This window comes from Photobacterium obscurum (genome assembly GCF_026191635.1).
In the GTDB taxonomy this organism is placed as follows: Bacteria; Pseudomonadota; Gammaproteobacteria; order Enterobacterales; family Vibrionaceae; genus Photobacterium; species Photobacterium obscurum.
In genome coordinates, this window is the sequence record NZ_JAKRRW010000019.1 from 57672 (window position 1) to 114983 (window position 57312).

Genomic DNA, 57312 nt, shown 5'->3' on the forward strand with positions numbered 1-57312 from the left:
GGCATCGCCTGCGAACCTTTCCGCCAATGGGTGATTGAAGACAACTTCGTCAATGGCCGCCCAGAATGGGATATCGCCGGCGCCGAATTCGTTAGCGATGTTGTACCCTTCGAAGAAATGAAACTACGGATGCTAAACGGTAGCCACTCATTCCTTGCCTACCTCGGCTACCTTGGCGGCTACACCCATATCTCTGACACCATGACCAACGAAAGCTACCGCAAGGCTGCTTTTGACATGATGATGAAGGCACAGGCTCCCACCCTCACAATGCCGGAAGGTACCAACTTAGAGAGCTATGCCAAGCTGCTGATTGAACGTTTCACCAACCCGAGCCTGAAGCACCAGACATGGCAAATCGCAATGGATGGCAGCCAGAAAATCCCTCAGCGAATGGGCGGCTCGCTGCGCCACCACCTTGAACATGGCACTAACTACAAATGGCTGGCCATGGGTATTGCCGGCTGGATGACCTATATCAGCGGAGTTGACGAAAAAGCACAACCTATCGATGTCCGCGATCCGATGGCCGAGCAGTTCAAAGTGATTTATCAGCAGCATGGCATTAACACCTCGGCCGTCAAAGCGATCCTCGGTCTCGAGGCTGTCTTCGGCACAGATCTGATCAACAACGAAGGCCTGGTCAACGAAATAACCAAAGCCTACCAGCTAATCATTACTAAAGGCGCACGCGCCGCGGTTGCCGCACTGTAATCATTTATCCATCCCTTCGAAGCGTCCAAGACACAGAGACTGGGCGCTTTACAGGGAAGCTTACTGGAGCCCATTATGAAAGCTTTCTTATGTGAAGATTTCCTTCTCTCAAATGAAGTCGCACGCCGCCTATACCATGATTTCGCCAAAGACATGCCCATCTATGACTATCACTGTCATTTAAACCCTCAGGAGGTAGCTGGAAACCGTCGCTTCGACAACCTTGGTCAAATGTGGCTGGAGGGCGACCATTACAAATGGCGCGGTATGCGTGCCGCCGGTATTGACGAGTCTCTGATCACCGGCAAGGACAGCACTGACTTTGACAAGTATATGGCATGGGCCAGAACCGTTCCCAAGACTCTGGGTAATCCACTCTATCACTGGACCCACCTGGAACTGCGCCGCCCGTTCGGTATTACCGGAAAACTGTTCGGTCCGGACACCGCAGAAACTATCTGGCACGAGTGCAATGAAATGCTTGCCAGCCCTGAGTTCTCGGCCCGGGGCATCATGCAGCAGATGAACGTAGTGATGGCAGGAACAACTGACGATCCTATCCACTCTCTGGAACACCATAAGACCATTGCAGAAGACACAGACTTCGATATTGAAGTGGCACCAAGCTGGCGACCTGACCGTGCATTCAAGATCGAATTAGATGGCTTTGGCAAATATATGCAGCTCCTGGGTCAAGCCGCGGATGTGGAAATCACCCGCTTTGCCGATCTGCTCACCGCGCTGGAGCGCCGCCTTGAGCACTTTGCCATACATGGTTGCCGAGCCGCCGACCACGGTATTGAAGTGGTTCGCTATGGCAAAGTACCGCCTGAGGCGACCCTCGATTCCCTGCTCGCCCGCCGCCTTAACCATGAGACTCTGACTGAGCAGGAAGTGGATCAGTTCAGCACCGCCGTCCAAGTATGGCTAGGCAAACAATATGCCAAGCGCGGCTGGGTGATGCAGCTGCACATTGGTGCCCAGCGCAATAACAGCACCCGGATGTTCAGACTACTCGGAGCTGACAGTGGCTTTGATTCTATTGGTGATCGCCCATTCGCCTTCCAGCTTGCCTCGCTGCTGGATGATATGGATATCACCAACGAGCTGCCGAAAACTATTCTTTACTGCCTGAACCCTCGTGATAACGAAATGATGGCAACCATGATCGGAAACTTCCAGGGGGGCGGGATCGCTGGCAAGGTGCAGTTTGGTTCTGGCTGGTGGTTCAACGATCAGAAAGACGGCATGCAGCGTCAGATCGAACAGCTCTCCCAGCTGGGACTGCTGAGCCAGTTTGTCGGTATGCTGACCGACTCCCGCAGCTTCTTATCCTATACCCGCCACGAGTACTTCCGTCGCATTCTGTGCAACACCATCGGCCAGTGGGTACAAAACGGCGAAGCTCCAAATGACATCGCCATGTTAGGAAAACTGGTACAGGATATCTGCTGCCGCAACGCCAGGACCTACTTTAAGCTACCGGGAGAGAAGGCATGAAGCGCATCGCAATTATCGGCGAGTGCATGATCGAGCTTAATGGTGCCCCTTTCGGCACCATGGAGCAGGCCTACGGCGGCGACTCGCTCAATACCGCTGTATACATGGCGCGCACCGCCGGGCAATCCGTTGCCGTCGACTACATCAGCGCACTGGGTAGCGATACCATAAGCGATGGGATGCTTAAACGCTGGCAAGAAGAGGGCGTCTGCACTGACTATGTGCAGCGGGATCCCGATCGCCAGCCTGGACTGTACCTGATCCAACTCGATGAGCAGGGCGAACGAACCTTCCTGTACTGGCGTAACCAATCTGCTGCTCGCTTCCTGCTCCAGCATCCGGGTTTTGCCAAAATTGAAACTCACCTGCACAGCGTGGACATGGTGTATGTCAGTGGGATCAGCTTGGCGATCCTGCCACCTGCTGACCGCCAGCGCTTAATACAGCTATTGGCCAAGCTGCACGGCAAAGGCATCGAAATCGCCTTTGATTCCAATTACCGTCCGGCCCTTTGGCTAGGAGGAAAAGAAGCACAAGAGTGCTACCGGCAACTACTGCGTATTACCAACCTGGCTTTAGTGACCGATGACGACGAGCAAGCGCTTTGGGGCGACCACAACACTGACGAAACAATAAAGCGTCTCCAGCGTAGCGGTGTTGGCAAAGTCGTACTAAAAATGGGTGCAAAAGGTTGTCAGTACGTCAATTTTGCAACCTCTGAATCAGAACATGTTGCAACAACGCCGGTTCTCAAGGTGGTTGATACGACCTCTGCGGGTGACTCGTTTAACGCCGGTTTTCTTGCCGGGTACCTAACCGGGCTATCTCCACGTGAGGCCGCTCTGCAGGGGCATAAACTGGCAGGTGTCGTTATCCAGCATAAAGGGGCCATCATTCCAGCCTCTGTCACTCAATCAATCAACTTCAACACTACAAGTAATTCTACTAATTCATGTCATTCAACCAAGGAAGCAACCCAATGAGTACTGTCTCTCAGCAACTAGCGGCAATTAAAGTTATCCCGGTTATCGCGATTGACCGTGCGGAAGATATTATCCCTCTCGGTAAGGCATTGGCCGATAACGGTCTCCCTGCAGCGGAAATTACCTTTCGCTCCGATGCCGCGGCAGAAGCGATTCGACTGCTTCGGGAAGCGCAGCCAGAAATGCTAATTGGTGCCGGTACGGTATTAAATCGCGAACAAGCCATTGCCGCGAAAGAAGCGGGCGCCACCTTTGTTGTATCACCAGGCTTCAACCCCAATACCGTCAAGGCTTGCCAAGAGATCGGTATTGATATCGTTCCTGGCGTGAACAACCCTTCAACCGTTGAAGCGGCACTTGAGATGGGTATTACGACACTAAAGTTCTTCCCCGCCGAAGCATCTGGGGGGATCAACATGCTTAAGTCACTGCTTGCACCCTACACGCAGGTACAATTCATGCCGACGGGCGGCGTAAATACCAAAAATGTACGCGACTACCTCGCCATTGATCGCGTGTTCGCCTGTGGCGGCACCTGGATGGTTGATAAAAAGCTCATCAATGAAGGGCGTTGGGACGAAATCGGCCGCCTGGCACGAGAAGCCTCTGAACTGGTGAAGTAAGTCGCTACGACTCAAGAGCCTGTTTATCTTTCAACATCATTATGTGTTGAACCCAAATTTATCCGTTAGGCTTCCATATGGGGGCCTTTCTTTTACTCTTATTTAGCCGCTATTAATCACAGGGATCCGTCGTTAATGCATATCGCCTTTCTCTATACCCTAAAAGCCAACGAAGATCTCTTTCGGCCGTACATTGAAAAGTATCTAGGTGACATGGCCGTCACCGTTGCTCATTACACCGATGAGGTTCTATTGCATCAAGCCATGAAAGAAGGCCTGACAGACCGCGTTAAAGCAGCGGTGCAGCAAACCATATCAGCGATTGCCGCCAATGGCGCCGATATCATCATCTGTACCTGCTCTACAATTGGCGATCTTGCCGAAAACACAACTGGTATTCGATCCAAGGTTATCCGCGTTGATCGACCGATGGCCGAGAAAGCCATGAAATATGATCACATACTCGTGCTGGCTGCGCTCACCAGCACGCTAGCACCGACCACGGAGTTACTCCAGTCCATCACTTCAGCAAGTGAAGGCGAGCAACAGAACGTTATAGAAGCCGTCGCCATACTAGACGTCTGGCCATATTATTTTTCCGGCAATACCGAAATGTACACCAGAAAAATTGCCGCCTACATTGATAGCTTGCAATCACATCCCCAAGCAGTGCTTCTGGCCCAGGCTTCTATGGCTCCAGCTGCCGGATATTGTACAAATAGCCACGTTGACATTTTGACCAGCCCCGAACTCTGCCTTCAATATCTGGCACAGCAGGTTTGTCGAGATGCCTGAGTTAGATTTCCCCCAGACTATTGGCATTATCGCGTTTCTTTTTGGCGCTAGCGCCTTCCTGCATCAGGACGGACATAAGTTCCGCATTCACCTAACGTTTTTTCAGATCATTCTTTGCTCACATTTTATTTTAATGGGGGCAATTACTGCAGCTTTGGGCTGTGGGATCAGTGCATTACGCAGCTACGCTTCGACCCGCACTCAGTCAAGTAAAGTCATGTGGTTGTTTATTGCGTTACTGTGGCTGATGGGTTTGCCCAATATTAATTATGGTTATGAAGTACTAACTATATTTGGAGCATCCGTGGCAACGTGGGGAATGTTCAAAGCGCAAGGTATTAAATTCCGCCTTCTTATTCTGTTTAATTCATTTTGCTGGTTAACAAACAATCTGTTCCTGGGGTCGATTGGTGGCAGTTTGATGGAGTCAACATTTATTATCGTCAACCTATTTACCATAGCCAGAATGACAAAATTAAGACAGGCCAAATATCAAAACTAACATTATCGAACTACTTACTCCACGCATCTATTAATACCACCCAAAGTTTATTTGTTTTGGGTGGTATTATCATGGGTATTATTATAGCAAAACCAAATAACCATCGCGCTGTTTCATCTCTGGGACAAAAGCTAATTTATCTGCAGACATTTTCAAACCATTATGCATTTTAATATGGTTTACCGTCCAGATAACACAGCCGTGAGGCAAGTTAAATAGACTTCTTACCTGAGAAAACAAATGACCATCATTAAATGAATCAGAAACTGATACAGCCCTTCCCTGCCATGCCCCCATGACTTGCTGCGGGCTAACAGGTAAGTCTAAGTATAATATCTCTGGTTCAACATCCTTAATTATTTTCATACAAAGTCGAGAACCACCAGCTTCATGCTTCTCTACCCAAAGACGATGGGGAATGGCATTATCATCCCACTGTAGTACGTTGACATATTGATTCATTATGCGACCTAATTGACTAGTTAGATTTCGTTCCGAATAACAACCTTTTTGGCTGAGGCTGGTTTGTTAATAGCAGCCAATGAGGCTACTAATTATTATAAACAACAATTTTATTACCAGGTGATGATAACAATGATTCACCAACGACAGACATACAACATATATTTATTAAAAGTGAACTTAAGCACCTATTATCAAGTAAGGCCCTTCATCTTTACGGCAAGACACATTGAGAATAAATGTGGTTGAGTAATATATGGTTCATCACCTTTCGAATTAAGCTAATTATATAACAAAATTGTCGTTTGACCGTCTGAGTAAAAGCAAAAATAGGACCATGATCAAAACATTTATCCAACCATAAAATAAGGGGATATCATTTGATATCCCCTTATGCAGTTTAACGTCAAGCAACTTTCAGTAACTTTACTGCTCGTCTTCCTGGGCTGTATTTCCGTAGCTCAAGCCCCAGCCAAATGGATATAGCGTATCACCCTCTTGGTATCCTGGAGTATCAGAGAATTGTCGTTGGATCGCCCCAGCATTATTTGCAAGTGCAAATGGTAGCTTACCCTGCGGATTAAATTCTCCGGCAATAACATCCATCAATGCCGCATCAGAGACACCAAAGGTTGCTAATGTTGCCCCGGCATTTTTCATTCCACTTTCTTCATCTAAGACGAAAGGCTGACGGAAATTAATCGCCAGGATTGTCTTCTCGGCACCAATTTCATTCATCACGCTCTGAATGTCATTGAGACTCGGTGATATTGACCAGGACGTTGCCGCTTCCATCCCTGTAAAATCAAGAGTACTTAACTCGTCAGGATTTGCCCCGCCAAAGATAAGTTCTGGGTCTGAACCATCATTGGTCACAAAAACACGGATCATTGCATAGTCCGTATCGGCTGGTATCTCAGGCCTTACCTCACGATCTTCGTAATCTCCAGACACAACGTCAAAGCCGGCATTTTCCGCGATAGTTGTATCAACACCCATGGTATAAACTTTAACCTTATCATCAGGAGAAGAAACTAACGGTAGGGTTTTATTGACACCCACGCCTTTGTTATCAAGCAGGACAACCGACTTCCGCTGGGCTTCAAAAGCGAGATCCTGATATTCCTTTTTCCCTAAAGTCACCGTTGCTTGCTGAGGATCAACGTAGGCATTTTCAAACAAGCCCAACTGGAACTGCTCTTTTAGCAGCCTCTGTACAGAAATATCAACACGATCTTCGGTTAAATCATCCGACTCAAGTACATCCAAAATAGTCTTGTTCGTATGATAACCCGACAGCACGTCAGAGCCTGCTTCAACTGCAACCGCTATCTGCTCTTGCTCGGTGAGATCTTCAAGTCCCCATGCACGATCACCGATGATACCGGTATCGGTGTTGACATAGCCCTGGAACTTCAGGTCTTTCCTTAATAATTCTGTAACGATGCCTTTAGAGAAGGACATACCGACATCATTCGGCTTAACATCCTGATCGACTGGGATACCATAGTACGGCATGATTGACGCCGCACCGGCATCAATTGCCGCAATAAATGGAATTAAGTGATAGTCGAAATTATCACCTTCATAATTCTGATTTTTACCAAAGTCATAATGCGGGTCACCACCGTCCTCCTGAGGGCCACCGCCAGGGAAGTGCTTGATCGTTAATGCAATACTGTCTTCATTCAGAGACTTGCCCTGCAGCCCGGTAATTAATGAAGCCATAATATCTGCTGCCAGTTCAGCATCTTCGGTAAAGGTCTCGTGTACACGATACCAACGAGGTTCCGTCGCAAGATCCATCATATAACCGTACATGCTTCGCAGGCCAATCGATGACCATTCGTCATTCATCACCTCAGAAAACTCGGCGATCAAGTCCATATCACGGGTTGCAGCCAAACCGGCTTCTTTGGGCCAGGCAGAAAATGCGCCGGAAGAAACGTTAATTCCGGCTCGGGCCGCAGGATCGATATGATTACGCGCATTAGACTTGAACAGAACAGGGATACCATGAGGCGTTTTCTCGGCCAGTTCTTGCATTGAGTTCATGAAGATTGCCGCTTCTTCCGGGGTAATTTCTGCTCCAGAGCGGCCACCCACCACATCGCGATCAGGCTCGGCCATTACCGGATTTCGGAAAATAAACCGGGTCATTTTTTCATTATTAACATATTCCTTCGCCGCATCAGGCAATTTGCCATAACTGTCTGCGTTTAAGGTATCAATCATCATCATGCCGGTTTTTTCTTCAAGGCTCATTCGCTTAACAAGATCCGCGCTCCGTTCTTCAGCGCTAAGTCTCCAGTCCTCGTAAGGCTCAAGCTTGCCATTACCATTCGCATCACGAAACTGGTAACCATCGACTTCGATAACCGCGTGTACACGCGACTCAATGGCTGGTTGCAATAATTCATCTTTGCCATCATTGGACTTAGAAGAGGAATTACAACCTGCGAGTACAAGTGCCACTGCTAAAGGCGTTAGGGTAAAGAGTTTGCTGTTCATTGTTATCCTTATCTTTCTTGTCTGGCAGAAACTGCATATACAGTATCGACAAGAAAATAATTGGTTAACCAAAACAGTCGAAATAGCAGATCGAGATCAACCAATTATTATATCTTGATTAAATTGGTCACAAAACAAAGGATGTAAATAATATTATTCATGTTAATGCCGTATTAATCACAGACAGCGACTGTCCCCGATGATATTGCCCGACCAATTAACCATAGGGTGTGTCCCTTAATTATGTTGCGCCCATCGCTGCTGCAATTTTCAAGCAGAACAACTTGAAAATCACGTAATTTGGTGGGCCAAACAATTGATTTTTAAGGCAGTTATGCACAGAAAATAGCGCAGCCCGAAGGGTTATGGCCAAAATCCGCGCTAGCTGCCCTAAATGGCTTGAAGATAGAACCACTATGTTCATCGCCATTTCGATTGCTACCACGAATTTTGACCAATAACGATAGTGCAAATAATTGAGGGACACACCCTACGACTCAGCGGCCAGCAATGCCCGAAACTGGCCTTTGAACGCCTCTATCGCAGCAGCTTTTACCGGTCCCGTTTGCCCCTGCTGGCAGTGCAGCAAAGCATAGCCCCAACGACCAACGTGGTTAAGAAAGTCGACTTCCAGCCGTTTTAGCTTGGCTCGAAATTCCGGAGATTCGGCAACATGAAGCGGTAACAGCGCCCAGCCCGAGTCCTGCAACAGCCCCAGCAACACATCCATGTTGCTGATCATACTGTTACGGGCTGACATTCTCAGGGTTTCTCCCAGTCCGGCATTGGCATAATTCTCCAGCATGTACTGCTGCTGGCTCTGCAAATCACTAAGAGTAACAATAGGCAGGCTCTGTAAAGGTGAGTTATATGATGTGTAAAAGTGAAAGGCCATGAAGCCCAAGTTAATAAAGGCTATCCCTCTCGGTGGTACCATGGTCCTGGCTGAGTTCATCACTACCGTCAGATCAACCTTACCGGCAAGTAACGCCTCTATCCCTTCCTCTTTGCCTCGGTGCAACCAATGGATCTGCGTATCAGGAAACTGCTCCCTCAACTTTGCGTCAATGTTGCAAATCACGGCTACGGGCAGGGTGACATCATGATAAATAGTCAACTCCCGGTTCTTGCTGGTTAAAGAGGCTTTCGCTGACGCTCTGTAGCTGTTCAGCCTGCCGGATCACCAACATAGCATGGCGAAAAATGGGCTGGGCGACGTCCGTCATAACCGGGAACTTTCCGCTGCGGTCAAACAGCTCCAGCCCCAAATCAATCTCTAGGTTGCCTACCTGCTGGTGTATGGTCGAGCGATCTTTCTTCAATACACGTGCCGCCTTGCTAAATGATCCCTGCTCGGCCACAGCAACAAACGCCTGCAGCTGATCAAACGAAAAACGGAGCATCCTAGGGTTCCTTTTGTTGGGTTTTTACCAACATAACTGAGATTACATGTGTGATGAAGTCCCTAATATAGGAAGCGTGACTTACGTATAGCAATCGAGAAAAGTACCCAATAACTCCCTATAGTTCGATGAAGAGGCTGCTCATGAAAAAAAATAAAATTGTTCTCGCAACTGCCGTTGCTCTTGGTATGACATTGACTGCAACTGCCGCTGAAGCTTGCTCTCGGTTGATCTGGGAAACCGAGAACCACGGGGTATTTGTTTCTCGTACGATGGACTGGATGGTCGAAACCCATCCAACCATCGATGTTCGCGCCAAGGGGCAATCTTACCGAGGAGCCGAGTCGGGCGATGACAGCAAGCAGTGGACCTCGAAATATGCCTCTATTATGGCAACTTTCTATGGCAAAGCCGGTGTCGATGGGTTCAATGAAAAAGGCCTGGCCGCCAACGCACTCTACTTCGGAGAAGAAACCCCGGGCGAATATAAAGCTGATAGGCCCCAGCTAGAAAACTCACGGATAGTACCTTATATCCTAGATAACTTCGCAACAGTCAAAGAAGCCGTGGCGGGGCTGAAAAAGGTTCAGGTTCAGCAATTTGGCCACAATGACGAGTTACTCAAAGGGCACTACGCAATTCAGGATGCCAGCGGAGACTCTGCCATTATGGAGTTTATCGACGGTCAATGGGAGATCTATCACGGCAAGCAGTATGACGTGCTAACCAATAGCCCAGAATACAGCCAGCACCTGAAAAGCTGGGAAGAGCAAAAGCCTAAAAGCCAGGACGTTATCAACGGTTCTTTCGAGCTGCCGGGCAACGTGGCCTCCGATCAGCGATTTATCTGGAACAAATATATGCTCGCGCAACTCAAAGAGCCAAGTAGCTATCAAAATGGCCTAGCGAAAATTAACAGCTCCACCTACCACGTTCCTTTAGATGCCGCGAACCGCGAAACGAACGGAGTCATGACAGGCTATGCCACCCAGTATTCACTGGCTTATAACCTCGACCAGAAGATCATGAACGTTCGTTACCAGTTCGGAGACGTTTATACCCAATACTCCGTCGACTTCAATAAGCTCAATGACGGCAAAAACTATACCCTAAAAGCGGATAGCCAAGACAATGTCGGAGAAGTAAGCCAACGCTTTATCCAACACGACGGAGTAATGGCTCAGTATAAAATGTAATTATCATTCGCTAGACACTCAAAGAGCCTGCGCTTCCCGCCTAGGCTCTTTATACCAATCTAAATATCTAATCATTTTTCATGGTTAAAATTACCAACTACAGTGTTGGCAATTTTGTAATTAGAACCACTAGTTACTGCAATTCCCGCCTTGTATTTAGCTATTTTTCCTCATGAAAAAATAGATCATCTACTTATCCAGATTGGTATTATTAGTGCTCTTATAATCATCGTTATCTAGTATCATGATAAGAAGAAATCGACAATTTGCCTTGCTAGGCCTTGCGCTATTAGCAGCACCACATGCTGCTGCCACCGAACTAGCCGATACCATTTTCAAAAACGCCAAGGTCTATACCGACAATCCTGCCGAGGCCATAGCGATTGCCGATGGGAAAATTCTCTATGTTGGCAGCAACCAAATGGCCGAGCGTTTGCGCCAGCCGCATACTGAGGTTATCGACCTTGAGGGAGCGATGCTGCTACCGGGCTTCATCGACAATCATAACCATGTTTTCGAAGCAGCCTCGGAAGCCGGCGGGAGCTGCGAACTCAATACCGATGCCACCCTCAACAAGCAAATCCCCTACCTCAAGCAGTGCCGCAAACACGCTAAAAAAGGCGAATGGCTCATGGGATACGGCTTCTCGCTTGATCTTACCCTGAGTGAATACAACAGGGAGACCCCACTGACAGTATTGGACCGCATATTCCCAGACCAACCCGTCATTATCATGGAGCAGACCTCGCACTCTATGTGGGTCAACTCGCGGGCCCTGAAGCTGGCCGGAATTAGCAGCACTTCACCGGAGCCGCAGGGCGGCAAAATTCTCAAAGAGCCCGATACCGGCGAGCTAAACGGGATCTTGCTGGATAATGCCGGCGATATTGTGATGGAGCTGGCGTGGAACAGTATGGACAATCCGTTTAACCAGAGTTACAGCGGGTTGATGATTGGACTTGAAGAGGCCGCAGCTCATGGGATCACCACTATCGGCGACGGTCGGCTTTACTGGAAGCGAGGATGGTATGAGGTATGGAAAGAGGCACAAGCCAACGGCGATCTAACGGCTCGGGTATCACTCCGCCCATGGATTTACCCTCAGGACAGTCAGGCTTCACAGCTCAAGTTTCTAGAGCGTATTCAAACCAGCGATCCTGAATCTTTGCTTATCGTCGATCAGGTCAAAATGTACAGTGACGGTATCCTGATCAACGGGACAGCCAAAACACTGGCCCCGTATCTTTTTACCTATATAGAGGATGAGCCGTACGGCATTAACTATATCCCACCTTCGCAGATGAAAAGCTGGTTAACAGCATTGGATAAAATCGGGTACGGAGCCCATATCCATGCCATCGGCGACGGGGCGATTCGAGAGTCGCTAAACGCCATTGAGTTTGCCCGACAGCAAGGTGCCGATCGGGACTACACCCTGACCCATGTCGAGCTGGTCAACAGCAACGATATCAAGCGGTTCGAACCATTGCAGGTCAGCGCTGATTTTCAGGTTGGCTCGGACTATATTGCCGAGCATGATCATCGCTGGGCAGAACCTTTCCTCGGCGCAAAACGTGCCCGCTCATTGATGCAAATCCGCCGTCTGTATAATGCAGGAGCAAATGTCAGCCTGAGTAGCGACTGGAATGTTCATGACATCAATCCACTGGTCGGCATCGCCAACAGCCTGCTGATGGGAGAGACTGGCATGCCGGATATCGATTCTGCGATTGATGCCTATACAATCAATGCCGCAATCAGTTTGGGACTTGAAGATATCACGGGCTCAATCGAGGAAGGCAAGTCTGCTGATCTGGTGGTTATCGACCGTGATATAACTCAGCTCAGCCCAGACAATATAGCCCAAAGCAAGATATTAATGACGATACTTAGGGGAAAAGTGGTGTTCGACAATCAGGAGTGAGAGGGATCTTATGATAGAACTTAGCGTCGCAACTATTGCCGATATGGAAAAAATTGCAGCTTTGCATATCCAAAGCTGGCAACAAACATACCGGGGGATACTCTCAGACAGTTACCTCGATGATGCAATTCACCATGATCAAAACAAACTCTGGCAACACCGCTTTGCTAATCCTGCCCCCCGGCAGGTGATCCTGGTCGCCTATGAGGGAAAAAATCTCTTGGGTTTTATCTGTATTTATTTAGAACACCATCCGAAATGGGGCACGTTAGTCGAGAACCTTCACATCAGTGGCAATCACCAGGGGCAAGGGCTGGGGAAACGGCTGTTATTTGCTGCAGCGGCAGTTTCTTACGCTCATCTCCCCTCTAATGGGATGTATCTTGAGGTATTGGCTGACAATATAACCGCCCAAATATTTTATCAGAAACTAGGGGCACTAAAGGCGAAAGCCCAAACATGGCAAGCCCCTGATGGCAACCGTGTTAATGAGCTCATCTACCGCTGGAATTCAATTGAACACCTTGTAAAGGAATAATGCCAGCACACTATCCGACAGCTTCACAGCCCCCCAAAACAATGCCTGAGGGGCTGTGCCAAAATAGAATGTTTTAATCGCTAAAACCGAGGGAAATGATAAACAATGTTAAAGTTAAAAGTATCCCCGGAAAACTCTGCACCAGACAGGTTAAAGTTATCATCGAACAATTTTATCCACTCAAGTTCAACTTCTACTCTCTCGCCATTACCGATTGCCAGCCCGGCACCGTAGACGATGTCACTGTCACGGTCAGTATCGCTAGCAAACCTGCCTTGAGAATACCCATAACCTAATAATGCATAGGGTTTTAAATATCGGTCGATAGGCAGGATAGCCCTCCCCATCAAGCTATAGTGTTCTTTCACCTCAGCGGTAACACCATTAATATCATCATCATTGACGTTGCCATAAGCTCTGGCTTCAACAGCAAAGTTCGCATCAAATTGATAACCAATTGTTAGACCAAGCAAATTACTATCAAAAGATGTTGAACCAACATTACTGACTTCAGCATCGGCATCTACCGACGCATAACTCAGGCCCGCATACATATGCCTTGGCACATCGTCATAATTTAGTAATCCAAACCCGGCAACAGCTTTGCTAGTAAATGTCACTACGATAAAACACAGAGCCACGAATTGCTTTTTCATTAATTGCCTTCCCTTTATCTGACTTCCATCCATAAAAAGAATAGCCTGAGGTAGGCAAAAAAGTGCAAATAAAGCAAAAAACAGCTAACGCTCTAGCCTTACTAACTGGATATCACATGGCATTTTGCGGATCAACGGCTCACTTGGTGACAGTGTTAACTGATGGAAAATATTAGATTGATGGTGGCCGATGATCAGCAGATCGATATCAAACTCAGCAATTGCCTTTGCCACTTGATCCTCAATATAACCGGCATAAAAAATATGCTTATAGACTGGATAATTCGTCCCTTTCAGCAGGCGTTTCATTGCATCGACGGATTCATAATGTTCTTGTTCTCCATCACTTTCAGTCCTAAATTCGCGGACACCTTCATATTGCTGGGTAAAATCCGGGTCAATATGAATAACACTAAAAAGAGCATGATTAATCCGAGCCTGCTCTGCGGCTTTCATTACCAAATACTCAGCATTGCCATCAAAATTTACCGCCAGCATGACATGTTTATATTTCATAGCTCTCTCCCAAGAAATAGCCTTAGACCACGTCGCCAACTGTTGATTGGTACCATGCCAACGACACATATCTCAAAAAGATATTAATGAAACCATAGAAGATAATGACTAATCAGAGTAGTTCTACTGAGGCTTTCACTCGCAAGCTGAGGGGAGCTCAGCGGATAAACCGAAGAGCCGCTATACTTTTGACTAACCAAAAGCGTCAAGTCGCCACATACAAAAATATACCCAAGTTACTTTAAGATGCAGGATTCAGAGTGACGCCAGCCAGTTCAATTCAAGGATAGATTCGAAAGAGTGACATGTCCTTTTAAGCGCATTCGATACAGAGGCGAACTGGCTTAAACACTCCCGAAGGGCGAGGTTACTTGGGTATAAAGGTGCAAAGGGTGTTCTATGTATCAAGAATCTTTCATCGACTCTTTATCTATCTTTGTCATCCTTGTGCTTATCTTTGGTGCCATTCTACTAATGTTCGAGTTTGGCTACAGGCTGGCTCAGTTATTTTTACCCAACAAGATCAACAAAACCATCAGCCCGATGGCTACCGGACTCGCCAGCCTCCTGGCCTTCATTCTGGCTATCACCTTCAGTATGGCCGCGGCAAAAAACGGTGATAGAAAACAACTGGTGCTAAATGAAGCAAATGCTGTCGGCACCGCCCTTTATCGCACTGAGCTTCTCGATGAACCATATCGCAGTCAGAGTCAAACACTATTAAAAGAGTACATAACAATACGGGTCGTCGAAGAAAAAAGTGAACGCAAAGCCAAAGTTAATCAGGTCATCCTGAGAAGCGAGACCATCCAACGTGAACTCTGGAAACTGGCTGCCGCCGCCCATCACGCCGGAGCGCCGGAACAGATCCGACTCTATATCGAATCACTAAACGAAGTGTTTGATATCCATACTGAAAGAGTAGACAAAGGACTCAGGGGGCGTATCCCATTAAGCATCTGGTTTACACTCGGTTTGCTTACTTTCCTTACCATTGCATTAAACGGTATTCAGGTAGGCTCACAGGGACAAAACAGAACCTTAGTAGCAGCTTTACCCTTTGCATTGGCATTTTCCTTGGTGCTAACGTTAATTGTTGAGCTAGATCGTCCAGCAAGAAGTATTATCGAGGTCAGTCAGCAAGCGCTGGTTGATTTACGTGACAGCATCAATTAAAAATTGATCGCGCTAAGGCGTAACAAGTTAAGCTATTACTTTCAACAACCTGCCATTAAATAGATTACCCACCCCAAACAAAATGTGATTATGCTCACACTTGCAGGTGTATTCCTCAAATCACTCAATTGCACGCTATTCATTACTAGTTATATGCGATATATTCTCTTTTAAGTCAGCATTTTGGGATGAAAATCACAATTACAGACTTAATCTTGCAAATAATGTTCATTATATGCAGTTACTAATTACAACGTCGGTTAAGCATGCAAGGAGTGCATGAGTCATTACCATGAGTAGCGACAACAAGCTGGTTAGGCAAAAATTAAAAAAACAATCTCAGCACGCACTGAGTAAAACAAAAAAATCTTTTTTAAAAGAGTACAACAAAGCCGCCTAGTGCGGCTTTTTTTCTAATTTCACACAATATACCGAGCCGACTTATTGGCCGACATATACGGCACCCAATACAACACCGCGAGGGGGCAATTCGATCTTGACCGGCTTATCCTCGCCTTTCGGCTGCTCGGAATCACTGCGGCTAAAATATTGCGATTGGGATTCGCTATTCAGGCCATCCCTATTGGCTAAATAGTCAAATGCGACTGCTGCCAATGCCAAACACAATACAGATACGTTCATCGACATCCCATGTCCCCCCTTGCATTCTTTCACCCTTAATCAAAAAAATATGCATTTTGCAATAACCACTTCTTTTTCTTTGTTTATCTCGGGTATATTGCAAGTTTAGAGCCAAATCACTCAGAAGGCTTTTCTATCGATGGAGTCACTGGCTATCAAATCAGGGCAACGCGCTTCCACCCTATGTTTGCAGCTGCCAGCCAAGCAATTAATATGACTAAATGGCGAGTTAGTTCGAACATTTTCTTTCCCCATAAAAAACAGCCGTTGCATCTTGCGATGCAAAAGCTGTTTACACAGGGAGTCTTTTTACTTTAAAAATACTTATTCCAGTACCCGCTCGATTTCTTTCAAGCTGGATGGATCATCGATTGTCGAAGGGACAACATATTGCTCCCCATCGGCAATCTGGCGGATCACCCGGCGTAAGATCTTACCGGATCGTGTTTTCGGCAGACGATCAACAATCAATGCTCGCTTGAAGCAGGCGACGGCACCGATCTCCTGTCGTACTTTTTGCAGCAGTTCGCCTTCAATCAAGCCATTCTCCGACACATAACCGTCTTTGAGTACCACTAGCCCCAGTGGCAGCTGCCCCTTGAGATCATCGTGGATACCGATCACCGCACACTCGGCCACGGCCTCATGACCACCGACAACCTCTTCCATTTCACCCGTCGACAGGCGGTGACCGGCAACATTGATCACATCATCAATACGGCCCATCACGAACAGGTAGCCATCTTCGTCGATATAGCCGCCGTCACCTGACACATAATAGCCTGGGAACTGGCTGAGATAGCCTGATTCAAACCGATCATGGTTACGCCAGACAGTTGGCAGACAACCCGGTGGTAACGGACGCTTAATCGCGATGTACCCCTGCTCGCTGACTTTCTGTGGCTCACCAACCTCGTTAAGCACCTCAACCAGATAACCTGGAATAGGCTTGGTTGCCGAGCCCGGCTTGACGACAAAGTTCTCCAACCCTATCGGGTTACCGGCAATAGCCCATCCGGTTTCGGTCTGCCACCAGTGATCGACCACCGGCCGTCCTGTCTTGCTCTCAACCCATTCCAGTGTCGGCGGATCCAGACGCTCGCCAGCCATAAAAATCGTCTTCAATGATGGCATCGGGTATGGCTTAAGGTGTTCACCGTCAGGATCTTCTTTTTTGATCGCCCTAAAAGCTGTCGGTGCTGAAAACAGTGCTTTGACTCCGTACTCCTGACAAACTCGCCAGAAAGCCCCCGGATCCGGTGTACGGACCGGCTTGCCTTCATACATGATGGTGGTACAGCCGTGGATTAGCGGCGCATAGACAATATAGGAATGGCCGACCACCCAGCCGACATCCGATGCCGCCCAGTACACGTCTCCCGGCTCAACATCATAGATAGTCCCCATGCTGTAATTCATCGCAACGGCATGACCACCGTTATCGCGTACCACGCCCTTGGGTTTGCCCGTGGTACCCGAGGTATAAAGAATATAGAGCGGATCCGTCGACTTCACCGGCACACAGTCATGCGCTGTGGCCGTACGCAATAATGCAGACCAATCTTTATCACGCTCTTGATTTAGATCGGCCGGACATTGCTTACGCTGATACACCACCACATGATCGGGCTTCCAGCGGCTGTCCATAATGGCCTGATCAACCAGCGGCTTGTAGGGGAGCACCTTGTTGATTTCAACCCCGCAGCTGGCCGTCATGATCACCTTCGGCTCGGCATCTTCAATGCGTACCGCCAGCTCGTTCGGGGCAAAACCGCCAAACACCACCGAGTGAATCGCACCAAGACGGGCACAGGCCAACATCGCCATCGCGGCTTCCGGGATCATCGGCATATAAATCACCACCCGATCCCCTTTACTCACACCTAAACTTGCCAGCATGCCCGCAGTTTTGGCTACCTGATCACGCAGAACACGGTAGGTATAACGGGCTTTCTGACCGGTCACAGGGGAGTCATAGATCAGCGCAGTTTGATCCCCCCTTCCCTGCTCGACATGATAATCCAACGCTAAATAGGCGGTATTGAGTTCACCGTCGGCAAACCATCGATCGATACCCTGCTCATCCTGGCTGAGAATGGTTTGAGGAAACTTGAACCAGGCAATTTTGCTGGCTTGCTGTTTCCAAAATTCTTCCGGCGCGCTTTGTGCCAACTGATATTCTTTTTGATATGCAGACATATTGCTTCCTCCAGTATGTCCTGACATTGCTTATTCAAAGACTCTAACGTTAAGGCTTTTACACAAAGACAGCGGAGGGAACACGTACAAAGCCCTCCATCAAAATCCGAGCGCTGCGGCTCATAATGGCCTTCTCGACTACCCAGCCTTGTTCACCCTGCTTAGCCTGTGCGCCTACTTTTAGCGTCCCGGACGGGTGCCCAAACGTTACCGATTCTTTCTCACCGCCACCAGCCGCCAAATTAACCAACGTTCCGGGAACACAGGCGGCAGATGCAATCGCAACGGCCGCCGTCCCCATCATGGCGTGATGCAGCTTACCCATCGACAGTGCCCGAACCAAAATACCAATCTCGCTATCGGCAACCGTTTTGCCACTTGAAGACTGGTAGGTTTTCGGTTTGGATACAAAGGCTATTTTCGGGGTATGCTGACGTGTCTCGGCTTCTTCCAAGCGGGTTATCAACCCCATTTTCAACGCGCCGTAGGCACGAATACGCTCGAACATCGCCAACGCTTTTTCATCATTGTTAATGTCATCCTGCAGCTCGGTACCGGTATAACCAATCGCCTCGGCATCGACAAAAATAGTCGGGATACCGGCATTGATCAGGGTGGCATTGAAAATGCCGATATCCGGCACTTCAAGGTCATCAACCAGATTGCCGGTCGGAAACATCGAGCCATCGCCATCAGCCGGGTTCATAAAGTCCACCTGAATTTCGGCTGCAGGGAACGTCACTCCGTCTAGCTCAAACTCACCGGTTTCTTGCACAAACCCATTCACAACAGGCACATGTATCACGATAGTTTTCCCGATATTGACCTGCCAGACACGAACTGTGACGATACCGTTTTCGGGAATACGCGCCTTGGGGATCAAACCGGCATGAATTGCAAATGGCCCCACCGCCGCGGATAGATTCCCGCAGTTACCGCTCCAGTCAACAAAAGGCTTATCAATCGATACCTGACCAAACAAATAATCAACATCATGGTTGGCCTTGCTGCTTTTGGAGACGATAACGGTTTTGCTGGTACTCGAGGTAGCGCCCCCCATGCCATCAATTTGCTTGGCATAAGGATCCGGACTGCCAATAACACGCAACAACAGTTTGTCTCTCGCTTCGCCAGCCACCAGGGCTTCAGGGGGCAAATCGGCCAAATTAAAGAACACCCCCTTGCTAGTGCCACCACGCATATAGGTGGCGGGCACCTTAATTTGCGACAGGGGTTGTGACTGTGATTGCAACTGGGAAGTTGAACTTGTCATACCATCTCCCTATTGAGCCAAGAAGTCTTGGGCAAAGCGCTGGAGTACACCACCCGCCTCATAGACTGCCACTTCGTCTGCGGTATCAAGACGACATGTCACCGGTACGTCGACTTTTTCACCGTTGGCACGAGTGATGACCAAGGCCAAATCTGCGCCGGGCTGGATAGCACCGAGAACGTCGTATAGCTCGGTACCGTCCAGCTCCAGGGTGTTGCGATTAACACCTTGTTTAAACTGCAACGGTAGCACACCCATACCCACCAAATTCGTGCGGTGAATACGCTCAAATCCTTCGGCAACGATGGCTTCTACACCCGCCAAACGAACCCCTTTCGCCGCCCAGTCACGGGACGAGCCCTGACCATAATCCGCGCCAGCCACCACAATCAGAGGCTGTTTACGATTCATATAGGTTTCAATCGCCTCCCACATGCGAGTGACTTTGCCTTCCGGCTCAATGCGCGCCAACGAGCCCTGTACGACATCGCCATTCTCTTTGACCATTTCGTTGAACAGTTTCGGGTTAGCAAATGTAGCGCGCTGCGCCGTTAGGTGATCACCACGGTGTGTTGCATAGGAGTTGAAGTCCTCTTCCGGCACCCTCATCTTGGTCAGATATTCCCCTGCGGCACTGGAAGCCAAAATCGCATTGGATGGCGACAGATGGTCGGTCGTAATATTGTCGCCAAGTACCGCCAGCGGGCGCATACCCGACAGCGTTCGTTCACCCGCCAACGCCCCCTCCCAATAAGGCGGACGGCGAATATAGGTACTCATCGGACGCCAATCGTAAAGCGGGTTACTGTTATGCACATCGTCATTTAGCTTGAACATCTTAATGTAGACCTGATTGAACTGCTCCGGCTTAACGTACTTGCCGACAACCGCATCTATCTCTTCATCAGTAGGCCACAAATCATTGAGGTAAATAAGTTTGCCCTGACTATCCGTGCCCAGTGCATCACGCTCGATATCAAAGCGGATGGACCCCGCTAGCGCATAGGCAACGACCAGAGGCGGCGAGGCCAAAAACGCCTGCTTGGCATAAGGGTGGATACGGCCGTCAAAGTTACGGTTACCGGACAATACCGCGGTTGTATATAAGTCACGGTCAACGATCTCTTGCTGGATTTTTGGGTCCAGTGCACCGCTCATGCCGTTACAGGTAGTACAGGCGTAGGCGACAATCCCGAAACCAAGCTTTTCCAGCTCCGGCAGCAGTCCGGCTTCTTCGAGATACAATTTGGCCACTTTCGACCCCGGTGCAAACGATGATTTCACCCAGGGCTTACGCACCAGGCCCAGTTCATTGGCTTTCTTGGCTAACAAACCGGCTGCCACCACATTGCGCGGGTTACTGGTGTTGGTACAAGAGGTAATGGCCGCGATGATGACTGCGCCATCTGGCAGTTCGCCCTCTTTCTCTTCCCACTCACCGGAAATTCCTCGTGATGCGAGCTCTGAAGTTGGTAGTCGACGGTGAGGATTCGACGGTCCCGCCATGTTGCGAGACACTGTCGACAAATCGAATTCCAGCACTCGCTCGTAAACCGCGCTCTCCAGAGCGTCAGCCCACAAGCCGGTTTGCTTGGCGTACAGTTCCACCAGCTCAACTTGCTGTTCTTCACGGCCTGTTAGTTTGAGGTAATTAATGGTCTGCTCATCGATATAGAACATCCCTGCCGTGGCGCCATATTCCGGTGTCATATTGGAGATGGTGGCACGGTCACCGATGGTAAGATCTTTGGCCCCTTCGCCAAAGAATTCCAGATAGGATGAAACCACACGCTCGTTACGAAGGAACTCGGTGATAGCAAGCACAATATCGGTAGCCGTGATGCCCGGCTGGCGTTTACCGGTCAGGTTGACACCGACAATATCCGGCAGACGCATCATGGAAGGGCGACCCAGCATGACCGTCTCCGCTTCCAGACCACCCACCCCAATCGCTATCACACCTAGCGCATCGACGTGCGGTGTATGACTGTCAGTGCCGACACACGTATCAGGGTAAGCAATACCGTTCTTGGCCTGAACCACGGGCGACATCTTCTCCAGATTAATCTGGTGCATAATGCCGTTACCCGCAGGGATCACACTGACGTTTTCAAAGGCAGTTTTACACCATTCAATAAAGTGGAAACGATCCTCGTTGCGGCGCTCTTCTATCGCTCGGTTTTTATCAAATGCCTCGGGATCAAAACCGGCATGCTCAACCGCCAGTGAATGATCGACAATTAACTGGGTTTCCACCACCGGATTGACTTTTGCCGGATTGCCTCCTTGATCGGCAATGGCATCACGCAGACCTGCCAAGTCTACCAAGGCCGTTTGGCCCAGAATGTCGTGACACACGACTCGCGCCGGATACCAAGGAAAATCAAGGTCGCGCTTGCGGTCGATGATCTGCTTCAGGCAGTCTGTCAGTGAGTCGGGATCACAGCGTCTGACCAGCTGTTCGGCCAACACGCGCGAGGTATAGGGAAGCGTCTCGTAGGCGCCGGGGGCTATCTCGTTGACGGCTTCTCGGGTATCAAAAAAATCCAGTCCGCTGCCTGCAAGAGGCTTACGGTACTTTGTATTCATATTCATAGCTTACATCCGTGAATTTACTGCTCGCAGACCTATCTGGCGATGGGGCCTCCCCTGTTTCGTCAGGGGAGGGAGTTTGAAGGGATACGCCTTCACTCAAAGTCTGTATTTGAGAGTTAACTGCGCTCTTCAATTGGCAGCCAATCCTGATGCTCCGGTCCTTCGTAGTCGGCACTCGGACGGATAATCCGGTTATTGGCACGTTGCTCATATACATGGGCAGCCCAACCAGTGACCCGGCTCATGACAAAAATGGGGGTAAACAGCTTGGTCGGTACCCCCATGAAGTGATAAGCCGAGGCATGGAAAAAGTCAGCATTACAAAACAGCCCTTTCTCCCGCTTCATCACCTGCTCGACTCGCTCTGAGACCGCATACAAATGGGTGTCGCCAACATCGGCAGAGAGTTTTTCCGACCATGCTTTAATTAAAGCATTACGGGGGTCAGATTCACGGTAAATCGCATGGCCAAAGCCCATAATTTTGTCTTTGTTGGCCAGCATCTCCATAATACCGGCCTCTGCCTCATCCGCTGTCTGCCACTGCTCGATCATTGCCATTGCCGCCTCATTGGCACCACCATGCAATGGACCGCGTAAACTACCGATGGCAGCCGTAATACAGGAGTGAAGATCAGACAATGTTGACGCACAGACACGAGCGGTAAACGTCGAAGCATTAAACTCATGCTCGGCGTACAGAACCAGCGAGCAATGCATGACCTGCTTGTGAAGTTCTGACGGCGCTTTGCCAGTCAGCATTTCGAGGAAGTAGCCACCAATGCTGTCCTGACTGCTATTAGCGGTATCGATACGGACACCGTCATGACTGTAGCGATACCAGTAACAGATAATGGCCGGTAGCATGGCTAGCAAGGTATCGGTTTTCTTATCCTGCTCAGCAAACTCAAGCTCCTGATCGAGATTACCCAGCATTGAACAACCGGTACGCATCACATCCATCGGGTGAGCGTCAGCAGGGATCGCTTCCAGCACCTGACACAATGCAGATGGCAAACCGCGGGCTTTCTTCAATACCTGCTTGTAACTATCCAGTTCTGCCTGAGTCGGTAACTTACCCTTGAGTAGCAAATAAGCCACTTCTTCAAACTCGGCATGATTGGCCAAATCGGTGATATCGTAGCCACGGTAAGTCAACCCTGTGCCTGTCTTGCCTACGGTACATAATGCCGTGGTACCAGCACTCTGGCCACGCAGTCCTGCTCCACTCAACTTCTTATCAGCTACGGCTATCGCAGTCATAGCAGACTCCTTATTTTGTTCACGTTATTCCTTTGTCATTTCGCTGGCTGCAGGTGACAAAATCCCTCACAGCCATCGAAATGGCAGCGACAAAATCGGTACTAATTAATCCGTTTTAGTAAGTAATATTATTGGTTTAGCTTTTTCTTGGGTTTCCGCTTATTTTAGCGAGGTGGCTTCCCTGCCTATTCTTATTATTTACATTGCATTCTTCAGGCTATATTTAATCAATAATATCAAAGGGTAATGTTATTATTTTCATTTTCCAGCCAACTTATTATTAGTCTTTATTCAACTTTTATTTTCGCTGAATAGCCTATCCAGCTTCTGTTCATAGTCGTGGTAACCCAGATAATGGTAAAGCTGTTCACGGGTTTGCATCTGATCCACCACATTGCGCTGATGGCCGTCTTTTCTTATATGCTGATAGACATTCAGCGCCGCCTGGTTCATCGCCCGGAACGCGGACAACGGGTACAGCACCATATCGACACCGCATTCTGCCAGCTCTTCGCCACTGAACAGCGGCGTTTGGCCGAACTCGGTAATATTGGCCAGGATCGGCACCTTCACGGCATCAGCAAACTGCTGGTACTGCTCAAGGGTGTTAATAGCCTCGGGGAAAATCATATCTGCGCCAGCCTCGACACAGGCTATCGCCCGCTCTATCGCCGCATCCATACCTTCCACCGCCAGTGCATCGGTACGTGCCATAATGACAAAGTCTTCATCCACCCGCGCATCGACCGCAGCCTTGATACGATCAACCATTTCCTCCTGGCTCACAATGGCCTTGTTCGGGCGGTGACCGCAGCGTTTTTGCGCTACCTGATCTTCCATGTGTACCGCCGCCGCTCCTGCTCGCTCCATCTCCTTAATGGTACGGGCAATATTGAATGCTCCACCAAAGCCGGTATCGATATCGACCAACAGCGGCAAAGTCGTTGCAGCGGTAATTCGGCGCACATCTTCCAGCACATCGTTTAAGGTTGTGATCCCCAGATCCGGCAGACCATATGAGGCATTGGCAATCCCGCCACCTGACAGATATATGGCCTGATGTCCGACCTGCTCTGCCATCATGGCGCAGTAAGGGTTAACGGTGCCGACAATCTGCAACGGATGGTTGGCAGCAACAGCATGCCGGAAGCTTTTCCCTGGACTCATGAGGCTATCTCCTTATCATCTTTCAGTTGTTGTTCAATCAGCAGACGGCTTCGCATGATATGACGTCGCATCAGCATTTCCGCCAGCTCTCCATCTCTTTCCCGCAGCGCGGCAAGCAAATGGAAGTGTTCACTCAAAGCCTGTTGTGGACGCGAATGCGAACGCTGAGACTGATAGCGATACATTCGGAGCAAGTGATAGAGTTCATCACACAACAAGCTGATTAATTTGCTATTTCGACTGGCTTTGATAATCCGGTAGTGAAAATCAAAATCACCCTGCTGATGGAAATAGGAGGCACCATCAACCTGTTCGATATGCTGCTGATGGGTTTCCAGCAACTGCTGCAGAGCATTAATTTCTTTGTCTGTAATATGAATACACGCCAGACGAGCAGCCATGCCTTCCAGGGCTTCTCGTACCGAGTAAATTTCAATCAATTTTTCCTGAGTCAAGGCGACCACTCGCGCTCCCACATGGGGGACGCGTTCCATCAGTCCCAGAGACTCTACCCGCATCATCGCTTCACGCAGCGGACCTCGGCTTACGCCAAAACGGCGGGCTAACTCGGGCTCTGAGATCTTGCTGCCTGCCGGATAGTCACCATTCACGATTAAATCAATCAACTGTTCTGTCAGGTTCTCTGACTTGGTGAGCTCCTTTGCACCTAAATCCTTAGCGGTCGAATCCTTGGAAGCCATATCCTGGCTAACGGGATTATTCGCAATCCCGTGCTCAGCAGGATTGTCGACAGTTTCAAATACTACTTCTTGTTTGGTCATCATCATTGTCAACAATTGATCAACTTATGAACAAATCTAGCTTCAAAATCGGCTTCTATCAAGTTAATTGTTAACAATATGTATTAGACCTTAGTCTAGATTGTTGACAGCATGAGGAGAAAGAAAGGCGCAATACTCTTCAATACAAAGGAGGAAGCAAACAACATTCTTACTAGATTACTCCCGCACCTCATATTGCCCCCAAAATTTAAGTTCAAGGGAGAACACGAAAAACACTAGAAAACAGCCACACTTTGTTACAGGGTCACAAAACCAATTCAATATGCCTTATTCCCGCTTAGAGTATTCATCCGTTGAATTGGAGAAATTTATGGGATTGTCTTTAGAGGAAAGTGAAACGGCTGGTGCTGTATATACTTCAATACCCAGCAAGGAAGCAACTAAGAGGCATTCCAGTCCAAATGGGAAGTAGCCGGCATAGCCCAACAAAGGCATTTCAAACAGATGGAAACGGTCCACGAATGGAATGTTGTACTTCCAGGGAGCCATCCCGCCGTAGTTCCATAGCTCCCAACATAAGCCACATTGCAAGCTGGCCAGAGCCGGCAGACAGAAGGGGCGCCAGTCTCCTTCCTGCAGTGAAGAAAAGACAGTCCGTTTCCCTGACAGAACCTGTAGCGACAGCAATACAATCAATGGCGATACCCAGACCAAGGGGTAGAAAGAGCCCGGCCATGCTCCCAAAGCAAATAAAGACAGAGTAGAAACGACCAATCCAATGACGGCAAACACCCGGGGATATGGCACCCTGAGCACCCAATAGTGGGTATAGGCACGATGCATGCGATGGAAAGTTGCCATCCAGTAGACAGTACTTAGTACAGCAGGAAGCACGGTTGAAAAAGACAGGCTGGCGGTCAGAATGCGGGTCAACGGAGAAATAGGCGGTCCCAGGTAGTACCAGTTATGCACGAAGTGGTTGAGATATTCGAAGAACCACCAAAACAGTGCGCTGGCGGGAAAGAGTAATAAAAATTTACCTGGCTGTTCTAGCATTAGGCAGCTTCCGCTACGTCTCACCCCCAAGGCATTTAATAGCAATATATAGCCAAGCCAGAGTGGCGTGAAACTATAGCGTTGCCAGCCGCTTTGTGTATCGATATTCGCCCAGGCCAGTGACCAGCTCAAGGCGATCAGCACGATACCCAGCCATCCCCACCATGGAAACGGGAATAGCTGAGAAGCCGAACTCCCCGGCGTGCGCACCAGACGATAAAGAAAAGGCAGTATGCAGACCAGGATCAATAAGGAGAGTAAGATAAATATTGGCCAGGAAAAAGGAGGATGCTCCACATAGAGCGTCGAAGGCTGCAGGCTCAGGTACTGTGGCAGCGACTTACCGGTGAGGATGGCACCAGCCAGGGGGGGCAATATCAAAAGCCCGGCAGCAACTATGGCCCACGCAGTCCATATCCACCACTTTGACTTCCCCGCAACCTTATGCCCAAAAGCCATGATTACCATCCCTAATAATTGAATGATACCGCTTACGTCAGCTTAGCTGATTACGCTGCACAGACCTTAAATTGTCTTTTAGATAAATATGCGAGCTCTCACACCAAATACCCATGCGCTACTTTCATTAGAAAAAGCAGGATCTTTAATATATTGAATATCAGGTGCGATTTGTAAATGCTCACCAAACTGCATGTTGTAATATAGCTCTGTGGTGTATTGTTCATCGCTACCAAAAGCAACTTCATTGGTTTCTGCCCAGTTAACAGCGAAACCTAGATTATTTGTTGATTTACCTAAACCAAAATAACCTAAGCCAACACTGATCGACTTGTCATAAAGGGCAACATCCCCTTCAGAGAAACCGCCGCGAATAAAAGGCATAATCTGCGGCGTCACAAAGTAACTGGCAGAGAAGTTGATACCTTTACCGCCTTCTCCTGTTGCGTTGCTATGACGTGTGTTTTCACCAAAATCCCACAATGTAATATGTACATTGTCGGTATAGATTTGGTCTTGAGAAACGGTCCAACCCAGCTCTAAGGCTGTAAAAAATTCACTCTCATCAAAGGCAGTTTTAAATCCGTCGAATATGTCCTTCGATTTACCGTTAGCATCCGCTAGAGAAGCTATCACATAAATATTATCGGTAACCATATGGCCTGCAGATATTGCCAATACACCTTCATCAGGTATTCCCATCGCACCAGAGCCAGTTGAGAATGCTAGATTTGTAAAACCATCTAAAGGGTTTGCTAACGCATAAGTATCTACGTAATCAGTAACGTCTTGCCACCCGACTTTAACTGATGTTCTCCCACCATTAAATTTTTGCTTCCAATGAAGATTAGTTACTAAGAAACCTACGTCACTGTAGATAGAGCCAATCATTCCTATATAACCTAAACCTTCCGGTCCTCCCGTAAAGTCATCGCTAAAAGTAATACCCGAAACAGGTGTTTCCGTATATCCATGACGATGACCAACTTTCCAAACAATGCCGCCAAAAGTTTCTGATTGGTTACCCAGCAAATTCCATTCGCCATATAACTGAACCAAACCAGAGGCCCTTTCGACATTGTTACCAAGAGAGCCGTCGGGAGATGTTAGTCCAATGGAACTGTACTCCAACCCAAAAGTGAAACCATCACTAGCTAATTGTTCGCGCCACGAAGCTTTTGAAAGTGGCTGCTGTGAAATTTTACTCTCGACAGACCCCGGTCCTCCTAAATCGCTACTTAAGGCCGAAGGTATTATAGATAGTGATGAAAATATGATACAAAGCTTGGTTAATCGATGGTTCATCTTATTGACACTCATTTAACAGTTACAGTCTAACTGAGTGTATTGATCTTTAATCACAAGAATTTACCATTGGACGACACTTAGCACGCTGGCAACAATCATCTATAACGACTTACATCGCCGGTGCATCAAACCCTACCCCAATGCCTGTTTAAACGAGAATCATAGACAACAGGTGGTCAAGTGTGGAGATCAAGAGGGACACTTAATGATTGTTTGGCTCCGATGTTTCAATATCCACATATAAAAATACGGGCGAAATACGTATTACATCAATGATTGACTACCCAAGATCTCTTAGACTGGTGGAAATATTTCCATCAGTATAGATTATGAGCCAAACCGATATTCGCCAAACTATCGCCAGTTTTACTTCAATAGAGCAAGCGTTAGAGTATTTCGAAATTGACTTTGATAGCCGCTTTATCGACGAATACCGTACACAATTGGTGAAGCGCTTTAACGGATACTTGATAATTGCAAAACCAGATGACTGGTTTTCAGCCCGTCGCGCACTTAAAAATGCATATTGCAAAGTACAGCGAAGTCGTTTGGATCCCCACACCCGCTCTGCCTGTCGAGGGTGTACTTCGTGTCAACGTCGTTAAATTAGAGCAGAATCATTAATCATATATTTCATTGTTATAGTGGTTCAGCATGAAATTTTCTTCCGTAAGGAACTGCTTAGGCGTCTGGCCGGTAAAGCGCTTAAATTCCTTAATAAAATAAGGCTGATCGTAATAGCCGTGATCCAGGGCAACACTTGTATACTGATGGCTGCGCCCACTTAGCAGCGCTCTTAATGTTGATTGAAAGCGCGATGTCCTCTCGAAGTATTTGGCATCAACCCCGGTATAGGCCTTGAACTTACGCTGAAATGTTCGCTCGCTGACCTTCAAGCTTCCCTTAACATTCACAATGACATCATGGCAGTTTTGGTAATAAATTTGATCAATTGCCCACTCCAGCTCTGTGGCTCCGGAAGACTTAGGTCTAATCTGCTGCATTAACCAGCCTTCCAGCAGTGATATCAACTCAATATTCGAGCCAGACTCTATGATCCGCAACAATAACTCTTTGGGCATGATTTGACTCGCTTCCACTATTTGATCGGCAATGGCGGTCAAAGGGACACCAAATAACTGGAAGAACCCTGCAGAGCGAAAACGAACCGAAAGCAATTTAGTCGCCCCCGTCGCCTTCATCTTGAAGACAGACTTACGCGGACATATCACGAGTCCATCGCCGGATTTCAGCTGCGTTTGTGTCGGCAATTCAATAGCCAGCGGAGCGCCAAGATTAAACATTATCTCAACCCCGGTACCCGGCAATATGTCGGGGATCACTAGGGGATTGCTTTGCTCCCATAGCCAAAACTGAGTGATATAGGCGCCAAGCGGTGAGGTTGGCCTGATAAGTAATGTTTGCATGGCGTGACTTTAGCATACCGCCTCAATAGATAGAGCCTGTTTATTCAACAGGCTCCCTCGGCAGTGATTATTCCTCAAGATAAAAACAACTCATCGCCACTGGCAAAATCCAGGCAAGGGTGCCTGTCAAAGCGAACAACCCCGACATGAAGACGATCCCCTGCCGCCTTGACGACTTCGGCAACCCCCTGGTGGCCAAACCCACCGCACAGCTCAACAGCCTTAATTCCTTCATCAGCCAATGAATCCACCAGATCACAAGCTTCCTGATAACCGGAAACGGCAATGTTCTTCACATGCACTTCCTTGGTACGGACCCACGAGTAATCGGTTAACGGGTTTGCTTCTGGGGCGACAAAAATGAACGCGGCTTTAAATACGTTTGACATGTGTTGGCTTCCTCATTTCGTTAATGGCAACCATCGTACAGTTAGCCCGAGGGTGAGGATTGTAGAAATACGCCAATGGTAGAAACTATAGATAATGGCCAACGAAGAGCTCACAGCAAACCATCTAATTTACAGATAGTAACTAACTATCAAGCATCAAAATATTTAATGATAATGCTTGTACTTAATCAATAGCTATAAAGGTCATCGTCATGAAAAGCGCCACTGCAGAGCGTTCCGAATCCATCCAAAAAGAAATGGAAGAGCTGAAAGCACGCTTACGCCAAGGTACTCAAGCAATGCAAAGTTCCCCTAAACAAGATGAGTCAACAGAGTTTATGTCGTTAATAATTAAGAGCACCGCAACATTTGAGAAAAACTAACATCTGAATTCTCCAGATAAAACCTCAGGAATGCCCGTCAGGCCTTTCGATAACTACAACTGCATCTTCTATTGCTGCAGGGTAAGGGGTAGAGATTGATATTAAACGATAAGCCCCTGTCACTCCTATTGTGGATGATTGCGACGCCCGGAAACAAAAAAGCCAGCAATTAAGCTGGCTTTTCTGAATATGGCGGAGGGCTCTGGGTATCGCGGATTTGAACCCTGGTTCACCATATCGTAATAGCAAAAAGGGCGCTGAATTATCAGCGCCCTTCTCTAAATATGGCGGAGAGATAGGGATTTGAACCCTAGATACGCTACAAACGTATGCCGGTTTTCAAGACCGGTGCTTTCAACCACTCAGCCATCTCTCCTTTGTGGGGCGCATAATACGGAAGGTCTCTAAACTTGTAAACCCTCCACAAAACCAACCGCTCAGCATTTGATCACCCAATCCATTGCCAGGGCAATTATCACCCGAAAACGACCGATTTAATTGTTGATTCATTGAATCAATGGCATAAAAAAGCCCTCGACGAGTGCGTCCGAGGGCTGTATGTTTTCACCGAAAGCGACTTATAGGCTCATGATCTTTTTGAATTCTTCTTCAGAATATTTCTTCTCGGTGCTCTTAGTCAGATCCGTCATCATCTTATAGCGAATTTCAGTCGCCATCGATAATGTCCGTTGTAGCTGACCGTACGAATAATCAGAGGCCATATTCAACGCGGCTTGCTTGTCCGATTGGTAAAGAGTCTTCAGTGTCGCATCCAGGCTGCTGACTTGTTGATATAGCTTGGTTTCCTCTTTATCCCATGTCTCTTTTAGCATCGGCAGGTACTTATCTGGGTTAGCCGTCGCCAATGCCGTTAAGCTACGGAACTGCCAATAAGCCGACTCGTCAGTATAGGTATCACTACCGGTTTGGTAAGGCGTTGGATACTCTTGCAAGCTTGAATATAACGGTACCAGCACCGACTCAGGCAATACCCCGAAGCTCTGCCAAATCAAGCCCTGCAACTCTTTCGGCATATCTTTACGTAGTTGAATAACATGAGATTCAAGCTGGCGTTCAACACGCATTGGCCGCTCGCCATTGGCCTCTAACTGCGTACCTTCATAAGTTGCCCCCAGTACATTAGCCACATCTTGAACCGAAATTTTCTGATCCGGCTTCATAAATAACGGGTACTGATCCTGCCTGGTTTCCTGCTTGTTCGATGCCGACAGCATTTTCTGCCCTAGCCATTCACGGTCAATGTTATAGACATCCCCTACCACCCCAAAGGCCTTGGCAAAGTTAAACGATTTTGCATTGGGCTTATCCAGCAATTGATGCTCTTGCACAAAGGCCAGCAAGTTTTTCGAATGCAGTACGTCCTTGCTATTAAGGTCAACACCGTGGATCCGCAGGCCGTTAGCAATCATGGCGTAGCTGTCATCCGGCACCTTGACCGCGATCCAGTGATGCCCCGAGCCAATTTCTACCAACCATGCCTCATTAACATCTGCAATATACAGACTGTTACCTTCACCCGCTCCATATTGTTCGATGTACTTGCCGAGCAGCTCAACGCCTTCTTTTGCCGTTTTCACCTGAGGTAGGATCAAAGTCGGTATCACAGCCTCAATCACACCGTTTTCCACCAGCGGGTCGACTTCCTGCGCTTTGTCATTCACTTCGGCACTGGTGGTAGCCGAAATCGCTACGTTAAATTCGTTGATACCACGCTCTTCATAAAACTTACCGTTGCTATCGACGGTATGCGCGTCCCAGTCTGGGATCGCCGAATAGCCGTAAAATTGCTCTGGCATAGGAACAACGAGTCCGTTACCTAACTTCCACTCACCCGCTTCGTTCTTTTTAGCCGGACGATAAGCCAAGTGTTTATTCCAGTTATTGATACCGAAGTCTTCGTTGCGGGCAATCATAATACTGCCATCAACAGATGCGCCTTTACCGACAATAAGACCAGTACACGCGTTGGCACTCATACTCAGTGCGGACAGAATTGCTGCAGACAATAGGGTTACAGACGTTTTTTTCATCGTATCTCTCCTTGTAGGAATACAAACCACAGAGAATAATTATTCACATTTATGGTGATATTTATCTTTTTTATGCTATTTATGTCAATAAATACCGACAATGAAGTGTATCTTTCTGGAATGTTGTTTATTGTTTAGTCGATCACGCTATCAATAATCAAAAAAAACGGAAGAATAAAACTGACGACATGCTCACTATCTGGATGATATGCACTCAAGGCATAAGGGGGGGAAAGCAGCAAAGACTCGGTTCTTAATAAGAAGGGAGTCGGGCAACACTACAGAGGAGTGACTTTTGGTTTTCACTCTAAATTATCCAAACCACTTGAAAATAGATAATTAAGATCGAATAAAAATAACGATACAAACAATTGAGCTCGCTTTCGGACAGTTCTAACTTTTCCAAGGCGTCATTTCGAAACCGTTAATACTGCGTTGTTCGCAACTGACTCAATACTGTTCAATCGTGGCGCCACCTCACTTTCTCGGATATTTATTCACTATCAAGGAGGTTATTCACTAGTGTAGTGCTTTAAGAACACTGCCTAATAAGCAACCAGTTTACACTGTAAAGCCGGTTAACGATTTATTGCTCCAACGGTAAATACAGTATTTGTTGCGGCCCAGCGGGACCACCCAAATAGAGTTTTTGCGAGTCTAAAAAACCGCAGGCAAGATACAGCGCTATGGCTCGGGTATTTCGTAGATTGACCGTCAATACCAGATTGGTAACTGACGGATAATGCTCAACGACATATTGCTTCAGCAGACGGCAAGATTGCCCCCCATACCCAGCCCCCTGAAAACGACTATCGATAAAGTATGAACGCAAGCCCAGCTCGCCCAATTTGCTAAATTCAGGATAAGTGGCGAAGGCGTGGTCGAGGATAAAAAAGCCAATAATTTGGCTATTAAGCCCAGCGTCCTCAAGACATATAACATGGAAGTCTTCCGATGATTGCTGATTTTGCAGCGTCTCACTAATGGGTAAAACAAAATCCGACTGAGATCCAGCAACCGCTAGCTCGCATAAAGCATGGCGATCAACCTCCTGCATTTTTCTGATGGTTAACACTCTTGGCCTCCTTGCTAAAAGCTATCAACCTATCCTGCCCGAGTTGAGTTCAAAAGCAAAACGATGGGACTAAGTCGCAATCCAATATGGGATCGACTCTATGGTTAATAAGAGGGTTTGGACGGTTTAAAAAGAAAAGCCCGCTCCGGTAATACCGGAACGGGCTTGTAGATATTGATGAAAAAGTACTTAGCTGCGAATTTGACGCACGCGGAACGATCGGCCTTTCATCTTACCGTTTTCCAGTTTCTTAAGTGCAGCACGAGCGACTTCGCGGCTCACGGCAACATAGGCACACATATCAAATACGTTGATCTTGCCAACTTGGTTGCCTGCAATCCCATTCTCGCCAGTCAGGGCACCAAGAATATCGCCTGGGCGAACTTTCTGCTTCTTACCACCACCAATTTGCAGAGTTACCATCGCTGGACGATGGGTCGGCTGATCGAGCAGATGCATCGGAGGCAACTCCTCGCCTTCGATAGTCTTATCCAGGTAGTCTTCCAGCAGGGCAATCTTGTAGTGCTCTTTGTCGCTAAAGAACGAACAGGCAATTCCTTTGCTGCCTGCACGGCCAGTACGGCCGATGCGGTGAACGTGCACTTCGGTGTCACGGGCAACGTGATAGTTAATTACCGCATCAAGCGCATCGATATCCAGACCACGGGCAGCCACGTCAGTTGCCACCAGCACAGAGGCACTCTTGTTGGCAAAACGCACCAGAGTCTGATCACGTTCGCGCTGCTCCAAGTCTCCGTGCAGGGCAATCGCACTGAAACCGTAACGTTCCAGATCGTCTGCCACTTCCTGCGTTTCACGCTTGGTGTTACAGAAAACGACAGTCGATTCAGGACGATGCTGAGAAAGTAGCAGGCGCAGGCCCGTCATACGCTCATCGTTGTTTTCTACTTTGAAGAAGTGCTGCTGGATACTGCTATTGTCATGGGTGGCTTCAACCTTCGCCATCACAGGTTTGTGCATGATGCGCTTAGCAATTGATTCAATTTGCTTCGGATAAGTTGCACTAAACAGCAATGTCTGACGGCGCTCTGGAGCGGCATCAATAATCGCATCTAATGCGTCCTGGAAACCCATTTCCAACATACGGTCAGCTTCATCCAGGATCAGCATGTTCAGATCATCCAGATTCAGGTTACCTTTACGTACGTGTTCTTCAATTCGGCCCGGTGTGCCCACGATGATGTGTGCTCCGTGCTCCAGCGAGCCAATTTGCGGGCCAAACGGCATACCGCCGCACAGTGTCAGCACCTTAATGTTATGAATAGCACGAGCCAGCTTACGGATCTCTTTGGCAACCTGATCCGCCAGCTCACGTGTCGGACAAAGCACCAGCGACTGAACGCGGAAGCGCTTCACATTCAGGTGGTCCAGCAAACCCAAACCAAAGGCTGCAGTTTTGCCCGAACCGGTTTTACCCTGAGCAATCACATCTTTACCAGCAAGAATATGCGGCAGACTCTGTGCCTGAATTGGTGTCATCGCTTCATAGCCAAGCGAAGACAAGTTTGAAAGTAAATCCGGTTTCAGATTCAGGGTCGAGAAAGCAGTCTGGCTCAAGGGAAGTATCCTATGTGATGCTGGAACGTCTGGCAGCAGTAAACAGATAGCGCAATAGACGCTGTTTTAAGGGCTGCGACACTACCAGCCTTTGGCGGTAAAAGAAACAATTTACTGAAAAGAGATGACCACAAGCCGACAACGGTGATGCTGACATGAATTTTGGAATGAATTAAGGATGGCAGTAAACCAAAGTCCCTGTGGCCTTCGGGTAGGCAATAGGGACAGTGACAACCATCAAACCGTGTATATAAGAGAAAAATTAAAAATCATTAATTGCTTTGTCGCTTATTTCTGATAACCCAGACTAACTGAACTAACACTTCAAAATTAACAACCTATTCCCTATATATCCAAGTAAATTCAAAATGCTTGTTCCGAAAAAAACTTGATGTTGATTAAATATACAATACTTTATCTGTGATTTGTTTCACATACTAATATCGCCTATACGTATATTATCAATTTTTAATCCATGGAGGTTTATAGTGAAAAATATAAACACACAATCATTAATAGCATTTACCCAAAGTGTCTTACACACTTTGGTAAGTGTTATTTTTTCTTGTGTTTGTATTGAAAAATCAAATGAATTAACTGTTAGCAATGACGTAGAGCTTGATGAAATCGCATCAAATTATAATAAATTTTATGTGAAAATCGGGGGATGTATTCGCTCACGCATACAGAGCTGGTCGGCGAATAACCTATCTTGCTGGAAACAAGACACCCACTCACGCGCCAAGCTTGTCAAAACTCTGTTTTTAGTTATCAGCCGTAGTCATTTGTATTTTTCTAAATCTGTTTCTGCAATCAAGCTTGTTGGTTTTTATCGTCACGCCCCAGCTGATGCGAGATACATCACTGCTCTCGCCCTAACGCAGAACATTGATACAAACCCAAACAAATCACTTGTTTTCAATACTATAAGCAGCAATCACCTAACGGTGGTTGCTGCTTTTTTTGTTCCATTCAACGTTCAACAGCATACGATGCTGAAGTAGAGGTGAATATGTTTATTGTTTGTGTAGCCGCTTGTCCAACTGGAATTGCCCATACCTATATGGCTGCTGAAGCGCTGGATGTCTTAGGTAAAGAAAAAGGCTGGGAAATAAAAGTTGAGACCCAGGGAAGTACTGGCATTGAGAATGAAATTACATCACAAGATATAGCGCAAGCCGACGGAGTCATTATCGCGGCAGAGATTGCAATCGATGGAATGGAAAGGTTTGAAGGTTTAGCCAAATTAGAGTGTGCCGTGGCAGATCCAATAAAACAACCTCAGGCCGTCTATGAAACAATGATGCACATAATAAATAATCAATAAGGAACACCATCATGGCCCTATTATTGAAAAAAGAAAAAACTGAAATAGATAAATTAAGAGAAGCCCTTATGACCGGGGTATCTTATATGATCCCGGTTATTGTTGCTGGCGGGATGTTATTAGCATTCGGATCTTTATTTGAAAGTATTACCGGAATTAATATAGCTGAAAATAATAGTTTTTTAGCTCAGATAATAAGTGACTTAAAAACATTCGGGTTATATGGCCTGACCTTGCTTTTCCCTGTGATTGCAGCATTTGTTGGCTTTGGTCTGGCCGGTAAACCGGCGATCGCGCCGGGGCTGATTGCCGGCATGTTGGCGCGTGATATGCAAATGGGATTCCTCGGTGCTTTGCTCGGTGGTCTGATGGTCGGTTATCTGGTGCGCTGGATGCTGGCCAATATCAAGCTGCCTAAAGAGTTCAGAAGCCTGCTTCCTATGGTGATTATCCCATTACTCGGCTCGGCTATCGTGCTGTTTGCAATGAAATATATCGTCGGGGTTCCACTTATTGCCCTAAACAGCGGTTTGGAAAGCTGGCTGATCGATATGTCCGGCGGGAACAAAATTATTATGGCTGCCGTATTAGGCGCAATGGTGGGGTTTGACCTCGGCGGGCCAATCAATAAGGCCGCGATCACGGTGAGCTTGGGGCTCTTCTCTCAAGGTATTTTTGAACCGGTAACCGCCTCTCATATCGCCATCATGGTGGCCCCTTTCGGGATTGGTATTTCAACAATGATTGCCAAGCAATATTACACCAAAGAGCTCCAGGAGAACGGTCGCGCGGCCTTAATGATGTCTTGTGTAGGGATCAGCGAAGGCGCCATTCCATTTATCCTGGCCAATCCGGCGCTGATTATCATCAACACCATTGGCAGTGCTGTTGCAGCCGCTTGCGTCATCATGCTGGACACCATTGTTGAGGCTCCTGCGGCCGGCATTTTGGCAATTATTCTCTCCTCAAATTTCGTGCTGTATACCCTTTCGATCGCAGCCGGTGTGGCAATTGTCGCAATCGGCACAACCATCCTGATGAAACGTCAGTACCTGAAACAAAAAGCTAACGAGCAAGCCATGCCGTCAGCAGAAATTAAATCCGCATAGAGGTGGAATAGGTATGTCACTCAATAAAAAAGCGTATATCGTTCCGCATACTCACTGGGATCGCGAATGGTATTTCAGTACCGAAGAATCACAGGTTTTGCTGGTATTTACAATGCAGCAGGTACTCGAGCAACTGGAGCAGGACGAGGATCTGCCTTGTTTTGTACTCGATGGCCAGTCCGTCATGCTGGAAGACTACCTCAGCGTTGTACCTGAAGATAAGGCCCGTATCGAGGCTCTGGTTCAGCAAGACAAGCTACTGGTTGGCCCTTGGTATACCCAGACAGATCAGTGCGTGGTGCACGGAGAATCACAACTCCGTAACCTTTACTGGGGCAATGCAGATGCCATGAAATTTGGCGCAGTAATGAAGGTCGGCTATGTTCCCGATTCATTTGGACAAAGTGCGCAACTTCCGCAGCTATTGCAGCACTTTGATATCGACAAGTGTGTCTTTTGGCGGGGGATCTGGGAAGGTATTTCTCCCAATACTGAGTTTAGCTGGCAAGCACCGGATGGCAGTAAAGTCACCACCGCGGTATTGGAGTTTGGCTACAGCGCCTTTCAAGGCATGAAGCCTATGCAGTTGCACCTTGATGGACTCGACCAATCAATGGAATCTCCTAACTGGCAATGTTCTCGCGAACACTTTCTGTTTATGGGCGGACATGATCAGAAGCCATGGCAACGCAAGGCCGTATCGGCAATCAATCAGGCCAATCAGGAGCGGGATTACAACTACCAGCTGTGTGATTTTGACGAATACTTCACGGCGGTGGCAAATCAGCCTCTGGCAACAGTGCAAAGCGAAATGCTTTACGGTAAGTACAGCCGAATTCACCGCGGGATCTACTCAACCCGTTACGATATCAAGAAGCTCAACAGCGATGTCGAAAATCTACTGATCAATCAGCTCGAACCTTTGCTGACCGTCGGTACGCAAATGGGATTGCACTACCCGTACGGCCTGATGGAAAAGAACTGGAAGCAGCTGATGCAGAGCCACGCCCATGACTCTATTGGTTGCTGCAATACTGATCCGGTCAACCAGCAAGTCAAAGCTCGCATTCAGGCGGTCAAAGAAAATGCCGAACGATTAAAAGACATCACCCTAAAGCAGCTGGCCGATGCTGCGACAGGCGATCAGCAGGGGGAATATATAATGATATTCAACCCGCTGCCTGTGAAGAGAACAACCAACATCGAACTCGATCTGGTATTGCCTACGCGACAGTTCGCGCTCTGTGACCAGGGGAAAGAAGCGGATATTCAGTCTCTGGATTGCCAGCTAGTTGATATCAACTCTATAGTGCAAGACCCGACCACACTGGGCGATGAGCGCTTTAAATCATGGTATCGCCATCGTGTTATCGCAAAGCTTGAGGCATTACCGCCTTGCGGCTATCGCTTCCTAACGATTGAACGCCTACCTGACGGTGACGCCGACCAAGTCGCACTTACCAAGCCAGAAAGCAACAGGATGCTAGGCAGCAATACAATCAGCGGCAATATGATCAGCAACGACTTACTGACCGTTTCGGTAGCCTGTGACGGAAAAATCGCACTGACAAAACACGCGACCAATGAGCACTGGGATGATCTATTAACGCTGGTCGACGGTGGTGATGACGGCGATAACTATGATTTTTCTGAACCCTACAACGACCTTAAAGTGAATTTTTGCCAAACACCGGTCGCCGTATCTGTGGTACATGGCGCACTGCGTTCACAATTGGAGGTCACATACCGTGCCAAGCTGCCACTAAATCTGGCGCAGCGCGCTGACCAGCTCACAACGGTTGATCAAGATATCACCATGGTACTGAGCCTGGAAAAAGATGCCCACCAGGTTGATATCGATATCCAACTCGATAACCAAATCGAGGATCATCGCCTGCAATTGCATATCAACGGTGACTTCCTCCGTTCGGAAACCATTGCTGATCAGCCAATTGGCCTGATCCGGCGCGGTGATGATGCCGAGGCACTGGCCGTCTGGCAACAGCAAGGCTGGACATCGGCTCCAGTTCCCATTTACCCGATGCAAAGCCTAGTTGCGGCAGAAACGGCGAAAGGCGGCCTAGCCGTATTCACTGACGGTATCCGAGAATACCAACAGTACCCAGACACCGTTGCCATCACGCTGTTCCGCTCGGTTGGTTATGTCGGTAAACCGGAGCTGAAATACCGTCCCGGACGTTTGTCAGGTCTGCCAGATGCCAGCCCTGACTCCCAGCTTAAGGAGCCATTGGCATTCCGATTAGCCGTTTACCCGTTTGACGGTGATGCCATGCAGGCAGAGCTTTGTTCCCAAGTTAAGCAGTGGCTGAGCAAACCGCTGAGCCTGCATAACGGTGTAATTCAGCGATTCATGATTGCACCGCCACGCTTTACGGCACCACAAAACTTCAGCCTGTTTGCCCTCGACAACCCGGGGCTTGCTATCAGCGCGATCAAACAAGCTGAAAACGATAGCAACGCCATCATTGTCAGGGTCATCAACGCCGCTGACAAACCGGTAGCCCTCGGACGCCTTACCGGAGCTTGGCAGGTTGATATTGCAGACGGTATGGAACACTCCCTGCGGGCGGCCTGTGAACGGGATGAAGTACTGCCCCACAGCTTGATGGCACTGCGCCTGACGCCTAGAACCTGATGGCTAAGTGTTAGCTCCTGACAGTAAGCGACGCGTAACTTAACTAAGAACAATAAGGTGACTGCCCTCGTCATCCTCAGGGATGGCGAGAGGCTCAGCCCCTGTGAATCAACAACAATTAGGTAAAATCATGACCAGACAATTTTCATTTCGTAATGAACTGGTAAACGGTATTCATGCCCGGCCGGCCGCCGAACTAGAAAACCGCACCAAACACTTTCAGTGCCAAATTACCCTGTTAAATACCACCAAGGGCACCTTGGCAAACGCAAAGAGTGTGCTCGCACTTGTCGGGGCGGATGTCACTCTCGGTGATGAGTGCCAGCTTCAGTTTGAAGGCAGCGATCAAGATTTAGCGTATGACAGACTACACGCTTATATCAGCAACGATTTTGCTCACTGCGACACGCCGCTAGAAACGATCGAAACTGATCAAGGGGGAGCGTTACCCATATCACTTGCGATGGCTAACCCAGACTTTGTTCGCGGCCAAATTGTGTGTCAGGGGATCGGCAAAGGTATCCCTGTAATAATCAACCAGATCGATCTGCACAAGCTTGCAAGCAATAGTCCTATTCAGTCCACCAATGAGATTCAAACCGCACTAACCACCGGTATAAGCTCATTGATTGAAAAATTAACCCAGGCAGTGGCTGCATCCGGCAAAAATGAGCAAGAGATCCTACGGGCACACCTACAAATCGCGGCGGACAGCCAGTTTGCTGAAACTCTGGAAAAACACATCAACCAGAAAAATAGCCTTAAAGCGATAGCGGCGGCGGCAGACGAACTGAAAGCCCCCATGCTGAAAAGCAGTAGCACGTATTTGAAAGAGCGGGCGCTGGACATCGAGGATATCTGCACCCAGCTCGCCGAAACCGTGGTCGGAAAACCACTTAGAAGCCCCGTTGTCATCAACCAGGAGAGCGTGGTTATTGCCGATAACCTGGCCCCGAGTGAGCTGCTGGCACTCGATAAATCCCAGCTAAACGGGCTCGTTCTCTCTCATGCCGGACAGACATCGCATACCGTGATTCTAGCGCGTTCATTTGGCATTCCGGTGCTGACAGGTATTCAGCACCCTGAGCGCTTTGTCAGCCATACCGAGCAGGTGATCATAGATGCCATCCACGGCGTGCTGATCAAACAGCCGTCGTCGCCGGTACTGGATTTCTATCAGATGGAACAAGATAAAGCCGAACAAAAGCAGCAGTTGCTTAAGCCATTTATTAACAGCAAAGGGATTGCCAAAGACGGTACACCTCTGGCTATCTACGCCAATATTGCCATTGCCGAAGAGGCAAGCCCGGCCTTTGCCAGCGGCGCGGAAGGAATAGGATTGTTTCGGACTGAAATGCTGTTCATGGAACAGGATCAGGCTCCATCAGAACAGGAACAGTTTATGGCGTACGCTGAAGTGATTAAATCAGCCCAAGGTAAACAAACAATAATTCGTACCCTCGATATCGGTGGTGACAAGCCGCTGCCCTATCTTGGTCTGCCCGAAGAAGAAAACCCATTTCTCGGATATCGAGCTGTTCGGATGTATCCCGAATACCGGAGCATATTTGAAACCCAGCTTCGTGCCATCCTGCGGGCCTCTGAATTTGGTGCTGTTGATATTATGATCCCAATGGTTTCGTGCGTGGACGAGGTGAAGTGGGTACATCAGGTGTGCCAGCAATGTGCCGATGCCCTGAGTCATGATGGGGCCATATTGGGTCAATGGCGACTGGGAATTATGCTCGAAGTTCCTTCCACCCTTTACCTGCTGGAGAAAGTCTCACCGTGGATCGATTTTGTCTCGGTCGGCAGTAATGACCTAACCCAGTACTTTATGGCCTGTGACCGTGGTAACCACCAAGTGCGTGGGTTGTATAACAGCATGAACCCTAGCTTTATTGGCTTGCTAAACGATATTGCAACCCGAGCTAAAAAAGTAGGTGTACAGCTTGGTCTGTGCGGAGAGATGGCTAGTGATATCAATGCATTGCCACTGCTACTCGCAATGGGCTTTGATGAAATCAGTCTGCCTGCCCCTAAAATTCCTGCCATGCGTGCGCAGCTAAGTCAGCTTGACAACCAGTCATGCCTAGCCTTGTTGCATCAAACACTGGCTGCAGAATCCCCCGTACAGGTTGTGTCATTGGTCGAGGATTTTTATAACCAACTGAGTAAGCCTGAAATTCTGGATCACAAGCTGGTCATTCACAATAGTAAAGCAATAGATAAAGCCAGCGTGATTAAAGCACTAACCGATACGCTAGAATTGCATGGCCGAGCCAGCAAAGGCCATTATGTCGAACAGGCTATCTGGGATCGCGAGGAGATATTTGCAACGTCACTGGGCTTTGGTATCGCTGTGCCGCACTGTAAGTCAGAACATGTATTACATAATAGTATTTCCGTGGCACACCTTGCTCAACCTATTCTCTGGAGTGAAAAAGACAATGAAAGAGTATCAACGGTCATCATGCTATCCATTGCTAGCCATGACACGGATGGTACGCATATGAATATTTTTTCCCGACTAGCCCGTAAACTCATGCATAAGGATTTCAGGGATAGCCTGACAGACTCTTCAAATGCCGAACAGACTGTCAGCCAGCTCAAAGCCTGCCTCTTTGAACAGGCCTCCTAACCCAAAACAACAGTGATCATCATTTTCCATTTTAAGGAATGAATTTATGAGTGTTATTTCTCAACCTCGGCCATACCTGGGGTGGCTGGCAATAATCGGGATCGTGGCCGGCGGCTTTCCTCTATTGCTTGAACACCCTGCAATGTTGGGGATTGTCGCGGCCAGTTGTACAACGTTGTCATTTTTGCCGCAGGTTATCCATACGTTTAAGACCCGTGATACATCAGGGATATCGCTATCCATGTACATTATTTTTGTGTTTGGTGTTTTCTGCTGGTTGGTTTATGGCTTGAAGTCAGGGGACATTCCACTGATTTCCGGTAATGGTATTACTCTGTTATTAGCAAGCACTGTATTATTTTTGAAGATAAAAACAAATATAAAGGAGGGTAACCAGAATACGCCAGTTTAATATTGAAAAAAGCATTTTCTGTATTCAATTTCAGAATTTATAAAATACAGTTTGCACTTAAATTAATTAGACTTATTATATAACAACAATTTTTTAAGTTGATTTTGTTATTACAAGAGTTAAATTAAGTAATGTGATCGCTGTCTTAGTCATCAATATTATATTGCTGATAATATCATTATGTTACCTATCCATTTGTCGAGAATATTTTTAATGAAAAAATGGTTGTTTTACACAGGAAGAATGATAAAGAAAGGTGTCGATATTTTGACTCCCTTTGTTTTTTCCTTTCTGAAAAACATCTATTTTTTATTATTGCCGACACCAGTGGATTTAGAGTCGTGTGATGATCTAGAACTGGAGTTTACAGAGCTTGATGAAATTTCATCTCAGTGGAATACATTGTGGTCACGGATAAGTGAACAGTGTCTCCTTGCTGGCAGATATAACCCCAAAAAAGAAAAACCAGAACTAGGGGCGACCCAAAAAGTTGCAGTTCAGCTACGCACCGTTAGGCAAACCGTGCTCTCTCATATCAGTAATGACGCGGCATCAACTCAGATGTTGACTTGTTATCGCCATGCCGGTGATCCTGCCGTCGGCGGGCAGTCTACTGTTTGTCTTATCTTGCGTTTCATTCTCTGCACCTCAGATCACTCCCACCTTAATCAAGTTAAAAAGCACAGCAAGGCCATTTTGCCGCTGTGCTTTTTTGTCTTTTTATTTGACCAACAACTAAATCAAAGAAAGGAAACAATATGTATTTTATTTGTGTAGCGGCATGTCCAACAGGCGTTGCTCATACTTATATGGCAGCAGAATCACTGGCTATGGTCGGTAAGTCTCTTGGACATGAGGTAAAAGTAGAAACTCAAGGTAGCCTTGGTATTGAAAATGAAATTACCGCCGAAGATGTTTCTCGTGCTGATGGCTGTATTATTGCATCTGAAGTTGCCATAGCCAAAAAAGACAGGTTTATCAACCTTCCTATATTAGAATGCGCAGTATCAGATCCAATAAAACATGGAGAGGCCGTCTTTGACGCCTTATGTGAGGAAATTAAAAATGGCTAAATTCAACCCAGGTAAAAAAGAAAAATCTGTTGGTATTGAAATTAAACAAGCAATAATGACAGGTGTTTCTTATATGCTTCCTTTAATTATTGCCGGAGCGGTAATTATGGGAATCGCGCGAATCGGCGCATCATTTTACGGCATCGACAATATTTGGGATGGAAGCCATGGTGAGGCCGCCAGTGCACTCGTAAGAATGTTCCACGCCTTTGATGGATTCGGGGGGTTAGCTCTGAGCCTCATGCTTCCGGTCGTGGCAGGTTATATCGCCTTTTCAATTGCAGACAAACCCGGTATTGCCCCCGGTATGGTGGCAGGTCTACTGGCTAAAGAGCTGGGAACGGGCTTTCTTGGTGCATTAGCCGCTGGTTTTGTCGCCGGTTACATTGTTCGCTTACTGGTCACCAAAATAAACCTTCCCAAGGCAATCGCGTCTGCTGGGCCTATTTTTATCATTCCTGTCGGCGGCACGTTACTGTCTTGCATCATCATGATGTATGTGATCGGAGACCCGCTGGCAGCAATGAATCGCGGCTTGGAAAGCTGGCTGCTAAGCATGTCCGGCACCAACAAAATTCTACTGGCAGCCGTGGTCGGCGGCATGGTTGGCTTTGACTTGGGTGGACCCATCAATAAGGCGGCAGTAACAACCGCAATGGCCATGTTGGCATCCGGTATTTATGACCCGAACACCGCAGCTCAAGTGGCTATTATTGTGCCACCGATCGGAATCGGTGTTGCAACCTTGATTTGGAAGAAGCGTTTCCCAGAATCCCTTCAAGACGCCGGGAAAGCATCAACGCTAATGGGACTTATCGGGGTTTCTGAAGGTGCAATACCTTTCGCTTTAGCCAATCCAAAAATCATTATCGTCAACGTCATTGGCTCTGCCGTAGGCTCCGCACTCGCAGTCGGTCTGGGCGCCGTTAACCGTGCCCCGATATCGGGATTTTATGGCTGGCTGGCCGTCGAAAGCTGGGGCGTTTATGTCCTCGCCATTACGGTTGGCTCCGGGATTGTCGCACTAGGATCAATGCTGGTTTTCAAAGGTGAAGACTTACCTGAAAAACAAGAAGCCAAACCCAAGTTCAAAATAACTAAAGCCTAATTTCAAATGTATCTAATGGAGATTCCTTCGATGAAAAGGATCACAAAATGCAGTACGGCGATGTTACTTCTATGCGGACTGGTTACACCCGTCGCCGCTGAAGAAATCCAAGTGGCATTTATGCCAGATATACATTTCCACGATGTATACGGGCAATTCGAAGATGGCAGCTACCAAGGTTTAAAAAACAGTAAAAGCGGACAATTTGCGACAATTCGCAGCATGTATGCCCAGTTGACCTCAACCCGTTTATTTAATGAAAATTACTTCGCCTTGATCGCCGCGCTGGATGATGCAGTTAAGCGCGGGGTTAAATATGTGGCCCTACCGGGTGACTTCAGCGATGACGGCCAGCCGGTCCATATCCGAGGCTTGAAAAAGATTCTTGACCACTATTCCAAGGAATACGGTATCCAGTTTTTTGCCGCACCCGGCAACCACGATCCGGTCAGGCCGTTTGACCGCGCCAGTGGCGAAGGTGATTTCTTGGGGCAAGATGGCAAAACACAACGTATTTTCAGCCGCGGTGCCAAAGAGTGCCAGGGATATGAAGGCCCGTCAGCAGTTATCGATGCCGGTCATGAATTACCGACGATTTGCACTGAGGAAATCCGTGAATTCGGTTATGAAGGACTATTGAGCGAGCTCGCTGATTTTGGTTTCTACCCACAGGCGACAAACGTCTACTGGGAAACGCCATACTCAAGCTACACCCAGAAAAATTACCGTTTCTCAACAGCACAAGATGAAGCCAGCTATGCCCAGCGACAGTATGAAATCTGCCATCAGGGGACAGGCGGCGACTATAAGCAGGAAGGCTATTCAGCCTGTTTAACGGTACCGGATACCAGCTATCTCGTAGAGCCGGTTGAAGGTCTCTGGCTACTGGCGATTGATGCCAATGTCTATATCCCGAAAGCAGATGCCGACCTTGAAAATCCAGAATCGGCCGACAACTTTTCTGGATCAGGCAATGCCGGATACAACAAAATGCTGACACACAAAGCCCATGTCATCGAATGGATGAAGACTGTCGCTTCACGAGCTGAAAAACAAGGCAAAACACTGGTCACCTTCAGTCATTTCCCGATGACCGAGTTCTATAATGGTGCCGCTGAAACCATTGAAGATATATTCGGCCCAGGTAACTTCCAATTGGCACGTTCGCCTAAAGAGGACGTCAGCCGAGCATTAGCCCAAACCGGCATTAAACTACACGTCGGTGGCCACATGCACTTTAATGATACCGGCGTGAAACACTATGATGACGGCAGCTACCTCTTCAATATTCAGGCGCCATCAATGGCGGCCTATGTACCTGCATATAAGCTACTAACTTTCAAAGAAAAACAGCAAGTTGAAGTGGAAACTGTCATATTGGATGAGGTACCGCGCTTTAATGAACTATTTGAGCACTACGAGCAAGAGTGGAAACACCTAGACGCAATCAAAGCAAAACAAATCTGGAATAAGGATGTACTTACTGCGCGTAACTACTATGAATTTACCAACTGGCATATCACCGAACTAACTCGCATGCGATTCCTGCCAGAGGAGTGGCCTTGTGATTTGAAACAGATGGTATTTAGCTTAGATGGCGAACAGATGCTAATCCTCAGTCAGCTCGACAGCCCAATAAGTCAAGAACAGGTTGCGGCGATGACTCAAGGACGTCAGGCCATTGAAAACTGCCAGCAGCAGAGCACCTCTTTCAATCCAGAGAGCATCCCGGATCCCGCTTTTGCCAAAGCATGGTCGCAGGCCCGCCAGCAGGCAGAGACATTAGCGCGCGAAGCAAATCTAAACCTTAAGGATTTCGCACGCTGGAACGGTTTTGATCTAGCCGTCGATTTCTACCGCTTACGCAACGCCGATGAATTAGCCTTCAAAGATATTGATCGTGCCCGCATGCCACAATATAGCTTGCTCGCCAAAACCCTGTCCAAGCAGCTCCAGCCTGAAAGCATTGATAAAAATAGCCCGTTTGGCACGGTATTCAAACAACGCTTTGGCGGCTTGTTCGGCATCCTGACGAAATTTGCCAGCGGCAATCCAAGCTACCACTTTATGCTCGATTTAGAAAACGGCTCCATTTCGGACCTCAAGTCTAAATAACTTAAAGCGGCACTAATTTAGGAACCTACGATTCACTGCTCAATTGATTGTTGAGTTAAACATTTCCCAACAATCACCTTGAAGAACACAACTTAAAAAGGTGAACAGATGAGAACTATTTACAGCTTGCTACTTGGCCTGGCGATAACCCCCATCGCACAAGCCTCAGACTTTCAGAAACTCGATCTTGCTATTCCAAATAACAACATAATAAATAACACTGAGCCTGTATTTGATTTTGATACCGATGGATGCCTTCCCAGTGCAGGAATTAGTCGTGAAGGCGAACAAAACTCGGGATTGAAAAATTCAGGCCCTATTACCGGAGACTGTCGCGATGATTATTTTCTCGATACCTCCAATACACTCCACAGATATGCATGCACCTCTAGTGGCGGCGATGAGTATTGTGGCCACTTTTATTCGCTCTACTTCAAAAAAGACCAAACGATGGCGGGTTGGGATTGGTTCGGCCATTGGCATGACTGGGAATATGCCGCTATCTGGACCAAGAATGGTGCCGTCACCCATGGCAGCTATAGTGCTCATGGTGATCTGAATACTAAACCGGCCTCTGAAATACCTTTCGAAGGCAGCCATGTTAAGTTTGTTTATCATAAAGAGGGTGGGCTGACTCACGCACTACGCTTTGCCAAAAATAACGAGATCGCCGAAAACCCATACGGTAGATTTGTAACTCCGACGATAACAAGTTGGTATGAATTAACCGGTGACTTTCTCAGCAACCTTGAAATGAGAAACAAATTAAATAGTTTTGACTATGGCTCAGCAACGATCCCTTTAAAAGACAGTAACTTTCGCACTAATCTGAATAAATTTAAACCTTCAGGCTATCCAACCTTTACTCAGGAGAGCATTGAGGCATCGAATATTAACAGGTAGCGATATATATCGATAAGCATAACTCTGTTTTATTAATTCAACAGCCATACCCGCAATTTAAAGGGAGTGCTTGCACTCCCCTCTAGTTATTTAATATGAATAAAGGATAAATACAATGAAAAAAATTGCAGCTCTACTTGTTTGTCTTTTATCGGCACCATCATTTGCTGCCGACTTTAACACCATGTCTTTCAATATCAGAAACAGTAAGGACAGCATTGCAGGCAGTGCTTACGATGGAAATAACACCTGGGAAAATAGAAAAGAAATTGTCGTTTCTATTTTCGATGAAAAGAATATTGATATTGCTGGTTTACAAGAAGCCTTTAACGATCAGATAGTCTATCTGGCTCAGAACTTACCTGACTATGGCTGGGTTGGTGTCGGACGCGACGATGGTAAGACACAAGGTGAAGCCGTTCCGATTTTCTACAAGACCGACAAGTACGTAAAATTGGGCGGAGGCACATTCTGGCTATCAGAAACACCGGACGTTGTTGCCAGTGTTGGATGGGATGCCGATCTGACGCGTATCACCAGCTGGGTCAGACTTGAAGAAAAAGAAACAGGCGCACGAGTGCTGGTGTTTAATGCTCATTTTGACCATATAGGGAAAAAAGCGCGCCAGGAAAGTGCTAAACTATTAAGCCAGCGAGCAAAAGAAATCATTGGGGACGATAATGATGCAGTGATTGTTCTCGGTGACTTAAACTTTGAACGAAGTGATAAGCCTTCGTACCATGCATTGACCAATTTATTTAACGATGCGCGAGCAATAACCCAAAAACCATTTGAGGGTATTGATGGCAAGGCATATACCTATCATGGGTACTTTAAAGAGCCAACCGAAGATATTGACTATATTTTTGTCAATGAACAACTACGCGTTAATACATTCAAATATGTCAACGTAATAAAAGATGGTGTATTTGCATCAGACCATTTATCTGTTATCTCCAATATGAGCTTCAAATAAGCAATAGTGGAACAGTTCTGATTGTCACTCAATTAGAGCTGTTCCAAAATACCAGATGTATCTATTCCGGTTAAATGAAAGCCATTTACTCGACCAAACATCGTTCCGGATACTGCGTTAATAGCTCCGTTTCCAGTACACGAATAAAGGCCTGCGCGGCAGGAGATAAGCTGCGATTTCGGCGGTGTAACAGGTAGACGGTCCGCTGCAGGTTGACTCCTTTTATCCTTAGCTGAAACAACTTCTTCTCTTTGACTTCATCTTGAATTAAAAACTGGGAAACAATGGCAATACCGGTATTCAAACACACTGCTTTTTTTACCGCCTCCATACTGCCAAGCACAATCTGAGTATTGAACTTCACTTTGCCTGCACTGGCCCTTTCAAGGTTGGCAATCAGAGATGTTTTCTGATTAGAAAGGAGTAATGTCTGTTTCTGTAGCTCCCGCATTGTCAGCCCGCCTTGTTGTAACCACCGACTAAGACTTTCATGTTCAGAGGAAACAATCACGCAAAGTTCATCGGTAAGCACCGGCTGGCAGGTGATCTTTTTATCATCAATACCCTCTGGCTGGGAAACAAAGCCAAGCTCGGCTTCACCGTCAAATAACATCTCCTGAATCACATCTCGGGCATACCTGATCCTGGAATCAATATCGATCCCTGAATATTGCTTGTGATATTCCGCGATAATTCGCGGTAGTAAATAGGTACCCGGCGTATTTGAGCTACACAGCGCCAGAGATCCCGTCGTTAAGCCGTTCATTGCCTCTAGCTCAATTTTTGACTGTTCTAGTGACGACAATGCCGACTGGCAAAAAGGAAGAATGCGCCGCCCCTCTTCAGTTAATTCAATATTACGACCCACCCGATCAAACAACTGCGTTTTGAAGTACATTTCTAGATTTTTCAGCCGCAATGAAATTGTTGCCTGAGTGCAAAAACATGCATCCGCGGCTTGGGTAAAGCTCCTCAACTGGGCAATTTTCACAAAAGCTTCAAGGTTTTCAATCTTCATAAGGTTCGCGTCCTTTCCTCTTCAAACGGGCAAAGGCAGCAACTGTTTAAGTCTCTAAAACAGTTGCCACCTAATAGAAGTCAAATTTTACTTTTTTGTCTGAGAGGCAGAATTACGCCCCGAGTTTGGGTACAACTCCTAATAAGTCCATTTGAGTTAAGAAAAAGTCTTGCCCGGTCATATTGGTTAAACAGCCATGAACAACATAGCGCTCGCCAAAACCTGACAATTCCTGGCGACGCACATCCCCCCCAGCAACAAAGGTGGGTACCGGATCGCCGGAATGATCGCGGCGGCTGCACGGTGTCGAATGATCACTGGTGTAGCTGATATAACATTGGTCTAAGTCCAATTTATCAGCCATATAGCCCACCATTTGATCAAGCTTCTCGGCCATTTCCACTTTCACTTGCGGCAAATTATCATGGCCAGCAAGATCAGGCGCTTTGACATGTAGCACAACCCAATCATAACCCTCGCTCAATTTGCTTAATGCCAGTTCAGCTTTAGCCATAAAATCCGTATCAAATCCCGCAGTAAACTCAGGTTTATGAAACACATCCAAGCCCGCCATCCGCGCAATGCCCAGCACAGTCCGATCTCCGGCTATACAGGCCCCTTTGATACCGTACCGACTACTGATCTTCGGTGCTTTGATTTCCTCACCAACACCTCGAAGCAAAATCATATTGGCCGGAACCTGTCTATTGATCAGACGGGTTTGGTTCACAGGGTGCAACGAGAGGATCGGATATATTTTCTCCGTCAGCTCCCAAACTAGCTCTGCGGTATGTTGGGCTTCTGCGGACGCATCCAGTGCCGCAGGCTCCACAATTTTATGACCTTCTTTTGCGGTTCCGGGATCGGTCGTTGTAATGGCCGCGGACAGCCCTTTGCCTCGAAGTACGACAGCGACTCTGTGGGCACTCAGTGCCCGGGCAATCACCAAAGTACCATCAGAAAGTACTACACCGTCAATTGCAGCCGCGAGTGCTTCAGTACCCACATTAATACGCTCAGCTCGACGATCTAACACCGTAAACTCATCGTCAACCGTCGCGAAGTTTCCTCTGAAAGCGATATCTCCCGGCTCCATATCTATACCGGCACCGTAGGCTTCAATAGGCCCACGGCCTGTATACACTTCATAGGGATCATAACCAAAAATGGCAAGGTGGCCGACATCAGTACCAACCGGTACACCTGGCTTAACAGGGTGAATATTGCCAAACATCCCTTGCGAAGCCAGCATCGCAAGGCTGGGGGTATGGGCAAATTCGAGCGGCGTCTGACCATTTAGTTCCGAGTTGGGTAGATCACCCATACCATCTGCAATAACCAATAGTGCTTGTTTCTTCATATCTACGTCCACCTTACCCATTCGTTGCCGGCTTTGGAGTATCACTCTTATCCGAAGACTGCAGATCACTCAGCACTCCCCGACGCTTCCACAACAAGGCGCCTGATAGCAAGAGTACAACCGCCCAGAGTGTCCATTTTATTGCTGCTGATGGTTGATAAGTCCGGACCCTGAACTCGACACTGTCATTGGCTTTCAAGTTTTTCTTCGATACTTCAACAACTTTCCAGCCTGCTTCTTCATGGATATCAAAGGTTTTCTTTTTCTTTGACCACTCAGGTTTTACAACACCGTACAGCTCTTTTCCCTGGGGAATACTGAGAGACCCTGAATATTTTCCTATTGTGACCGGAGCGGTATTTACAAACTCATAAGAAATGCGTTTGACGCCACCGGGATGGCTATATTTGAGCTTCGCTTTCTTCTCTTTATACAAATCAGCAACTTGCACCATCTGCATCATGCTGACATCGTTATTGCCTTTCTCAAACTGATAAGCGAATACCTCTCGGCCATGAACGCTGACCAACTGCGCGGTATCAGAAAGTAGCGTCCCTCTTATTGCCGCTACCGAGGTAACAGATGCCTCGTCATAGGCAGGCAAATACAGCATGCCCTCGGCATTAGTTGTTGCCTCAACCGTCACTTCAATCACCCCGTTTTTTTCGACCGGCTGGATCAGTTCATGGTAGTAATCAATCTTGCCAAACTCACTGGCATTCACATTGGTAGCCACGGCACTCAGTACACCCAAGCCAATATAACTGATAAATTTTTTCATCTCGTTAAACTCCATCTATCTGCTGACCGTTAGACTATGCCGAGGAAGGCAAACCAGGTGAAAGACGCCGCAAATAAAATGCACCACTTCGCCATCAAGGTAAGAATTCCGTATAAGAGCTGGTTATTTACTGAGAAATAACCGGTACTGTAGTAAACAAGGTTGGCTTTACTGTGTGGGGGTAATGTAATGGTATCGGCAATGGTGAATGCCGCTGGTAGAGCCAGCATCAATGGTGAAACACCTGCAGTTTCTGCCAAGCCGACCAAGGTTGGGATCAGGATAATGGTTCTGACGGTTTTACTGGTGAAGACAAAATGGCTAAAGCTCGAAATAGCAATCACGACGCCATACAGCATAGAGAAGCTCATATCTTGCACACCAAGGTTTGAGAACAGCCCGCTCAGAGCCCAACTTGCAACACCGGTTTCACTGAGCGACACACCAGCCGCATAGGCACCGGCGGCAAAAATCATCAGGTTCCATGGGATTTTTGATTCTTTCCAGTTAAGGATCCCGACATAGGGCATAAAGAACAGTGACGCCGAAATAATCGCAACCATTACCAGACTGAACTGGAAGCCAAACATATCCAGATGCCATTTGTCTGTCGCCCAAAGCCCGATGGTCAATAAGAAGATACCCGCGGCTTTTTTCTCGTTGGTGGTAACGTCACCAAGCTCATCATATTGCTTTTGGATCTGCTGGAGCTCATCTCCGCCTTCTTGAGAGGCCTTGGGCTTAAATAGAATCAGGCCGATAAAAAACGAGGCAACAAGCGTTAATACGGCAATGGGTGCAGAAGCAATGAACCATTCACCCCATGACACTTCGGTGCCGGTAAACTCTTTTAGCAAACCAATTGCCAGAATTTGCGGCGCCGTGGCAGTTACGATGGCACTGGTTGAAATGTTGTTGGCTTGCAAACCTTGAATCGCAAGTAGCTTACCAAGGTTACCGTTACCTTTTTCTACGCCGTAAGCTTTTGCCACTAACAATACAATGGGTAACAACATAGCAGCCCTGGCTGTCGTCGAAGGAATGATGAAAGCGATGGTGAAGTTAGCGGCCATCAGTGACATCAAAATCGACTTCCAGGTTTTACCAAAGCGGGTAATGATGGCTAGCGCAATTCGCTTTGCCAGTCCGCTTTTCTCCATCCCAGATGTGATAATGAAAGCCGAGACCATGAGCCAGATAACACCGTAACCAAGTGTTCCCAGCGCATCGGCCTCCGCCCAGCCACCGAATACCGAGAGCAACGCAATCGCCAGCATAGACGTCGCGTAGTTAGGAAGTGATTCCGTGATCCACAGAATAAGGGCAAAAAAGAAAATACCCAATGACATTTTTCCTTCAAAGGTAATACCTTCGGGAGTTGGCATTGAATAAATGGCCATCAGCACAACCATGGCTAATGGCAGTCCAATATAATACAGAATTTTTTCGGTGTTACTTTTACTACTGAGATCCCTAGTTATTGCAACCATCTCAGACTCCTTATTGCGCACATTATTATTTGCCACGCTCCGGTGGCTACTCACGCGTAAAAATTTGATGTCATCACGCTAAAGAGAATAGTACTGAGACAAAGTGCCACAGTTAAATTGGAAGATTCTATGCGAGGAATTGGAAAACTAAATCACTCGAAAAAAAACGACACTGGATAAAACCATAAGCATATAATTTATAACAATAAATGCATAAAAAACTTCAGAAGACTTTTTACTTATAGTTAAAGATTTTTGATAGATGTCTGTTTCTATACTGTGATCTTAAACAATAAGTGCTTGTCCCTAAGAGTCGAAAGTTACGCGGAGTTTTGCAAAGCATTAGTAGAAGGTTATCAAGATAGGCAGATAATAATTGATAGGTAATTATTATTTTTATTTATAGTGATTTTTCTCGACCATAATTTACGACAGTAGAGCTATATTTTGTTTAATTTCCGAACTATTTAAATTGGTAGTAATTCTTATTCAAGATTACCCCGGGGAAATATACTTTACATATTCCCCGGGAGAAGGTTGTCACTTTATTAGTCTGATCGGTGCCCCGACTAGTTCTTCAACGTCTGGTAGATCACTTCCGTCAGTTCACCATCTTTGTCACCCGACAGCTCCCAAGTGAACACGCCAGCCAGGCCTTTTTTCTTCGCCCACTCGGTTTTGGCTTTTACCGAGCGCTTGTCATCAAAGCTGATGAACACCTGCTTTTTCGGATGCCACAAGAATGGCGCTTCCGATGCCTTGTCATAGCCATACCGGTAACCTTCCTTCTCGGTATAGTTACGGCTCAGATCCCAGTACATGAAGTAACCCGGTTCATCATTATCGGTACCGAACGACGCGCCTTTTTCTGATAACAGGCTGGCTGTCGGGAACTGACCATCAAAATCCTGAGTACCTTCCCAGCCACGCCCATAATAAGCCGCTCCGAGTACCAGTTTTTCAGCAGGAATGCCCAAGTCGATCATCTGCTGGACGAACACATCGGAGCCCATCCCCCACCAGCTGCGATCTGTCGCATGCAAGTTCGTCAGATGACCCGTCTGGGTTCCCCAGCCACCGAGGTAGTCGTAGGTCATGGCAAACATGTTGTCCATGTATGGCGCTGCAGATCTCCAGTCAATCTGTGCCGCTTTCGGACCAACACCAACGGCAGATGACAACTCATAATAACGATCTGTTCTCGCAGCCAGCTTGTTGAGCTCAATCCGCAAGGCTTTTACCAGATAAGAGAAAGCCTCACGCTCTTCTGCTTTCTGCTCGTCATCCAGTTTGGTGTCAGGGTTCCAGGGTGAAGTCGTCAGGCCACCGCCTCCCGGATACTCCCAATCCAGATCGATGCCATCAAAGAAGTCATACTTGGCAATCAGTGCCACTGCAGTTTTGGCAAAGTGATCGATGCTGGCTTTGTCTTTCGCCATCGCATGAAATGCCTCTGACATCGTCCAACCGCCAAACGACGGCAATATTCTCAGATCCGGATGCTGCTTTTTCAATTCGGCCAATTGGGCAAAGTGCCCTTTATAGGGAACATCGACACTCACGTCACCAAAGTCGATCTCAAGCGCCGCTTCCTGATCCACCACAACTGCCGTATAAGGGGACTGGTCTTTACATGCCTCAGCAATCTGCTGCTGTACTTTCTCCCCAGCGCCAGTATGGGGACCACACATACTAAGGAAAGCATAGATAACATGGCTCAAGCTATCGGCGGGAATATCTTTGACCGTATATGGGTTGGCTTCGTTATCATACTGCCAGTCAGCAAAGTAGCCTGCGACAACTTGTTGCTCGGCAACCGCAGGGGACGCCAACATGCTGCTAGCCAGCATGGCAAGCAATGTTCGTTTCATAAACTCTCCTTGTAGTATCACGATGGAAAATAGCTAATGAAGCTTGTTTACCAAATCCACTGATTACAATTTGAGCAGGACATCCGATCTGCAGAAATTCATTCCGACAAGAAGTCGCCTTCTTCGAGGCACTTCATGAAAGTAATGTTGTGTACTGTATGTCCCCGTTTATTAATGAGAAAAGTATCCGTCGTTGTATATTCTGATGACAACCCGCACCATTGCAGATGGCGGGACGATAACAGATCACAGAATCAGGAGACTCCTAATTGCTTTGCTGATGATTCATGTTTTTAATGAACACCTTATATACAAAGGCACTCAAGGTTGGCAATCGCTTGCAAACTTAACTTTTCAAAATCATATGCAGCAAAATTTATGACGCTGACACTTCGCTGCCCACCAAATCTAGGTCAATCATCCACACACAGAACCAAATCCAAGGCAAGCTTTTGGACAAAACCTTGTTCCGAACTTCATATTACAGAATGAACTCGGATAACCTCAGCTACTGCCCCCCTAGCTAGAAGCTCAGCCATTCTAATCAAAAGCAAAATGAAAGGCCTGACCGTATTCGTTTCATTACCTCTATTTTGCTCGCATTGACGTTAGTTCATTTTTGATACTGCGTGCTGCTCTACCATGAACGCGATCACTTTATCATTTAAGCAAGACTTACTGACATATTGGCGCTGTTTACCCATATGAAGGATAAAACCTAAATCGCTTTGTTGAAGTTGGTCGATTTCACTCCAGGCGATGTTACGGGTGTTTTTACCGCTTTTATAACTCACACCGTTAGAGTCAACATGAAATACCACTTTACTGCCAGAGCTCATGCTGAGTGTTTGTCGCCATAACCACCAGGTTCTCTTAAAATAAACACTAAGCGCCTCAATAACACTCAAAACAATAAAGAACCAACCAACGTAACCGCTGGGTAGTAGCTCAAATTTTACTAAAACCACCCCAAAAAGAAGAAAAAGTATTCCTTTTAAATAGGCTTTTGGAAATTTAGCAGGACGGCTAGTTTGATCATAACACTCTGCAAAAAAGGTCTTATCGAGGGTATATTCTGTGGTGAAATCAAAATCTTTAGACATATGTGGCTACTTTGAGGTTTTCTGTGAGTGAGTATCCCATGCTGCGACCTCGCAACTCGAGTATTGTATAGCTTCACGGTGTTTTTCTTTAGCTGTTTTGATCCTCTTTTGTAAATCAATAATACCGACAGGGTCTACTCTCACCATAGCCAGTTTGCAATCCAAATTGGTATTAAATGATGCATCAACCAGCTAAAAACCTTGGCGCTCTGTAATGCTATATAAAGCTGATAGCTGGTGCGCCAACATTAAAGGCTGGCTCC

Annotated in this window: 50 protein-coding genes and 1 tRNA gene (1 of these 51 cut by a window edge); 24 read left to right on the plus strand and 27 right to left on the minus strand. The window is 47.3% G+C overall.

Annotated features, from left to right (window positions below):
• The 6 genes from MD588_RS19620 to MD588_RS19645 all read left to right on the plus strand — a co-directional run.
• Nucleotides 1-714, plus strand: the 3' portion of a protein-coding gene (locus MD588_RS19620; protein ID WP_265699355.1) for a fructuronate reductase. It extends 750 nt beyond the left edge of the window; 714 of the gene's 1464 nt are visible here — the last part of the coding sequence; the start codon falls outside the window, past its left edge; the stop codon is at nucleotides 712-714.
• A 75-nt stretch (nucleotides 715-789) separates the two neighbouring features.
• A complete protein-coding gene (gene uxaC, locus MD588_RS19625; RefSeq protein ID WP_265699356.1) occupies nucleotides 790-2214 on the plus strand; it encodes a glucuronate isomerase in 1425 nt (474 codons plus the stop codon).
• Nucleotides 2211-3197: a sugar kinase gene (locus MD588_RS19630; RefSeq protein ID WP_265699357.1), complete on the plus strand. Its 987-nt coding sequence runs from the start codon at nucleotides 2211-2213 to the stop codon at nucleotides 3195-3197. Before uxaC ends, MD588_RS19630 begins: the two co-directional genes overlap by 4 nt.
• Nucleotides 3194-3820 carry a bifunctional 4-hydroxy-2-oxoglutarate aldolase/2-dehydro-3-deoxy-phosphogluconate aldolase gene (locus MD588_RS19635; protein WP_265699359.1) on the plus strand — a complete coding sequence of 209 codons (627 nt, stop codon included), beginning with the start codon at nucleotides 3194-3196 and terminating at the stop codon, nucleotides 3818-3820. Before MD588_RS19630 ends, MD588_RS19635 begins: the two co-directional genes overlap by 4 nt.
• A gap of 135 nt (nucleotides 3821-3955) precedes the next feature.
• Nucleotides 3956-4615, plus strand: coding sequence for a hypothetical protein (locus MD588_RS19640; RefSeq protein WP_265699360.1), 660 nt, complete (start codon nucleotides 3956-3958; stop codon nucleotides 4613-4615).
• Nucleotides 4608-5117, plus strand: coding sequence for a YgjV family protein (locus MD588_RS19645; protein WP_265699361.1), 510 nt, complete (start codon nucleotides 4608-4610; stop codon nucleotides 5115-5117). Before MD588_RS19640 ends, MD588_RS19645 begins: the two co-directional genes overlap by 8 nt.
• An 81-nt stretch (nucleotides 5118-5198) precedes the next feature.
• Here MD588_RS19645 and MD588_RS19650 read toward each other — a convergent pair whose 3' ends face one another.
• The 4 genes from MD588_RS19650 to MD588_RS19665 form a co-directional block, all read right to left on the minus strand.
• The gene (locus MD588_RS19650; protein WP_265699362.1) at nucleotides 5199-5579 is read right to left on the minus strand and encodes a hypothetical protein; all 381 of its coding nucleotides are present in this window, start codon (nucleotides 5577-5579) and stop codon (nucleotides 5199-5201) included.
• A gap of 426 nt (nucleotides 5580-6005) precedes the next feature.
• Nucleotides 6006-8090: a glycoside hydrolase family 3 protein gene (locus MD588_RS19655; protein WP_265699363.1), complete on the minus strand. Its 2085-nt coding sequence runs from the start codon at nucleotides 8088-8090 to the stop codon at nucleotides 6006-6008.
• Nucleotides 8091-8580: 490 nt separating this feature from the next.
• Nucleotides 8581-9207: a LysR family transcriptional regulator substrate-binding protein gene (locus MD588_RS19660; protein WP_265699365.1), complete on the minus strand. Its 627-nt coding sequence runs from the start codon at nucleotides 9205-9207 to the stop codon at nucleotides 8581-8583.
• Nucleotides 9191-9493: a helix-turn-helix domain-containing protein gene (locus MD588_RS19665; RefSeq protein ID WP_265699366.1), complete on the minus strand. Its 303-nt coding sequence runs from the start codon at nucleotides 9491-9493 to the stop codon at nucleotides 9191-9193. The genes MD588_RS19660 and MD588_RS19665 overlap by 17 nt, the downstream gene beginning before the upstream one ends.
• Nucleotides 9494-9636: 143 nt before the next feature.
• On the opposite strand from MD588_RS19665, the gene MD588_RS19670 reads away from it, so the two are divergent.
• From MD588_RS19670 to MD588_RS19680, 3 genes are all read left to right on the plus strand, one after another.
• Nucleotides 9637-10689, plus strand: a complete 1053-nt coding sequence (locus tag MD588_RS19670; protein WP_265699367.1) for a linear amide C-N hydrolase — start codon at nucleotides 9637-9639, stop codon at nucleotides 10687-10689.
• Nucleotides 10690-10933: 244 nt separating this feature from the next.
• Nucleotides 10934-12613: an amidohydrolase gene (locus tag MD588_RS19675; protein WP_265699368.1), complete on the plus strand. Its 1680-nt coding sequence runs from the start codon at nucleotides 10934-10936 to the stop codon at nucleotides 12611-12613.
• Between the two features lie 10 nt (nucleotides 12614-12623).
• On the plus strand, nucleotides 12624-13151 hold the full coding sequence (locus tag MD588_RS19680) for a GNAT family N-acetyltransferase (RefSeq protein ID WP_265699369.1): 528 nt from the start codon (nucleotides 12624-12626) through the stop codon (nucleotides 13149-13151).
• Nucleotides 13152-13231: 80 nt separating this feature from the next.
• Here MD588_RS19680 and MD588_RS19685 read toward each other — a convergent pair whose 3' ends face one another.
• Nucleotides 13232-13807 (minus strand): porin family protein, encoded by a 576-nt coding sequence (locus MD588_RS19685; RefSeq protein WP_265699370.1) that lies wholly within the window; start codon nucleotides 13805-13807, stop codon nucleotides 13232-13234.
• Nucleotides 13808-13891: 84 nt separating this feature from the next.
• Nucleotides 13892-14323, minus strand: coding sequence for a universal stress protein (locus MD588_RS19690; protein ID WP_265699371.1), 432 nt, complete (start codon nucleotides 14321-14323; stop codon nucleotides 13892-13894).
• A 399-nt stretch (nucleotides 14324-14722) separates the two neighbouring features.
• On the opposite strand from MD588_RS19690, the gene MD588_RS19695 reads away from it, so the two are divergent.
• The gene (locus tag MD588_RS19695) at nucleotides 14723-15499 is read left to right on the plus strand and encodes a bestrophin-like domain (RefSeq protein WP_265699372.1); all 777 of its coding nucleotides are present in this window, start codon (nucleotides 14723-14725) and stop codon (nucleotides 15497-15499) included.
• Nucleotides 15500-15940: 441 nt separating this feature from the next.
• Here MD588_RS19695 and MD588_RS19700 read toward each other — a convergent pair whose 3' ends face one another.
• The 9 genes from MD588_RS19700 to MD588_RS19740 all read right to left on the minus strand — a co-directional run bounded on the left by MD588_RS19700 (nucleotide 15941) and on the right by MD588_RS19740 (nucleotide 28200).
• Complete coding sequence (locus MD588_RS19700) at nucleotides 15941-16147, minus strand: hypothetical protein (RefSeq protein ID WP_265699373.1); 207 nt, start codon at nucleotides 16145-16147, stop codon at nucleotides 15941-15943.
• A 318-nt stretch (nucleotides 16148-16465) separates the two neighbouring features.
• A complete protein-coding gene (locus MD588_RS19705) occupies nucleotides 16466-18340 on the minus strand; it encodes a propionyl-CoA synthetase (protein WP_265699375.1) in 1875 nt (624 codons plus the stop codon).
• Between the two features lie 58 nt (nucleotides 18341-18398).
• Nucleotides 18399-19613, minus strand: a complete 1215-nt coding sequence (gene prpF, locus MD588_RS19710; RefSeq protein WP_265699376.1) for a 2-methylaconitate cis-trans isomerase PrpF — start codon at nucleotides 19611-19613, stop codon at nucleotides 18399-18401.
• Between the two features lie 9 nt (nucleotides 19614-19622).
• Entirely contained in the window at nucleotides 19623-22208 is a 2586-nt protein-coding gene (gene acnD, locus MD588_RS19715) for a Fe/S-dependent 2-methylisocitrate dehydratase AcnD (RefSeq protein WP_265699377.1), read from the minus strand.
• 116 nt (nucleotides 22209-22324) lie between these two features.
• Entirely contained in the window at nucleotides 22325-23470 is a 1146-nt protein-coding gene (prpC, locus tag MD588_RS19720) for a bifunctional 2-methylcitrate synthase/citrate synthase (RefSeq protein ID WP_265699378.1), read from the minus strand.
• Nucleotides 23471-23761: 291 nt separating this feature from the next.
• Nucleotides 23762-24637, minus strand: coding sequence for a methylisocitrate lyase (prpB, locus tag MD588_RS19725; RefSeq protein WP_265699379.1), 876 nt, complete (start codon nucleotides 24635-24637; stop codon nucleotides 23762-23764).
• On the minus strand, nucleotides 24634-25338 hold the full coding sequence (locus MD588_RS19730) for a GntR family transcriptional regulator (protein ID WP_265699413.1): 705 nt from the start codon (nucleotides 25336-25338) through the stop codon (nucleotides 24634-24636). The genes prpB and MD588_RS19730 overlap by 4 nt, the downstream gene beginning before the upstream one ends.
• A 369-nt stretch (nucleotides 25339-25707) precedes the next feature.
• Nucleotides 25708-26811, minus strand: a complete 1104-nt coding sequence (locus MD588_RS19735) for a hypothetical protein (protein ID WP_265699380.1) — start codon at nucleotides 26809-26811, stop codon at nucleotides 25708-25710.
• 162 nt (nucleotides 26812-26973) lie between these two features.
• On the minus strand, nucleotides 26974-28200 hold the full coding sequence (locus tag MD588_RS19740; protein ID WP_265699381.1) for a carbohydrate porin: 1227 nt from the start codon (nucleotides 28198-28200) through the stop codon (nucleotides 26974-26976).
• A 332-nt stretch (nucleotides 28201-28532) separates the two neighbouring features.
• Here MD588_RS19740 and MD588_RS19745 point away from each other — a divergent pair, with 332 nt between their 5' ends.
• Nucleotides 28533-28808: a nitrogenase-stabilizing/protective protein NifW gene (locus MD588_RS19745; protein WP_265699382.1), complete on the plus strand. Its 276-nt coding sequence runs from the start codon at nucleotides 28533-28535 to the stop codon at nucleotides 28806-28808.
• A gap of 15 nt (nucleotides 28809-28823) precedes the next feature.
• On the opposite strand, the gene MD588_RS19750 is transcribed toward MD588_RS19745, so the two are convergent.
• On the minus strand, nucleotides 28824-29630 hold the full coding sequence (locus tag MD588_RS19750) for a helix-turn-helix domain-containing protein (RefSeq protein WP_265699383.1): 807 nt from the start codon (nucleotides 29628-29630) through the stop codon (nucleotides 28824-28826).
• A 74-nt stretch (nucleotides 29631-29704) separates the two neighbouring features.
• Nucleotides 29705-30019, minus strand: a complete 315-nt coding sequence (locus MD588_RS19755) for a DUF6506 family protein (RefSeq protein ID WP_265699384.1) — start codon at nucleotides 30017-30019, stop codon at nucleotides 29705-29707.
• Between the two features lie 212 nt (nucleotides 30020-30231).
• Between MD588_RS19755 and MD588_RS19760 the strand changes: the two genes are divergently transcribed.
• Nucleotides 30232-30402 (plus strand): hypothetical protein, encoded by a 171-nt coding sequence (locus tag MD588_RS19760; RefSeq protein ID WP_265699385.1) that lies wholly within the window; start codon nucleotides 30232-30234, stop codon nucleotides 30400-30402.
• A gap of 285 nt (nucleotides 30403-30687) precedes the next feature.
• Here MD588_RS19760 and MD588_RS19765 read toward each other — a convergent pair.
• From MD588_RS19765 to dbpA, 4 genes are all read right to left on the minus strand, one after another.
• Nucleotides 30688-30778 (minus strand) — tRNA-Ser (locus MD588_RS19765).
• 202 nt (nucleotides 30779-30980) lie between these two features.
• Nucleotides 30981-32453: a C69 family dipeptidase gene (locus MD588_RS19770; RefSeq protein WP_265699386.1), complete on the minus strand. Its 1473-nt coding sequence runs from the start codon at nucleotides 32451-32453 to the stop codon at nucleotides 30981-30983.
• Nucleotides 32454-33039: 586 nt separating this feature from the next.
• Nucleotides 33040-33528 carry a GNAT family N-acetyltransferase gene (locus tag MD588_RS19775; protein WP_265699387.1) on the minus strand — a complete coding sequence of 163 codons (489 nt, stop codon included), beginning with the start codon at nucleotides 33526-33528 and terminating at the stop codon, nucleotides 33040-33042.
• Between the two features lie 189 nt (nucleotides 33529-33717).
• Nucleotides 33718-35106 carry an ATP-dependent RNA helicase DbpA gene (gene dbpA / locus MD588_RS19780; protein ID WP_265699389.1) on the minus strand — a complete coding sequence of 463 codons (1389 nt, stop codon included), beginning with the start codon at nucleotides 35104-35106 and terminating at the stop codon, nucleotides 33718-33720.
• Between the two features lie 488 nt (nucleotides 35107-35594).
• Here dbpA and MD588_RS19785 point away from each other — a divergent pair, with 488 nt between their 5' ends.
• The 12 genes from MD588_RS19785 (at nucleotide 35595) to MD588_RS19840 (ending at nucleotide 49426) form a co-directional block, all read left to right on the plus strand.
• Entirely contained in the window at nucleotides 35595-36110 is a 516-nt protein-coding gene (locus tag MD588_RS19785) for a hypothetical protein (RefSeq protein WP_265699391.1), read from the plus strand.
• Nucleotides 36111-36118: 8 nt separating this feature from the next.
• Entirely contained in the window at nucleotides 36119-36433 is a 315-nt protein-coding gene (locus MD588_RS19790; protein ID WP_265699392.1) for a PTS fructose transporter subunit IIB, read from the plus strand.
• 11 nt (nucleotides 36434-36444) lie between these two features.
• Nucleotides 36445-37542 (plus strand): PTS fructose transporter subunit IIC, encoded by a 1098-nt coding sequence (locus MD588_RS19795; protein ID WP_265699394.1) that lies wholly within the window; start codon nucleotides 36445-36447, stop codon nucleotides 37540-37542.
• Nucleotides 37543-37555: 13 nt separating this feature from the next.
• On the plus strand, nucleotides 37556-40198 hold the full coding sequence (locus MD588_RS19800; protein WP_265699395.1) for a glycoside hydrolase family 38 N-terminal domain-containing protein: 2643 nt from the start codon (nucleotides 37556-37558) through the stop codon (nucleotides 40196-40198).
• A gap of 130 nt (nucleotides 40199-40328) precedes the next feature.
• Nucleotides 40329-42839 carry a phosphoenolpyruvate--protein phosphotransferase gene (gene ptsP / locus MD588_RS19805; protein WP_265699397.1) on the plus strand — a complete coding sequence of 837 codons (2511 nt, stop codon included), beginning with the start codon at nucleotides 40329-40331 and terminating at the stop codon, nucleotides 42837-42839.
• Between the two features lie 46 nt (nucleotides 42840-42885).
• On the plus strand, nucleotides 42886-43251 hold the full coding sequence (locus tag MD588_RS19810) for a SemiSWEET transporter (RefSeq protein WP_265699399.1): 366 nt from the start codon (nucleotides 42886-42888) through the stop codon (nucleotides 43249-43251).
• 213 nt (nucleotides 43252-43464) lie between these two features.
• Complete coding sequence (locus tag MD588_RS19815) at nucleotides 43465-44028, plus strand: hypothetical protein (RefSeq protein ID WP_265699400.1); 564 nt, start codon at nucleotides 43465-43467, stop codon at nucleotides 44026-44028.
• Nucleotides 44010-44324: a PTS fructose transporter subunit IIB gene (locus MD588_RS19820; RefSeq protein WP_265699401.1), complete on the plus strand. Its 315-nt coding sequence runs from the start codon at nucleotides 44010-44012 to the stop codon at nucleotides 44322-44324. Before MD588_RS19815 ends, MD588_RS19820 begins: the two co-directional genes overlap by 19 nt.
• Nucleotides 44317-45432, plus strand: a complete 1116-nt coding sequence (locus MD588_RS19825; RefSeq protein WP_265699402.1) for a PTS fructose transporter subunit IIC — start codon at nucleotides 44317-44319, stop codon at nucleotides 45430-45432. The genes MD588_RS19820 and MD588_RS19825 overlap by 8 nt, the downstream gene beginning before the upstream one ends.
• Before the next feature lie 30 nt (nucleotides 45433-45462).
• On the plus strand, nucleotides 45463-47547 hold the full coding sequence (locus MD588_RS19830) for a metallophosphoesterase family protein (RefSeq protein ID WP_265699403.1): 2085 nt from the start codon (nucleotides 45463-45465) through the stop codon (nucleotides 47545-47547).
• A 108-nt stretch (nucleotides 47548-47655) separates the two neighbouring features.
• On the plus strand, nucleotides 47656-48450 hold the full coding sequence (locus tag MD588_RS19835; protein WP_265699404.1) for an NPP1 family protein: 795 nt from the start codon (nucleotides 47656-47658) through the stop codon (nucleotides 48448-48450).
• Between the two features lie 115 nt (nucleotides 48451-48565).
• The gene (locus tag MD588_RS19840; protein WP_265699405.1) at nucleotides 48566-49426 is read left to right on the plus strand and encodes an endonuclease/exonuclease/phosphatase family protein; all 861 of its coding nucleotides are present in this window, start codon (nucleotides 48566-48568) and stop codon (nucleotides 49424-49426) included.
• 85 nt (nucleotides 49427-49511) lie between these two features.
• On the opposite strand, the gene MD588_RS19845 is transcribed toward MD588_RS19840, so the two are convergent.
• The 6 genes from MD588_RS19845 to MD588_RS19870 form a co-directional block, all read right to left on the minus strand.
• Nucleotides 49512-50444, minus strand: coding sequence for a LysR family transcriptional regulator (locus MD588_RS19845; protein WP_265699406.1), 933 nt, complete (start codon nucleotides 50442-50444; stop codon nucleotides 49512-49514).
• Nucleotides 50445-50556: 112 nt separating this feature from the next.
• Nucleotides 50557-51804, minus strand: a complete 1248-nt coding sequence (gene apgM / locus MD588_RS19850) for a 2,3-bisphosphoglycerate-independent phosphoglycerate mutase (RefSeq protein ID WP_265699408.1) — start codon at nucleotides 51802-51804, stop codon at nucleotides 50557-50559.
• 13 nt (nucleotides 51805-51817) lie between these two features.
• Nucleotides 51818-52585, minus strand: a complete 768-nt coding sequence (locus MD588_RS19855) for a hypothetical protein (protein ID WP_265699409.1) — start codon at nucleotides 52583-52585, stop codon at nucleotides 51818-51820.
• A gap of 29 nt (nucleotides 52586-52614) precedes the next feature.
• Nucleotides 52615-54075: an SLC13 family permease gene (locus tag MD588_RS19860; RefSeq protein WP_265699410.1), complete on the minus strand. Its 1461-nt coding sequence runs from the start codon at nucleotides 54073-54075 to the stop codon at nucleotides 52615-52617.
• Between the two features lie 569 nt (nucleotides 54076-54644).
• The gene (locus tag MD588_RS19865; protein ID WP_265699411.1) at nucleotides 54645-55946 is read right to left on the minus strand and encodes a glycoside hydrolase family 18 protein; all 1302 of its coding nucleotides are present in this window, start codon (nucleotides 55944-55946) and stop codon (nucleotides 54645-54647) included.
• 608 nt (nucleotides 55947-56554) lie between these two features.
• Nucleotides 56555-57049, minus strand: a complete 495-nt coding sequence (locus tag MD588_RS19870; RefSeq protein ID WP_265699412.1) for a YcxB family protein — start codon at nucleotides 57047-57049, stop codon at nucleotides 56555-56557.
• Between the last annotated feature and the right edge of the window lie 263 nt (nucleotides 57050-57312).

What these genes read in the sequence shown, in the direction of transcription:
- uxaC (WP_265699356.1), top strand. Translation starts at nt 790, where the DNA reads ATGAAAGCTTTCTTATGTGAAGATTTCCTTCTCTCAAATGAAGTCGCA.
- MD588_RS19630 (WP_265699357.1), top strand. Translation starts at nt 2,211, where the DNA reads ATGAAGCGCATCGCAATTATCGGCGAGTGCATGATCGAGCTTAATGGT.
- MD588_RS19635 (WP_265699359.1), top strand. Translation starts at nt 3,194, where the DNA reads ATGAGTACTGTCTCTCAGCAACTAGCGGCAATTAAAGTTATCCCGGTT.
- MD588_RS19640 (WP_265699360.1), top strand. Translation starts at nt 3,956, where the DNA reads ATGCATATCGCCTTTCTCTATACCCTAAAAGCCAACGAAGATCTCTTT.
- MD588_RS19645 (WP_265699361.1), top strand. Translation starts at nt 4,608, where the DNA reads ATGCCTGAGTTAGATTTCCCCCAGACTATTGGCATTATCGCGTTTCTT.
- MD588_RS19650 (WP_265699362.1), bottom strand. Translation starts at nt 5,579, where the DNA reads ATGAATCAATATGTCAACGTACTACAGTGGGATGATAATGCCATTCCC.
- MD588_RS19655 (WP_265699363.1), bottom strand. Translation starts at nt 8,090, where the DNA reads ATGAACAGCAAACTCTTTACCCTAACGCCTTTAGCAGTGGCACTTGTA.
- MD588_RS19665 (WP_265699366.1), bottom strand. Translation starts at nt 9,493, where the DNA reads ATGCTCCGTTTTTCGTTTGATCAGCTGCAGGCGTTTGTTGCTGTGGCC.
- MD588_RS19670 (WP_265699367.1), top strand. Translation starts at nt 9,637, where the DNA reads ATGAAAAAAAATAAAATTGTTCTCGCAACTGCCGTTGCTCTTGGTATG.
- MD588_RS19675 (WP_265699368.1), top strand. Translation starts at nt 10,934, where the DNA reads ATGATAAGAAGAAATCGACAATTTGCCTTGCTAGGCCTTGCGCTATTA.
- MD588_RS19680 (WP_265699369.1), top strand. Translation starts at nt 12,624, where the DNA reads ATGATAGAACTTAGCGTCGCAACTATTGCCGATATGGAAAAAATTGCA.
- MD588_RS19685 (WP_265699370.1), bottom strand. Translation starts at nt 13,807, where the DNA reads ATGAAAAAGCAATTCGTGGCTCTGTGTTTTATCGTAGTGACATTTACT.
- MD588_RS19690 (WP_265699371.1), bottom strand. Translation starts at nt 14,323, where the DNA reads ATGAAATATAAACATGTCATGCTGGCGGTAAATTTTGATGGCAATGCT.
- MD588_RS19695 (WP_265699372.1), top strand. Translation starts at nt 14,723, where the DNA reads ATGTATCAAGAATCTTTCATCGACTCTTTATCTATCTTTGTCATCCTT.
- MD588_RS19700 (WP_265699373.1), bottom strand. Translation starts at nt 16,147, where the DNA reads ATGTCGATGAACGTATCTGTATTGTGTTTGGCATTGGCAGCAGTCGCA.
- MD588_RS19705 (WP_265699375.1), bottom strand. Translation starts at nt 18,340, where the DNA reads ATGTCTGCATATCAAAAAGAATATCAGTTGGCACAAAGCGCGCCGGAA.
- prpF (WP_265699376.1), bottom strand. Translation starts at nt 19,613, where the DNA reads ATGACAAGTTCAACTTCCCAGTTGCAATCACAGTCACAACCCCTGTCG.
- acnD (WP_265699377.1), bottom strand. Translation starts at nt 22,208, where the DNA reads ATGAATATGAATACAAAGTACCGTAAGCCTCTTGCAGGCAGCGGACTG.
- prpC (WP_265699378.1), bottom strand. Translation starts at nt 23,470, where the DNA reads ATGACTGCGATAGCCGTAGCTGATAAGAAGTTGAGTGGAGCAGGACTG.
- prpB (WP_265699379.1), bottom strand. Translation starts at nt 24,637, where the DNA reads ATGAGTCCAGGGAAAAGCTTCCGGCATGCTGTTGCTGCCAACCATCCG.
- MD588_RS19730 (WP_265699413.1), bottom strand. Translation starts at nt 25,338, where the DNA reads ATGGCTTCCAAGGATTCGACCGCTAAGGATTTAGGTGCAAAGGAGCTC.
- MD588_RS19740 (WP_265699381.1), bottom strand. Translation starts at nt 28,200, where the DNA reads ATGAACCATCGATTAACCAAGCTTTGTATCATATTTTCATCACTATCT.
- MD588_RS19745 (WP_265699382.1), top strand. Translation starts at nt 28,533, where the DNA reads ATGAGCCAAACCGATATTCGCCAAACTATCGCCAGTTTTACTTCAATA.
- MD588_RS19750 (WP_265699383.1), bottom strand. Translation starts at nt 29,630, where the DNA reads ATGCAAACATTACTTATCAGGCCAACCTCACCGCTTGGCGCCTATATC.
- MD588_RS19755 (WP_265699384.1), bottom strand. Translation starts at nt 30,019, where the DNA reads ATGTCAAACGTATTTAAAGCCGCGTTCATTTTTGTCGCCCCAGAAGCA.
- MD588_RS19760 (WP_265699385.1), top strand. Translation starts at nt 30,232, where the DNA reads ATGAAAAGCGCCACTGCAGAGCGTTCCGAATCCATCCAAAAAGAAATG.
- MD588_RS19770 (WP_265699386.1), bottom strand. Translation starts at nt 32,453, where the DNA reads ATGAAAAAAACGTCTGTAACCCTATTGTCTGCAGCAATTCTGTCCGCA.
- MD588_RS19790 (WP_265699392.1), top strand. Translation starts at nt 36,119, where the DNA reads ATGTTTATTGTTTGTGTAGCCGCTTGTCCAACTGGAATTGCCCATACC.
- MD588_RS19795 (WP_265699394.1), top strand. Translation starts at nt 36,445, where the DNA reads ATGGCCCTATTATTGAAAAAAGAAAAAACTGAAATAGATAAATTAAGA.
- MD588_RS19800 (WP_265699395.1), top strand. Translation starts at nt 37,556, where the DNA reads ATGTCACTCAATAAAAAAGCGTATATCGTTCCGCATACTCACTGGGAT.
- ptsP (WP_265699397.1), top strand. Translation starts at nt 40,329, where the DNA reads ATGACCAGACAATTTTCATTTCGTAATGAACTGGTAAACGGTATTCAT.
- MD588_RS19810 (WP_265699399.1), top strand. Translation starts at nt 42,886, where the DNA reads ATGAGTGTTATTTCTCAACCTCGGCCATACCTGGGGTGGCTGGCAATA.
- MD588_RS19815 (WP_265699400.1), top strand. Translation starts at nt 43,465, where the DNA reads ATGAAAAAATGGTTGTTTTACACAGGAAGAATGATAAAGAAAGGTGTC.
- MD588_RS19820 (WP_265699401.1), top strand. Translation starts at nt 44,010, where the DNA reads ATGTATTTTATTTGTGTAGCGGCATGTCCAACAGGCGTTGCTCATACT.
- MD588_RS19825 (WP_265699402.1), top strand. Translation starts at nt 44,317, where the DNA reads ATGGCTAAATTCAACCCAGGTAAAAAAGAAAAATCTGTTGGTATTGAA.
- MD588_RS19830 (WP_265699403.1), top strand. Translation starts at nt 45,463, where the DNA reads ATGAAAAGGATCACAAAATGCAGTACGGCGATGTTACTTCTATGCGGA.
- MD588_RS19835 (WP_265699404.1), top strand. Translation starts at nt 47,656, where the DNA reads ATGAGAACTATTTACAGCTTGCTACTTGGCCTGGCGATAACCCCCATC.
- MD588_RS19840 (WP_265699405.1), top strand. Translation starts at nt 48,566, where the DNA reads ATGAAAAAAATTGCAGCTCTACTTGTTTGTCTTTTATCGGCACCATCA.
- MD588_RS19845 (WP_265699406.1), bottom strand. Translation starts at nt 50,444, where the DNA reads ATGAAGATTGAAAACCTTGAAGCTTTTGTGAAAATTGCCCAGTTGAGG.
- apgM (WP_265699408.1), bottom strand. Translation starts at nt 51,804, where the DNA reads ATGAAGAAACAAGCACTATTGGTTATTGCAGATGGTATGGGTGATCTA.
- MD588_RS19855 (WP_265699409.1), bottom strand. Translation starts at nt 52,585, where the DNA reads ATGAAAAAATTTATCAGTTATATTGGCTTGGGTGTACTGAGTGCCGTG.
- MD588_RS19860 (WP_265699410.1), bottom strand. Translation starts at nt 54,075, where the DNA reads ATGGTTGCAATAACTAGGGATCTCAGTAGTAAAAGTAACACCGAAAAA.
- MD588_RS19865 (WP_265699411.1), bottom strand. Translation starts at nt 55,946, where the DNA reads ATGAAACGAACATTGCTTGCCATGCTGGCTAGCAGCATGTTGGCGTCC.
- MD588_RS19870 (WP_265699412.1), bottom strand. Translation starts at nt 57,049, where the DNA reads ATGTCTAAAGATTTTGATTTCACCACAGAATATACCCTCGATAAGACC.